The 55,709-nt window shown below is 62.9% G+C and carries 55 protein-coding genes and 3 pseudogenes (1 of these 58 running past the window's edge); 28 read left to right on the forward strand and 30 right to left on the reverse strand.

Translation table 11 applies throughout. The features are described from left to right. Positions 1-1,597 (forward strand): annotated as a pseudogene (locus tag PJL15_RS18605) (DNA polymerase III subunit gamma and tau); the annotation flags it as partial. A gap of 33 nt (positions 1,598-1,630) precedes the next feature. Beyond that, positions 1,631-2,230, forward strand: coding sequence for a recombination mediator RecR (gene recR / locus PJL15_RS18610; protein ID WP_018778094.1), 600 nt, complete (start codon positions 1,631-1,633; stop codon positions 2,228-2,230). A gap of 17 nt (positions 2,231-2,247) precedes the next feature. Here recR and PJL15_RS18615 read toward each other — a convergent pair whose 3' ends face one another. Continuing rightward, positions 2,248-3,378, reverse strand: a complete 1,131-nt coding sequence (locus PJL15_RS18615) for a hypothetical protein (RefSeq protein WP_281452622.1) — start codon at positions 3,376-3,378, stop codon at positions 2,248-2,250. A 111-nt stretch (positions 3,379-3,489) separates the two neighbouring features. Between PJL15_RS18615 and PJL15_RS18620 the strand changes: the two genes are divergently transcribed. The 4 genes from PJL15_RS18620 (at position 3,490) to PJL15_RS18635 (ending at position 6,539) form a co-directional block, all read left to right on the forward strand. Then, positions 3,490-4,017, forward strand: coding sequence for a DUF427 domain-containing protein (locus PJL15_RS18620; RefSeq protein ID WP_281452623.1), 528 nt, complete (start codon positions 3,490-3,492; stop codon positions 4,015-4,017). 146 nt (positions 4,018-4,163) lie between these two features. Next, positions 4,164-5,510, forward strand: a complete 1,347-nt coding sequence (locus PJL15_RS18625) for an aspartate kinase (RefSeq protein WP_281452624.1) — start codon at positions 4,164-4,166, stop codon at positions 5,508-5,510. 153 nt (positions 5,511-5,663) lie between these two features. Beyond that, entirely contained in the window at positions 5,664-6,005 is a 342-nt protein-coding gene (locus PJL15_RS18630; RefSeq protein WP_281452625.1) for a hypothetical protein, read from the forward strand. Positions 6,006-6,239: 234 nt separating this feature from the next. Then, positions 6,240-6,539 (forward strand): DUF4193 domain-containing protein, encoded by a 300-nt coding sequence (locus PJL15_RS18635; RefSeq protein ID WP_018778105.1) that lies wholly within the window; start codon positions 6,240-6,242, stop codon positions 6,537-6,539. A gap of 109 nt (positions 6,540-6,648) precedes the next feature. Here PJL15_RS18635 and PJL15_RS18640 read toward each other — a convergent pair whose 3' ends face one another. From PJL15_RS18640 to PJL15_RS18650, 3 genes are all read right to left on the reverse strand, one after another. After that, positions 6,649-7,008, reverse strand: coding sequence for a LapA family protein (locus tag PJL15_RS18640; protein ID WP_281452626.1), 360 nt, complete (start codon positions 7,006-7,008; stop codon positions 6,649-6,651). A gap of 81 nt (positions 7,009-7,089) precedes the next feature. Then, positions 7,090-7,320, reverse strand: a complete 231-nt coding sequence (locus PJL15_RS18645) for a hypothetical protein (RefSeq protein WP_281452627.1) — start codon at positions 7,318-7,320, stop codon at positions 7,090-7,092. 207 nt (positions 7,321-7,527) lie between these two features. Beyond that, positions 7,528-7,752 carry a hypothetical protein gene (locus PJL15_RS18650; RefSeq protein WP_281452628.1) on the reverse strand — a complete coding sequence of 75 codons (225 nt, stop codon included), beginning with the start codon at positions 7,750-7,752 and terminating at the stop codon, positions 7,528-7,530. Positions 7,753-7,877: 125 nt separating this feature from the next. Between PJL15_RS18650 and PJL15_RS18655 the strand changes: the two genes are divergently transcribed. From PJL15_RS18655 to PJL15_RS18670, 4 genes are read left to right on the forward strand one after another with little or no spacing between them, the layout of a single operon-like run. After that, positions 7,878-8,366 carry a MarR family winged helix-turn-helix transcriptional regulator gene (locus PJL15_RS18655; RefSeq protein ID WP_281452629.1) on the forward strand — a complete coding sequence of 163 codons (489 nt, stop codon included), beginning with the start codon at positions 7,878-7,880 and terminating at the stop codon, positions 8,364-8,366. Between the two features lie 8 nt (positions 8,367-8,374). After that, the gene (locus PJL15_RS18660; RefSeq protein ID WP_281452630.1) at positions 8,375-8,917 is read left to right on the forward strand and encodes an SSI family serine proteinase inhibitor; all 543 of its coding nucleotides are present in this window, start codon (positions 8,375-8,377) and stop codon (positions 8,915-8,917) included. Further along, a complete protein-coding gene (locus PJL15_RS18665) occupies positions 8,904-9,842 on the forward strand; it encodes a 3-methyladenine DNA glycosylase (protein WP_281452631.1) in 939 nt (312 codons plus the stop codon). Before PJL15_RS18660 ends, PJL15_RS18665 begins: the two co-directional genes overlap by 14 nt. A gap of 29 nt (positions 9,843-9,871) precedes the next feature. Then, entirely contained in the window at positions 9,872-10,261 is a 390-nt protein-coding gene (locus tag PJL15_RS18670; protein WP_281452632.1) for a serine protease inhibitor, read from the forward strand. A 79-nt stretch (positions 10,262-10,340) separates the two neighbouring features. Here the strand turns inward: PJL15_RS18670 and PJL15_RS18675 are convergent, their stop codons facing one another. Both PJL15_RS18675 and PJL15_RS18680 read right to left on the reverse strand, forming a co-directional pair. After that, the gene (locus PJL15_RS18675) at positions 10,341-13,517 is read right to left on the reverse strand and encodes a S8 family serine peptidase (RefSeq protein WP_432443841.1); all 3,177 of its coding nucleotides are present in this window, start codon (positions 13,515-13,517) and stop codon (positions 10,341-10,343) included. 252 nt (positions 13,518-13,769) lie between these two features. Then, positions 13,770-16,710, reverse strand: a pseudogene (locus PJL15_RS18680) (exo-alpha-sialidase). 181 nt (positions 16,711-16,891) lie between these two features. On the opposite strand from PJL15_RS18680, the gene PJL15_RS18685 reads away from it, so the two are divergent. The 3 genes and pseudogenes from PJL15_RS18685 (at position 16,892) to PJL15_RS18695 (ending at position 19,823) form a co-directional block, all read left to right on the forward strand. Next, positions 16,892-17,830: an NAD(P)-dependent oxidoreductase gene (locus PJL15_RS18685; protein WP_281452633.1), complete on the forward strand. Its 939-nt coding sequence runs from the start codon at positions 16,892-16,894 to the stop codon at positions 17,828-17,830. Between the two features lie 41 nt (positions 17,831-17,871). Then, positions 17,872-18,741 carry an alpha/beta fold hydrolase gene (locus PJL15_RS18690; RefSeq protein ID WP_281452634.1) on the forward strand — a complete coding sequence of 290 codons (870 nt, stop codon included), beginning with the start codon at positions 17,872-17,874 and terminating at the stop codon, positions 18,739-18,741. Between the two features lie 116 nt (positions 18,742-18,857). Further along, a pseudogene (locus tag PJL15_RS18695) lies at positions 18,858-19,823 on the forward strand (manganese catalase family protein). A 72-nt stretch (positions 19,824-19,895) separates the two neighbouring features. Here the strand turns inward: PJL15_RS18695 and PJL15_RS18700 are convergent. Then, a complete protein-coding gene (locus PJL15_RS18700; protein WP_211713976.1) occupies positions 19,896-20,186 on the reverse strand; it encodes a DUF1540 domain-containing protein in 291 nt (96 codons plus the stop codon). 125 nt (positions 20,187-20,311) lie between these two features. Continuing rightward, positions 20,312-20,494 (reverse strand): hypothetical protein, encoded by a 183-nt coding sequence (locus PJL15_RS18705; protein ID WP_281452635.1) that lies wholly within the window; start codon positions 20,492-20,494, stop codon positions 20,312-20,314. A 325-nt stretch (positions 20,495-20,819) separates the two neighbouring features. On the opposite strand from PJL15_RS18705, the gene purS reads away from it, so the two are divergent. Genes purS through purL form a run of 3 tightly spaced genes read left to right on the forward strand, consistent with a single transcriptional unit; the run spans position 20,820 to position 24,149 of the window. Beyond that, positions 20,820-21,071, forward strand: coding sequence for a phosphoribosylformylglycinamidine synthase subunit PurS (gene purS, locus PJL15_RS18710; protein ID WP_011773385.1), 252 nt, complete (start codon positions 20,820-20,822; stop codon positions 21,069-21,071). Position 21,072: 1 nt separating this feature from the next. Then, complete coding sequence (purQ, locus tag PJL15_RS18715) at positions 21,073-21,843, forward strand: phosphoribosylformylglycinamidine synthase subunit PurQ (RefSeq protein WP_281452636.1); 771 nt, start codon at positions 21,073-21,075, stop codon at positions 21,841-21,843. Beyond that, positions 21,840-24,149 (forward strand): phosphoribosylformylglycinamidine synthase subunit PurL, encoded by a 2,310-nt coding sequence (gene purL / locus PJL15_RS18720; protein WP_281452637.1) that lies wholly within the window; start codon positions 21,840-21,842, stop codon positions 24,147-24,149. Before purQ ends, purL begins: the two co-directional genes overlap by 4 nt. Positions 24,150-24,175: 26 nt before the next feature. On the opposite strand, the gene PJL15_RS18725 is transcribed toward purL, so the two are convergent. From PJL15_RS18725 to PJL15_RS18750, 6 genes are all read right to left on the reverse strand, one after another. Continuing rightward, positions 24,176-25,630, reverse strand: a complete 1,455-nt coding sequence (locus PJL15_RS18725; protein WP_281452638.1) for a putative bifunctional diguanylate cyclase/phosphodiesterase — start codon at positions 25,628-25,630, stop codon at positions 24,176-24,178. Beyond that, complete coding sequence (locus PJL15_RS18730; RefSeq protein ID WP_281452639.1) at positions 25,627-26,130, reverse strand: hypothetical protein; 504 nt, start codon at positions 26,128-26,130, stop codon at positions 25,627-25,629. The genes PJL15_RS18725 and PJL15_RS18730 overlap by 4 nt, the downstream gene beginning before the upstream one ends. Next, a complete protein-coding gene (locus tag PJL15_RS18735) occupies positions 26,127-27,311 on the reverse strand; it encodes a GGDEF domain-containing protein (RefSeq protein WP_281452640.1) in 1,185 nt (394 codons plus the stop codon). Before PJL15_RS18735 ends, PJL15_RS18730 begins: the two co-directional genes overlap by 4 nt. Before the next feature lie 104 nt (positions 27,312-27,415). Further along, the gene (locus PJL15_RS18740) at positions 27,416-29,389 is read right to left on the reverse strand and encodes a glycosyltransferase (RefSeq protein ID WP_281452641.1); all 1,974 of its coding nucleotides are present in this window, start codon (positions 29,387-29,389) and stop codon (positions 27,416-27,418) included. Next, the gene (locus PJL15_RS18745; protein ID WP_281452642.1) at positions 29,386-31,026 is read right to left on the reverse strand and encodes an ArnT family glycosyltransferase; all 1,641 of its coding nucleotides are present in this window, start codon (positions 31,024-31,026) and stop codon (positions 29,386-29,388) included. Before PJL15_RS18745 ends, PJL15_RS18740 begins: the two co-directional genes overlap by 4 nt. After that, on the reverse strand, positions 31,016-32,989 hold the full coding sequence (locus tag PJL15_RS18750; RefSeq protein ID WP_281452643.1) for a cellulose biosynthesis cyclic di-GMP-binding regulatory protein BcsB: 1,974 nt from the start codon (positions 32,987-32,989) through the stop codon (positions 31,016-31,018). The genes PJL15_RS18745 and PJL15_RS18750 overlap by 11 nt, the downstream gene beginning before the upstream one ends. Before the next feature lie 205 nt (positions 32,990-33,194). On the opposite strand from PJL15_RS18750, the gene PJL15_RS18755 reads away from it, so the two are divergent. Further along, positions 33,195-33,488: a DUF503 domain-containing protein gene (locus PJL15_RS18755; protein WP_281452644.1), complete on the forward strand. Its 294-nt coding sequence runs from the start codon at positions 33,195-33,197 to the stop codon at positions 33,486-33,488. 13 nt (positions 33,489-33,501) lie between these two features. Here PJL15_RS18755 and PJL15_RS18760 read toward each other — a convergent pair whose 3' ends face one another. Continuing rightward, positions 33,502-34,143 carry a GntR family transcriptional regulator gene (locus PJL15_RS18760; protein WP_281452645.1) on the reverse strand — a complete coding sequence of 214 codons (642 nt, stop codon included), beginning with the start codon at positions 34,141-34,143 and terminating at the stop codon, positions 33,502-33,504. A 188-nt stretch (positions 34,144-34,331) separates the two neighbouring features. Here PJL15_RS18760 and PJL15_RS18765 point away from each other — a divergent pair, with 188 nt between their 5' ends. Genes PJL15_RS18765 through PJL15_RS18790 form a run of 6 tightly spaced genes read left to right on the forward strand, consistent with a single transcriptional unit; the run spans position 34,332 to position 39,624 of the window. Beyond that, positions 34,332-35,717 carry an MFS transporter gene (locus PJL15_RS18765; RefSeq protein ID WP_281452646.1) on the forward strand — a complete coding sequence of 462 codons (1,386 nt, stop codon included), beginning with the start codon at positions 34,332-34,334 and terminating at the stop codon, positions 35,715-35,717. Further along, the gene (locus tag PJL15_RS18770; RefSeq protein ID WP_281452647.1) at positions 35,714-36,508 is read left to right on the forward strand and encodes a carbon-nitrogen family hydrolase; all 795 of its coding nucleotides are present in this window, start codon (positions 35,714-35,716) and stop codon (positions 36,506-36,508) included. Before PJL15_RS18765 ends, PJL15_RS18770 begins: the two co-directional genes overlap by 4 nt. 9 nt (positions 36,509-36,517) lie before the next feature. Continuing rightward, positions 36,518-37,237 carry a DUF2848 family protein gene (locus PJL15_RS18775; protein WP_281452648.1) on the forward strand — a complete coding sequence of 240 codons (720 nt, stop codon included), beginning with the start codon at positions 36,518-36,520 and terminating at the stop codon, positions 37,235-37,237. Next, positions 37,237-38,709 carry a 4-hydroxyphenylacetate 3-hydroxylase family protein gene (locus PJL15_RS18780; RefSeq protein ID WP_281452649.1) on the forward strand — a complete coding sequence of 491 codons (1,473 nt, stop codon included), beginning with the start codon at positions 37,237-37,239 and terminating at the stop codon, positions 38,707-38,709. The genes PJL15_RS18775 and PJL15_RS18780 overlap by 1 nt, the downstream gene beginning before the upstream one ends. 2 nt (positions 38,710-38,711) lie before the next feature. Continuing rightward, a complete protein-coding gene (locus PJL15_RS18785) occupies positions 38,712-39,098 on the forward strand; it encodes a cupin domain-containing protein (protein ID WP_281452650.1) in 387 nt (128 codons plus the stop codon). 1 nt (position 39,099) lies between these two features. Continuing rightward, positions 39,100-39,624, forward strand: a complete 525-nt coding sequence (locus tag PJL15_RS18790; RefSeq protein ID WP_281452651.1) for a flavin reductase family protein — start codon at positions 39,100-39,102, stop codon at positions 39,622-39,624. Positions 39,625-39,706: 82 nt separating this feature from the next. Here PJL15_RS18790 and PJL15_RS18795 read toward each other — a convergent pair whose 3' ends face one another. The 5 genes from PJL15_RS18795 to ngcE all read right to left on the reverse strand — a co-directional run bounded on the left by PJL15_RS18795 (position 39,707) and on the right by ngcE (position 44,060). Beyond that, complete coding sequence (locus tag PJL15_RS18795; RefSeq protein ID WP_281452652.1) at positions 39,707-40,030, reverse strand: putative quinol monooxygenase; 324 nt, start codon at positions 40,028-40,030, stop codon at positions 39,707-39,709. 59 nt (positions 40,031-40,089) lie between these two features. Continuing rightward, entirely contained in the window at positions 40,090-40,632 is a 543-nt protein-coding gene (locus tag PJL15_RS18800; RefSeq protein WP_281452653.1) for a GNAT family N-acetyltransferase, read from the reverse strand. 100 nt (positions 40,633-40,732) lie between these two features. Beyond that, positions 40,733-41,626, reverse strand: a complete 894-nt coding sequence (locus tag PJL15_RS18805) for a carbohydrate ABC transporter permease (protein ID WP_281452654.1) — start codon at positions 41,624-41,626, stop codon at positions 40,733-40,735. Further along, the gene (locus tag PJL15_RS18810) at positions 41,626-42,645 is read right to left on the reverse strand and encodes a carbohydrate ABC transporter permease (RefSeq protein ID WP_281452655.1); all 1,020 of its coding nucleotides are present in this window, start codon (positions 42,643-42,645) and stop codon (positions 41,626-41,628) included. Before PJL15_RS18810 ends, PJL15_RS18805 begins: the two co-directional genes overlap by 1 nt. A 5-nt stretch (positions 42,646-42,650) precedes the next feature. Further along, entirely contained in the window at positions 42,651-44,060 is a 1,410-nt protein-coding gene (gene ngcE, locus PJL15_RS18815; RefSeq protein ID WP_281452656.1) for an N-acetylglucosamine/diacetylchitobiose ABC transporter substrate-binding protein, read from the reverse strand. Positions 44,061-44,176: 116 nt separating this feature from the next. Between ngcE and PJL15_RS18820 the strand changes: the two genes are divergently transcribed. Next, positions 44,177-44,569, forward strand: a complete 393-nt coding sequence (locus PJL15_RS18820) for a hypothetical protein (protein WP_281452657.1) — start codon at positions 44,177-44,179, stop codon at positions 44,567-44,569. A 67-nt stretch (positions 44,570-44,636) separates the two neighbouring features. Here PJL15_RS18820 and PJL15_RS18825 read toward each other — a convergent pair whose 3' ends face one another. The 8 genes from PJL15_RS18825 to PJL15_RS18860 all read right to left on the reverse strand — a co-directional run bounded on the left by PJL15_RS18825 (position 44,637) and on the right by PJL15_RS18860 (position 51,304). Beyond that, positions 44,637-45,047, reverse strand: a complete 411-nt coding sequence (locus PJL15_RS18825) for an MmcQ/YjbR family DNA-binding protein (RefSeq protein WP_281452658.1) — start codon at positions 45,045-45,047, stop codon at positions 44,637-44,639. A gap of 38 nt (positions 45,048-45,085) precedes the next feature. Next, positions 45,086-45,910 carry a polysaccharide deacetylase family protein gene (locus tag PJL15_RS18830; protein ID WP_281452659.1) on the reverse strand — a complete coding sequence of 275 codons (825 nt, stop codon included), beginning with the start codon at positions 45,908-45,910 and terminating at the stop codon, positions 45,086-45,088. Between the two features lie 84 nt (positions 45,911-45,994). After that, the gene (locus PJL15_RS18835; protein WP_281452660.1) at positions 45,995-46,420 is read right to left on the reverse strand and encodes a CoA-binding protein; all 426 of its coding nucleotides are present in this window, start codon (positions 46,418-46,420) and stop codon (positions 45,995-45,997) included. Between the two features lie 72 nt (positions 46,421-46,492). Further along, positions 46,493-47,254, reverse strand: coding sequence for a hypothetical protein (locus PJL15_RS18840; protein WP_281452661.1), 762 nt, complete (start codon positions 47,252-47,254; stop codon positions 46,493-46,495). After that, positions 47,251-47,805 carry an RNA polymerase sigma factor gene (locus PJL15_RS18845; protein ID WP_281452662.1) on the reverse strand — a complete coding sequence of 185 codons (555 nt, stop codon included), beginning with the start codon at positions 47,803-47,805 and terminating at the stop codon, positions 47,251-47,253. The genes PJL15_RS18840 and PJL15_RS18845 overlap by 4 nt, the downstream gene beginning before the upstream one ends. 278 nt (positions 47,806-48,083) lie before the next feature. Then, positions 48,084-49,592: an HNH endonuclease gene (locus PJL15_RS18850; RefSeq protein WP_281452663.1), complete on the reverse strand. Its 1,509-nt coding sequence runs from the start codon at positions 49,590-49,592 to the stop codon at positions 48,084-48,086. Positions 49,593-49,658: 66 nt separating this feature from the next. Then, positions 49,659-50,261: a TetR/AcrR family transcriptional regulator gene (locus PJL15_RS18855; RefSeq protein ID WP_281452664.1), complete on the reverse strand. Its 603-nt coding sequence runs from the start codon at positions 50,259-50,261 to the stop codon at positions 49,659-49,661. Further along, positions 50,258-51,304, reverse strand: a complete 1,047-nt coding sequence (locus tag PJL15_RS18860; RefSeq protein WP_281452665.1) for a saccharopine dehydrogenase family protein — start codon at positions 51,302-51,304, stop codon at positions 50,258-50,260. Before PJL15_RS18860 ends, PJL15_RS18855 begins: the two co-directional genes overlap by 4 nt. 129 nt (positions 51,305-51,433) lie before the next feature. Between PJL15_RS18860 and PJL15_RS18865 the strand changes: the two genes are divergently transcribed. Then, positions 51,434-51,622, forward strand: coding sequence for a hypothetical protein (locus PJL15_RS18865; RefSeq protein WP_281452666.1), 189 nt, complete (start codon positions 51,434-51,436; stop codon positions 51,620-51,622). 23 nt (positions 51,623-51,645) lie between these two features. On the opposite strand, the gene PJL15_RS18870 is transcribed toward PJL15_RS18865, so the two are convergent. Both PJL15_RS18870 and PJL15_RS18875 read right to left on the reverse strand, forming a co-directional pair. Beyond that, positions 51,646-52,101 carry an iron chaperone gene (locus PJL15_RS18870; protein WP_281452667.1) on the reverse strand — a complete coding sequence of 152 codons (456 nt, stop codon included), beginning with the start codon at positions 52,099-52,101 and terminating at the stop codon, positions 51,646-51,648. 289 nt (positions 52,102-52,390) lie between these two features. Continuing rightward, complete coding sequence (locus PJL15_RS18875; RefSeq protein WP_281452668.1) at positions 52,391-53,110, reverse strand: GntR family transcriptional regulator; 720 nt, start codon at positions 53,108-53,110, stop codon at positions 52,391-52,393. A gap of 189 nt (positions 53,111-53,299) precedes the next feature. Between PJL15_RS18875 and PJL15_RS18880 the strand changes: the two genes are divergently transcribed. The 3 genes in view from PJL15_RS18880 to PJL15_RS18890 are tightly spaced (at most 11 nt apart) and all read left to right on the forward strand, a layout consistent with a single transcriptional unit that may run on beyond the window. Next, positions 53,300-54,199, forward strand: a complete 900-nt coding sequence (locus PJL15_RS18880; protein ID WP_281452669.1) for an ABC transporter substrate-binding protein — start codon at positions 53,300-53,302, stop codon at positions 54,197-54,199. Between the two features lie 11 nt (positions 54,200-54,210). Next, a complete protein-coding gene (locus tag PJL15_RS18885; RefSeq protein WP_281452670.1) occupies positions 54,211-55,185 on the forward strand; it encodes an amino acid ABC transporter permease in 975 nt (324 codons plus the stop codon). Beyond that, a protein-coding gene (locus tag PJL15_RS18890) for an amino acid ABC transporter ATP-binding protein (RefSeq protein ID WP_281452671.1) crosses the window boundary here: on the forward strand, positions 55,182-55,709 show its 5' portion. Its footprint extends 237 nt past the window's final position; 528 of the gene's 765 nt are visible here — the first part of the coding sequence; the start codon lies at positions 55,182-55,184; the stop codon falls past the right edge of the window. The genes PJL15_RS18885 and PJL15_RS18890 overlap by 4 nt, the downstream gene beginning before the upstream one ends.

Genomic DNA, 55,709 nt, shown 5'->3' on the forward strand with positions numbered 1-55,709 from the left:
GCCAGCGGCCGCGCAGGCTGCAGCCCCTTCCCCCGCGCAGGCACCAGCCCCCACTCCGGCACCTGCTCCCGCGGGTGGCGGCGATGTCGAGGCTCTGCGCCGCGCTTGGCCGGACGTGCTACAGACACTGACCAAGATCAAGCGCAGTACGTGGGCCCTTGTGGAGCCCAACGCCCAGGTCGCCCAGTTCGACGGGCAGGTGCTCACCCTCGCGTTCACTACCGGCGGCCTCGCTGGAGCCTTTGGGCGCGCGGACCACTCCGAAAACCTACGCCAGGCAATTCACAAGACCATCGGCATCGATTGCCAGATAGTCGCAGTGGCTGGCGGCAACAGCTCAGCGAGCTCTGAGCCAAACCCAAAAGCGCCTACTAGCCGGGAAATCCCGGCTGCCTCCTCAGTGAACGGCCCGGCCACAGCTACTCCCACGGACTCCGTAACCGCAAAGTCGGCGCAGGCAGCTGTGTCGTCGGTTGATTCTGCCTGGGGTCTCGCAGTTCAGGCAGCCCCAACTCCGGCAACCCCTGCGCCCCCCACCGCCGCGTCCACCGGAGCGCCCGCGGCAAACCCGGCGCCGGCCGTGCCAGTGACACCCGCCCCTGCCCAGGCAACCGCTACTCCCGCCCACGCGACACCCACTCCCGCCCCGGCAACCCCCACTCCCGCAACTCCTGAGCCGTCAGAGTCGGCGGGCGATTACTCCTACCCGGATGACGACTGGGGTCCGCCTTTGGACGAGGATGCCCCACCGTTGGATGAAGAGCCTCCGGCCGATTGGGAGCCACGGGCAAGCTACGGCCGCCAAGATGGACCTCGTAGCAATCCTCAGGGAGTACAGCCCTCCGCTGCCGCCAGCACGGAGCGATCCGCTGCGCGCGAGCCGTCCCTGGCAGCGCCGCAATCCCCAGCCACCGCAGCACCCACGCCGTCCGATGACCCGTGGTCCCGCGCGGTAGAGCAGGCTCCGGGCACGTGGGTGGTTGGCACCGAATCAAACGTGGGCAAGGCGGCTCCCACCAAGGAGCCAGCCGCGGCACCCGCCATGGATGCCCCGGATTACGAGCCCGCCGCAGCGCAGGTCCCGGAGACGGCAACTGCAACGTACGGTCACCCAACCAACGCCCAACAGAACCCAAGCTCCAGCTGGGACGTAGCACCGGCGTCGAGCTGGCCGGAAACGCAAGCCGCCAGCGTCCCGGTGGCCGCCAGCGTCCCGGTGGCAAGTCTCGACCCGGTGGCCGCCAGCGTCCCGGCCGCCGCCAACAGCATCCCGACCTGGCCTTCCTTGGCGTCTCAACCCGAGGAAGCGCGCGGTTCCGTGGCCACCCTCGAGGAGGACGCGCCGTCGGGCAATCCCAATGGTCGCCAGAGCCTGTACCAGCGGTTGACGAACAGCCCCGAAGCCCAAGCGGGACGTGTCCAGGCGCCGGTGCGGACGCCAGCAGCACCCACCGCAGCGCCGGAGGATATTCCAAGCCCGGAGGACGAGACCATCGAGGAATCGAGGGTCTTTGGGCGGGCTGCGGTGGAGCGTATTCTGGGCGGAAAGCTGATCGAAGAGCGCGCCCTGGACGGTTCTCCTCTGCAAACCCGCTGACTCCAGCATTGATTTCAAACAAACGAGGACATTGTGTACGAAGGTGCAGTTCAGGAGCTGATTGACGAGCTCGGTCGGCTCCCCGGCGTGGGCCCGAAATCGGCGCAGCGCCTGGCGTTCCATATCCTGGAGGCCGACCCCGAGGACATGAAACGCCTGGTCACGGCCATCACCACCGTCAAGGAGCGCGTGAAGTTCTGCTCGGTCTGCTTCAACGTGACCGAGCAGGAAACGTGCAACATCTGCCGTGATCCGCGCCGGGACCCCTCGGTGATCTGCGTGGTTGAAGAGTCCAAGGATGTGCTGGCTGTAGAGCGGACCCGTTCATTCCGCGGCAGGTATCACGTGCTGGGTGGGGCCATCAACCCCATCGCCGGCATCGGTCCGGAGCAACTTCGCATTCGTGAGCTCCTCACGCGGCTCAATGACGGCGCCATCCAGGAAATCATCATCGCCACCGACCCCAACCTTGAAGGGGAAGCCACGGCCACGTATCTGGCCCGCATGCTCAAGTCGATTGGTATCACGGTGACGCGGCTGGCATCAGGGCTGCCCGTCGGCGGTGACCTTGAGTACGCCGATGAGGTCACGCTGGGCCGTGCCTTCGAAGGCCGGCGGAACGCGCTGTTGTAGCCCGAGCCGCTCAGCCCTCAAGAAGCGCGCGCCTCCATCTGGCCGGCCGCGGGTCTCCGGGATGCCAGCCAGCGTCCCGGAATCAACACCAACGCGGCCACCAAAGCTTGCAGGGCGAACCCAGTGACCGCCACGGGCACCGTAGGCGGAAGCGCTTCGCTTGATTCTCCACCCAGGCACGGAACCTGACGCGAAGGACCGTCCGCAGCCCACTGAAGCCCCGCCAAAACCCACCCGAATTCGCTGTCCGTGGGCACGAAGCCCGCACCAACGCTGCCCAGCAACAACGCGGGATTGGATGCTGCCAGCCAGGCGATACGTTCGGTGCGTGCCACTTCCACGGGTCGAAGATCTCCCACACATTGGTAGGCGGTGATTTCTCCGGCGCTGTCCCGTTCCACATTCACCGGTACCGATGCCTGATCCGTGCCTGTGGTCCCCGGCAGCAGCAGAGCCGTGACCGTCACGTTTCCGAAGCAAAGGACGGCCAGTAGCGCCGCGGACAAGGCCACACCCGGCCCCACTCCGGCGAAGCACGCCCTCGCCCCGGCACCCATAAGTCCGAAAATGGCGGTTTCCAAAACAATAACGACGACGGCGACTCCAGCCAGCGCGATCCGCCCACCACTGCTCAAGCCCACAATGAGCAGAAGAACGAACGCGGGTGCCGCCAATGCCAGCCCCCTCAGCAATCCTGCGAGGCTGAGCGCAAGGACACTGCTAACGGTGGTCCGCGAGGTAGGCCCGGCAGCAGGGTGCCGGAATCCCCATCCCATTCCGAGCACGGCAGCCAGCATTGCCGACAAAGCGGCCATGATAAGGAACACGGCGCCGGTAACCTGGCGATCGAACCAGCCCATCGCATCGGCCCACCCCACCAGCGCGGCAGCGGCGCCCCAGACCGCGGCTATTCCGACGACGCAGGCCAACCAGAACCACCAGGACGTGAAAGAAGTCCGGGCATCCTGCCAGGCCACCTGTGCTGCGGTGGTGAAAACTCCACGCGGATTCCCGGCCAGCGTTGGACCGTCGTGCGCTATCCGCTCCGCCGTTCCCTGATCATCGATCAGGCCGCCACCGATGACCTCATATTCGGGCTCGTTCCGACCCGGCCCGGGACCGCGCGGTTGCTCAGGAACGCCGGCCATTGCCGCTCGCAATCCTCATGGAATGGATCGTACGCCGCTGCAACCCCGGCCCCTAGGGGCGGAAGCTTTGTACACCAGGATTGATCCACCAGGGCATGCCATCATGGAGGCATGGCCCCTTCCCACGGCATTTCCGGAGTTTTTCGGCGCCCCCGCCCGGTCAAGCCGTCGGCAGGTCAGGAGTCCGTGTGGGACTACCCGCGGCCACCCCGGATTGAACCCACGCCGGAACGAGTCGTGGTGCGGCTCGGTGATCGCGTGATTGCGGATACCACTGACGCTGTCCGGGTTCTGGAGACCAGCCACCCGCCCGTCTATTACTTGCCACTGAGCGCCTTCCCGGCGGGGGTGCTTGTACCTGTGGGCGGCACCAGCTTCTGTGAATTCAAAGGTGTGGCAGAGTATTTCAACGTCGTGGCCGGCGGGGTCGAAGCGGCCCGGGGTGCGTGGATGTACCCGAACCCCTCGCAAGGATTCGAGGCGCTGAAAAGCAGGGTGGCCCTCTACCCCGAACGCATGGGATCCTGCGAAGTGGACGGGGAGCGGGTGGCCTTTCAGGAAGGCGACTTCTATGGTGGCTGGATCACCCAGCGGATCGTCGGTCCCTTTAAGGGCGGCCCGGGCACGGTCGGGTGGTGACGGTCAGCCTGTGGCCGGTATGTGGTCACAATTCCTGCCAGCACTGCCGACGGCGATAAACTGGGCAAATAAGCTACGCAGGCGTGCTCCAATTTGGAATTCAGCATGCCGCGTTCGAACCCTATTGATGCAGTGAGGGTGCGCGCATGACTATGCCCACTACCGAAGTGAAGATCGACGAGCTCGCAGGCGAGGCTGCCATTACCAAGCAGTTGATCGTTCAGAAGTTCGGCGGTTCCTCGGTTGCCGATGCTGATGGCATCAAGCGGGTCGCACAGCGCGTTGTGGATGCGCAGAAGGCCGGCAATGAGGTTGTGGTTGTCGTTTCCGCGATGGGCGACACCACCGATGAACTCCTGGACCTTGCCGGTCAGGTGACGGACTCCGCGCCTGCCCGCGAAATGGATATGTTGTTGTCCGCTGGCGAGCGGATTTCAATGGCCCTTCTTGCCATGGCCATTAACAAGTTCGGCGCTTCCGCGCAGTCCTTCACGGGCTCCCAGGCGGGCATGATTACTGACGGCATCCACGGCAAGGCGCGGATTATCGACGTCGACCCCCACCGCATCCGCACGGCCCTGGACAAGGGCCACATCGCCATTGTCGCCGGTTTCCAGGGCATGAGCCGCAGCACCAACGAGATCACCACCTTGGGCCGCGGCGGCTCCGACACCACCGCCGTCGCCCTGGCTGCAGCCCTTGAAGCGGACGTCTGCGAAATCTACACGGACGTTGACGGTATCTACACCGCGGACCCCCGCGTTGTGACCTCGGCCCAGAAGATCGACCGGATCTCCAGCGAGGAAATGCTGGAACTGGCCGCTTCCGGCGCAAAGATCCTGCACCTCCGGTGTGTGGAGTACGCCCGCCGCTTTGGTGTGCCCCTGCACGTCCGTTCTTCATTCAGCCAGAAGGAAGGCACCTGGGTCATCCCCGGTGCCGACGAAAAGTTCACGATTCAAGAGGGAGTTGCCTTGGAGCAGCCAATCATCTCCGGCGTTGCACACGACCGGTCCGAAGCCAAGGTCACCGTTGTTGGCGTCCCGGACATTCCCGGCAAGGCTGCTGCGATCTTCCAGGTGATCGCTGACGCGCACTCGAACATCGACATGATCGTCCAGAACGTGTCCACCCACGGAACGGGCCGCACGGACATTTCCTTCACGCTGCCCATCGTGGAAGGTGCCGACGCCCTGGCAGCCCTGCGTGCCGCTGAAGGCCAGATCGGCTTCGAGAGCATCGAATACAACGAGCACGTGGGCAAGCTCTCGCTGATCGGCGCCGGCATGCGATCACACCCCGGCGTTTCGGCCACGTTCTTCAAGGCACTCTCCGATGCCGGCATCAACATCGACATGATCTCCACCTCGGAAATCCGCATCTCGGTAGTCACCAGTGCTGATGCCCTGGATGACGCTGTACGCGCCATCCACAATGCATTCGAGCTCGACGGCGACTCCGAGGCTACCGTCTATGGCGGCACCGGCCGCTAAGCCACCCACGTGACGGCCTTGCCGCCGTCGAGGTTTTCTCCTCAGAAGTCCCTGCCTCGCCTTGAGGCGGGGACTTCTGCGTTATGGCTGGTGGGATGCCGACAGTTGCGCCGCTCATTGACCTGAACCCCGTGGTCGTGGATCGTTTGGTCAATGAGCCGGGGGACGCGAATCACATTGTTATTGCTGGTTACCGGGGCTGCCGTTGCAGGTACGCTGGCCGGCGTCAGGTTGTGGAACGTCCACCAGCAGACGTCGGACTGGGTCTGGTCGCCAAAGGAGATTCCGTCCAAAGTACAGTTTGCCGGCCGTGAATATAACTGCGGCCCAGACCCCAGCCCTACCAAGCAGGATGTTTCAGCGCTGACCCCGCAAGGGCGGACGGCCGGAGGCGGCGAGATCCTTGCAAAGGAACCTTCCACTCAAGCCCGGGTGTTCATCGTGGTGCGGACACGCGACGGGGCATTCGGTTGTGGCCTCATGGGTGGCCCCTAGCCCAGTTGTACTCGATGAGTTGGGGTGTCCTTCCGCCCTCGGTGAACGAATTACAGTTTCCGGACGTTGATCTGCGTTAATACAGGGGTGAAATGACGCGGTATGGCGGCTTTTTTGGCCGCCACCCACGTGGTTTTCGCCACAAGCTGTAGAACTGGGGTATGGTATGGAATTTTCATGGCATGCTGTACGTTGCATACCCGGTAACCCCCTAACACGAAGAGGCATTAAAAAGTGGCAGCCGATTACGACGAACTCCGTACCGATGTAAAAGAGAACCAGGAGCAGTCCCTCCAGGCTCTTCAATCTGCCAGCGCCCCCACGGCCAAGAGCGTCGTGCTGGAACTGGACGAAACCGATGGCCTTGACGCCAATGGCCCCGGTGGCGAAATCGTCGCCGAGGAACTGGTCATCCAGGTCATCCCGCAGGCAAACGACGAGTTCACCTGTAACTCTTGTTTCCTGGTCCGCCACCGCTCGCAGATCGCGCGCGAAAAAGATGGCGTTGCCTACTGCACTGACTGCGAAGGCTAAGACGACCCACCACCCCGGCGGACTGAACGTCGTCAGGGAGTGCCGCCGTCGGGATTAAATTGCGGAAGGACCGGAGCCACGCTCCGGTCCTCCCGCAGTTAACTACTACTTAGGGCGCCACGCCCGGGCCTCCCACCGCTTTCCGGCGCCGGTGATCCGTGATGCGCAGCTGGAGTATCCGCGCCCCACCCGCAAGCGCCACAAGCACACCGCCACCCACGGCCGCGATGAAAAGCGTGGTGCCCAGTGCGAGCGTTCCCTCAAGACCGAGGAACCGGACCGTGATCATGTCCTGGTTCTGTACGAAGAAGACGATCAGCATCACCAAGACCACAAGGCCCACGGCAACTGCTACCCACAGGGCAGCCGTGCGGGTTGGCCGGGTGCTTGGCGCCAACGCTTGTGGCGCCGGACGGCCTTGGCGGTCCCCGCCAGCAGGTATTCCCGTGGCGTCATCGTGGATACTCATGTGGCGGCCCCCTTCAGTTCCGGCAATAATCCGCATTCATATAATAAGCATACTGATCATTGCGGCGACAGGGGTTGCATTTTAAACAGAGTAATCAGTTGACGTCGCGCCGGGATCGTTGTTCCGCACCGCGTAGTGGTGACCTTCGGAATCGGTCTCGATGTCGAAGTTCTTTAAGTCGGCCTCGGAAGCGGTCTCGAAATCATCGTGCTTGTGAACTACCGGAGCGTCGGTGTCGCCGTGGGTTGCGGGCCCGAAGACGAACTGCAGTCGCTCGGTCACATGCTGGAAGCCTTCCAACTTGCGTCCCATGCTCATCCACCCCCTTTCTTGCGGGAGAGAAAACGGCAGGGCGGGCAGGCGCCGTCCGTGACCCCAATTTTACGCCCGGAGGCCGCAAAAGGCTCCGGGCGGGCCCGCGCCGACATGGCAGTTGATGACAATCCGAGCGCCCGGCATTGTCATCAAATGCCAAGTCGACGACGACGTCGACGACAACGGCGGCGGCCGCTGCGGCGCTTAGCGCAGGGACTTGTCCTCGGGGTTGCGGGGAACCACGTAGGTGCTGCCGTCGGGACGGTGGAGGGTCTCCCACTGCTGCGTCTCAGCCTGGCGCTGGGCGAGCAGCTTCCGGTTGGCTTCGGTCATTTCGTGATCGAGGGAGCTGCTGTGCGCCGGCCCGAAAATGACGCGGAACTTCCCCGTTGCGCGCATGAATTTCCGGGTGAAGGATTCCTTTGCCACGCTGATCGACTCCTATGTGTTCGACGGTTCAATACCTTCATAGTACACTAATCATTAGTGCACTAACTAATTGGTGCAGGGCCGACGCGGTGTAGCCTCGTCAGTGCAGCAAGCAGGAGGAAGCCATGACGACCGTCAGCGAAACCACCCAGGAAACCGATGACCTCCTGTTGGAGCGCCAATTGTGCTTTGCCCTCACGGTGGCCTCGCGCAGTGTCGTGGGCATCTATAAGCCCGTCCTCGAAAAGCTCGGCCTCACACACCCCCAATATCTGGTGATGCTGGCCCTGTGGGAGCGCAGTCCGAGGACGCTGAAGGACATCAGCGACAGCCTCCTCCATGAGCCCGCCACCCTCTCGCCGCTGTTGAAACGACTTGAGGAAGCGCAGCTCATCACCAGGGAGCGCGTACCAGGCAATGAGCGCGCACTGGCCATCAAACTCACCGACAAGGGAGCGGCCCTTCGCGCACAGGCAACGGCAGTGCCCGGCACCATCCGTGAGCGCCTGCAGTTGAGCCGCGAGGAAGTCGCGGAACTCCACCAGGCCATGACGGGCTTGATAGCTGCCACTCAGCACACCGCCGACGAGCCCCGTAAAATGGAGGCAACTTAGGAGATTCGATGCGCCTGCGATTTGTCCGCCCCTTACTGGCAGTGCTTGCTGTCGCCGGCCTCGCCGCATGCTCAGGCGCCCCCGCCCCGGGTTCCTCGAGCGGCACAACCCAGGCGCCGTCGTCGTCCGCTTCAAGCGCGCCCTCCAGCACCCCTTCAAGCGAGCCGTCAAGCGGCGGCCCGTCCAGCAGCCCCTCCTCAGCAGCTGGCCGGGGCGACGCTGAACTGTCCATCACGCTGATGGAGACCCCGGAGGCCGCGCCCAAGTCCTTCACCTTGGTCTGCATCGGCGGCACGCCCGCTGCGGAGAGCAAGCACCCGTCGCCCGCTGAAGCCTGCGCCGCCATCAAGAACAATCCCTCCATGCTCAGCCCCGCTCCCCCACGGGCCGACCGGGCCTGCACCATGCAATACGGCGGACCCGCAACTGCCACGGTGACCGGCGCGGTGGACGGCAAGGAAGTCACCGCCGCCTTCAACCGCACTGACGGCTGCCAGATCGGCATGTGGGACGTTGCCAGGAGCGTCCTCGGATCCGATGGCGGTTTCTAGGCTGAACCACCTCCCCCAAGAGCACTGGCTTGGGCTGGAGGCCGCTCATCATGCCCGGGTCGCGCAGTACTCCGACCCCTACCTTGCCCGGCGTTCTGCCGGTAAGAAGCACCCCGTGGAGGATTTCCTCTTCACGTACTACACCCAGAAACCCGGACAGTTGCTGCGGTGGCACCCAGGGGACGCTATGGTGCTCAGCGGCGAACGCGCGCTGGAGCGCAGCACGTGGAAGTTCTACAGAACCCTCGACGACGGCGAACTCGCCTCGCTCGGGCTGCCTGCAGGCACGCCGGCGGTCACCTTTGACCGGGCCGGCTTCCTGGCCGACCGCGCCGAGGCAGTGCGTTTCGCGGGGATCATCTTGTCCGGCACTGCAAAACGTCCCGCTCAGTTCGGCTGCTTCGGCCTCCACGAATGGGCCATGGTTTACCGGCAGGAGAAGTTCGAGCTGCGCCACGAGTACCTGAAGCTTCGACTCGGCGGCCAGGGCACGGACACCGTGGTGGAAGAGAACCGCATCCGCTGCTCCCATTTCGATGCCTTCCGCTTCTACACCCCGGACGCCGTGCCCCTGAACGAGCTCACGCCCTCCCGCGAAAATCAGCGAACCATGGAACAGCCGGGGTGCCTGCACGCCAACATGGACCTCTACAAATGGGCCTACAAACTGGCGCCCGCACTTCCCAGCGAGCTGGTAATGGACTGCTTCGAGCTGTCCTGGCGGATCCGCGCCATGGATATGCAGGCCTCCCCCTACGATCTTGAAGAATGGGGCTACCCGCCCATCAGGATTGAGACACCGCAGGGCAAGGCCGAGTACGTTGAATACCAGCGGGCTTTCGCAGCCGAATCCCAGGAACTGCGGGCCCGCGTGCTCCAGGCAGTAGGCCCGCTCTTGGACGAGCTGCGCGGCCAGGCCGCCTGAGCACCCGACGCCACCAGCGAAAGGTCACCATGGTTTCCCTGAACCCCACCGAGTACGACGTCGACCTCACAGTCACGCTGACAGAGTCGCCGGGCGCCGAAAGCCGGGTCTTCCACCTCCGGTCCGCCGGCGGCGTTCTCTCGCCGGACCCGGCGTCAGTCGACTCGAACCTGCCGGACGCGCCCGCGGCGCTTGCCGCCGTCGAGCAGTTCGGCCAGGAGATCTTCTTCCCGGAGCCCCGCCCGGACAGGATCTGCACCCAGCAGTACGGCGGCCCCCAAGTCGCCGAAGTCAAGGGATGGTTCCGCGGCCGCAAGGTCCACAGCCACTTCAGCAGGACCGACGGCTGTGAGATTGCGCGCTGGAAGACCTTGGCAGCACTCCTGGGCAATACCGGCGGCTCAACGGGATCCGTTTAAACGCAACGCGGGGTCACTTATGGCCCATAACGGGTGCCCGAACGGGCCATAAGTGACCCCGCGTTGTTAGTGCGGGTGATTAGCCGGCGTTGTTGCTCTGGGCCGGCTCGTCAGCGCGGATCTTGCCCCGCGGTTTCTTGTCCTTCTTGTCCTTCTTGGGATCTTCTTCATCCGGGACCACTACGGTTCCGCCCGGGTTCACCAGGACCGTGACGAAGCTCGGCTCGCTGGTTCCTGCGAAGGTCAGCCGGCCAATGTAGGAGCCCGGCTCCAGGTTCTTCCAGTTCAGCGAGATCTGGCCCGTCTTGCCGTTCGGTAGGCGGATCGGATTCGGCGTCACAGTGGCGTTGCCCTGGTTGGCCCCCAGCACGGCAGCATCAACGGTGGCCTTGGTGGCCTGGTTGTTGGGGCTGGCGTAGAGGTTGGCGAAGATGTAGTAGTCGCCCGGTGCCGGGTTGGGCACGGACAAGGTTTCGCTCGCGGACGCCGTTGCGGCCGGCAGCTGCTGGCCCGTCGGCGTGAGGACCAGCATGTCGAAGTCCGCAGCGTCGTTGGAGGAGATCACCGAGAACTTGGCCAGAGCAGAGCCCTCACCCACGGTTACCTTCTTCACGTAGTTGGACGCGTTGGTCTCGCCGGCAAACGGCCCGGGGACCAGTTCGATAGCCGAGGAATCAGCCTTGGAGAGGCCATCAATTGTGACGCCGACCGGCAGGTTGGTGCCGGAGGTGATGTTGATAGTGCCCGAGCCATTGGGACCGGTTCCCGTGAAAGCCAGTGCCTTGTCCGCGATGACGGACTGCGGACGGACGGCGATCGGCGAGGTGACGGTCTTGTTGGCACCCTGCCAGCTCAGCGAACCCATGGCGAACTTGCCCAGTTCGGCATTCTTGTTCTCGAACTGGACCTTGAAGGTCTTCTTTTCACCGGGAGCGCCGAAGGTCAGCACGGACGGGGTTACCTTGACGTTGACGCCGGGGACGTCCACGGAGGCCCGGTAGGTGCCCGGGGTCAGCGCCGTAAGCGTTCGGGTGACCTCGATCTTGCCGGCGAGGTTGCCCAGCGCGAAGGATGGGACGTTCATGTCACGCGCGGCCGTTGTGCCGAGTCCTTCCATGCCAAGGTCCATGCCGGTTCCCTGGATGAACTTCAGGTAATCCTCGGTGGTGGCGTCGTACACCAGGCCCGGGGTGAGCACCTTGGCGGGATCAACCTGCCCGGCACCGGTGGCGAAGACATCCTTGTTGACGGCTCCGCTTGCCAGTTTGACCGGACCAGCGGTTGTCATCATGGCGGACTTAACAGTGGCCGGGGACCACTGCGGGTTCTTGGACAGGATCAGGGCGCCGAAGCCCGCTACGTGCGGGGAAGCCATGGATGTTCCGGACAGGAAGCCGAAGTTGTCTCCCCCGGTTCCGATCGGCGAAACGCCAGCGAGGATCGCAACACCCGGCGCGGAAACGTCGGGCTTCAGCAGGTCCGAGTCAGTGGCAAGCAGCGGCCCGCGGGAGGAGAACCCGGCGATCTGCGGCTGTGCTTCCGCGGGCAGGCCCGTGGTGTCGCGGTTGATCAGGGACACGGTGATGGCCGGGTTGGCCGTGACCTTGTCCTTGATGGCCTGCGTGGCCGGCGGGTTCACGTGGACGGTGGGAACAGCGTGCTTGTCCGTGTCCAGCGACGAGTCGGTCAGGTTGACCAGGATCATGCCCACACCGCCGCCGCGAAGGACCTCCGCGCTCTTGGCCGTGCGGTCCACGACTCCGCGGTCACACACCACAACCTTGCCGGCCACCTTGGCCGGGTCAAGCGATCCGGGAGCACACAGCGCGGCGTTGCCGGTGCCGCTGGCCGCATTGGTGGACAGCACGACGCCGGCCCCGCTCACCTCACGGTTCATGATGGACGCTCCGCGGAACTTGCTGCCATCGGAGAATTCAACGGTGCCCTGCAGTTCCTGCGAGAACGACGTAGCAGCCACCGTGGTCAACCAAGGAGCTCCGTGGTTGACGGTGCTGGCGGTGGGGCCGGAGTTGCCGGCGGAGGTGGCCACGAAGATACCGGCGGACGCGGCGGACAGGAATGCCAGCGAGACCGGGTCGGTAGTGGAGGTGGTGGAGCCGGAGATGGAGTAGTTCAGCACGTCCACCCCGTCCAGGATGGCCTGCTCGATCGCGTCCACGGATGCTGAACCGTAGCAGCCACCGGTGGCAGGGTCGGTGTCTTCCCAGCACACCTTGTAGATGGAGAGCTTGGCGGCCGGTGCGATGCCGCTGGTGGTTCCGAAGCTGCGGCCGTCCACAACGGCGTCTACGTTGCCGTTTCCGGCAGCAGTGCTGGCGGTGTGGGTACCGTGGCTGTCAACGTCCACGGCGGAAATGACTTCTTCCGGGGCACGGTTTGCCGGCGGAACAGTTTCCAGGAATGCGTCGGCGAAGTAGTGGGTGCTGAGGACCTTGGAGTTGCAGGCGCTGCCGTCGTAGCCGGCGCCCGTACCGGTACCCGGCTGGCACTCGCCAACGAAAGTGTCGCCGTCGGCCTTAAGCATGGCGATCTTGCCGTCAGCGGTGCGGTAGGGAACGCCCACCTGGGGGTTGCCCACCAACGGACCCACTGGCTCTCCGGCGAAGAAGGGGTTGGACGGCGTGTAGCCGGTGTCGATGACGCCGACAACGGTGCCCTTGCCGGCGTTCTCCTGGCCGCCGTACTGCGTTGCCCACGTGCCGTTGGGGCCACTGAGCTTGAGGAAGTCGGTGGTGGAGTAATCGGGGGCGTACTGCGTATCCGGTGCCACCATCAGGACTTTGGGATCCTTGGCCAGGTTGATGGCCTGGTCCGCCGTGAGATTGGCACTGAAGCCGTTGACGGCGGTGGTGAATTCGCGCTTGATCGTGACGTTTTCCTGCTGCGCGACTTCCTGCTGTTTCTGCTGAAGGTGCTGCTGGTATTCCTTCACCTCGGCGCTGTCGGCGTCGAGCTTCTTGCCCTCCTCCGGTTTGGTCGGCGCAAGACCCGCCGTGCCGCCGTCGTAGGTTGCCGCAGGCTTTTCGGCGAGGACCACCATGTAACGGCCGTCCTTGTAGGAGCCGGGGTCAAGGTTCTTCTTGGCCACGCCTGCAACATTTCCGGGCGCCTCCGGGGCGGGGGCGGCCTGGGCCGGCATCGCCATGGACGAGAGCAGCAACGGCAGGCCGACGGCGAGCGCCGCGGCCTTCCGGAGTCCCCCGCTTCTGACGAAGCTCTTTCCTTGTGATTTCACGAGTGGTTGCACCTTTCACTGAGGAGGCCCAGGCTCCATCGCCAAGGCCTGTCAACTATCAGATGGTTGAACCTTTGACAGTTCTTGTCAAAACCGTGCAACCAGCCGAGTCATAGAGTATCTAGTGAGAGACGAATATGACATACAGCACATTTCGGGAATTTTGTCTTGTCACGGCGCGGTGTTTTGCCCAGATGGCATTGGATGACAATGCCGGGCTCGGTCATTGTCATCCAATGCCATCCCGCGGGATCAGCCCTTGGGCGTCACTTGCAGTCGGTCGAACGAAACCTGCCGGCCGTCCTTGTCCAGGACCACGACGTCGTCGCGACCATTCTTCACATCGGAAGGAAGGACGAACTCCAGGGTGTTCTCCGTCGTGGGGAAGATCCACCCCAGACGGTAGCCTGTCTTGTTCAGGTAGACGTAGTACCAATTTCCGTACTCGAGGCCTTTGAGCACAACCTTCTGCCCAGTCCGGTACTTGTCCAGTGCCCAGGTCCGAAGGCGGCGCTTCCAGTTCCTGAACTGCCCTTTCGGGCGTGCTGTCCGGACGGGCCGGCTGGACCTTCAATTGCAGAGGATCGCCCGATGCCGTTGCCGCAGCTTCCAAGGAACCGTTACGGGCTGTCGCTTCAAACGCCACCACGCCCAGGCTGCCGGCGGAAATGTCCGCAGCGGTCAGGACGTGTTCACGGGTAGCTGTCACGCTGTCACCTGCCGCGAGCCTGGGCTCTGCAATCCCGGCTTCCGGAGCTTCCAACCCGATAAGCGCAACGTTCCCGGAGTTCCCCACGGTAAAGGTATAGGTCACGGGATCGCCGACGCTGGCAAAGCGGTCTCCATCCGCGTCACTCCATGCCGCGGACACCGTCGCGTCAAGCTTGGCTTCACGGACCCTCAGGTCCACTTCGCCGCCGTCCACCGTGATGGCCCGGGTGGTTTGGCCTGCAGCGCTGACTTCCCAGGTGCTGGCCGCAACAAAGTAGCCCTGCTCAGCCTCTTCTGCCGTCACGGTGTGGCGCGGGGTGGTGCACTGGTAGCTCTGCCCGGCCGCCAGTGAAGAGTACCGGCAGTTGCCCGGACCCTCCGGAAGGAACGGGCTGAAGTTGCCCGCAGTGGGCACTACCTTCTCCATCAGAGGGCTCGTGTTCTTTACCGTGAAGGTGTACGGGACCAGCTCACCCTCAGCGTACGGCTGGGTGGCAAGATCACGCCCGACGTCGGCACGCGTCCCGCTGATGTCGGCCGCCACGAGTCCGTCGCGCAAGGCGACCGCAGCGCCGGTAAACGCCACGGTTTTGGTGAGCGACGGCGTCGTGCTGGCTGTGATGCTGAAGCTTGCCTCCGGCACGAAGTAGCCGCGCTGGATGTCGGCCGCCGTGATCACATGCTTGGCGGTGGTGCAGTTGTAACTGGCACCGGCAGCAAGGTTGTTGTACCGGCAGTTAGGGGCCGACGGCGGCAGGAAGCCGGAGTCGAACGTCCCGGAAACAGGGACAGCGTTGGCCGTGACGTTGGCCGTGCTCTTGACGTTGAAGTTGTACGTCAAGGTCTCGCCGGCTTGGTATGGGTTGGCCACAACATCGCGCGCCGGAGCGGTTCCTGAAATGGTGAGGCCCACCTGCGGAGCAACCGGCACCGTAGCGGTGAAGGTGAACTGGGAAACCCGGCCGTCCGGCGTCGTAAATGCCGCATTGAGGTTCTGCGGCCCGCTGGCGTTCGCCGGCGCCGTGAGGGCAACGTTGACGGTCACCGAGGCGCCGGGAGCGACGTCGGGAACCGGCACCGTGGTGGCAGACCAGCCGGTGGGGGTGTAGACGGTGGCGGTGGCGCCGGTGAGCGTGGTGGCTTCCTGGTTCGTCACAGTCACGGGAACCTGCTGCGTTGCTCCGGGAGCGGTGGTGACAGCCGGGACTTGCAGCGGGGCGCAAACGTAGTTCAACCAAGCGTCGTCGAACTTGGCGAACGGCATGTTATCCGTGTAGTTGCCCTCGTACAGCACTCCAAACTTGCCATCTTCCAGGCGCGTCACCGTGGAGTAGGCCGAGAAGCCCGGACGGATGGTGCGTAAGCCCGGCCAGGTGGCGCCGTCGTCGCAGGAGACCCGGGCCGACACATTTTCCCGGCCGGTCTTGGAGTTGGCGTTGGTGAAGATGAGCTTCTTCGCATCGGCCGAGCCTTGCGCAGCACCCGGGAACATCCTGGAAATCGAGCCGTTGTTGGCAGGATCCGGAAGCTCTGTGTCCTGGGTGACCGGACCATATGTGGCTCCGCCGTCCGTGGAAACAGCCACCTTGCGGTAGCCCTGGTTGGCATTGTCCCGCGAGTTCAGCAGGACACGGCCGTCGGAGAGTTCAACGGTTTTGTTCTCATCCATCCGATCGCCCACGTTGGCGCCCTTGTGCCAGGTGGCGCCATGGTCATCGGAGTAGACGCTGTAGGCCTGGATCTTGTTGGTGCCGTCCGCTTGGCGGACATCGCCGGCGTATTGCTGGATGAGCCGGCCCTTGTACGGGCCGTACTTCAGCTGGATCCCTTCCCCGGAGGAAGCGAAGTTCGAACGCACATCTCCTGCCACGGGACTGGTCTTGCTGGTTCCCGGCTTGGTGACGCTGGTGATCAGCCGCGGCCGGCTCCACGAGAGGCCGCCGTCCGAGGACTCGATGACCGCTGACGAGATGACGGTCCTGTCGGCGTCGTCGTTGCCGAACTGGCTGCCGCCGAAGCCCTGGTCCTTGGAGTACACGAAGAAGGCGAACACCTTGCCGGCTTCAGCGTCATAAACGTAAGAGGGATCGCTGTAGCCGTACTTCGGGGCGCTGGCATCACCCTCATGGCCGGCCGCGATGACCTGCACCGGCCCCCACGTCTGGCCGCCATCGGTGCTGCGGCGTTGGACTATCGAGTTTGGGTTGGGCGCGTCCGCGGCCGAGCCTGGACGCCCATCCCATGCTGCGAGCACCACATTGTTGCCAAGGTACGTCAGCGCAGGGATCCGGTAGAAGAAGTTGGCAGCTGTGCGATCGGCACCAAGGTTGGCCTCGGCAAACGATCCGGGTGCGGCGGCAGGGTCTGCAGATGGGATCGGAGCAGCCGTGGCGGGAAGGCCGAGCCCGGCCAGGAGCCCCAGGGCGAGGGTGCCGACTGCTGCTATGCGTACGAGCGATGAGGTTGGGGATATGGATCTCAAATCCAGTGTCCTACCGAAACGACTCCAATAAGGCGTTCGTGTTACGTGCTACGTCGAACGTCCTACAACCATAGAGTGCTGGGCGTCACATTGCCAGGGATGAAGAGCCCCGGGAAAACAGGGCCCTGAAGGATGTAGCCTCAGGAACAAACCGCCGAACCGCCCTGACCCTGGAGCTGCAGTGAAAATCCTCGTCCCGGACACCATCGAACTCGACCTCTCCAACCTCGACGACAACGTGGTGGTGTACCAGGTGGACCGGCCCGTCCCCGCCGAACACCGGGATGCCGAGGTCCTTGTGGTGTGGCGGAACACTGCAGAAAACCTGGCCGACGCAGCCAAGGAGCTGCCGTCCCTGAAGCTTGTCCAGACGCTCGCAGCGGGCCCGGATTCAGTGCTGGCCGCCGGATTCGCCGACACCGTGGCCATCACCTCCGGCCGCTCCCTGCACGATGGCCCGGTGGCGGAGCACGCCCTGGCCTTGGTCCTGGCGGCGGTGCGCCGGCTGGACGAGCTGATGGAGTCCCAGAAAGAGTCCACCTGGAACCAGCCCTACAACGCTGAGCAGTCCAACCCCGCGACTGGACAGCTCTACACGCTCGACGGCGCCAACGTCACCATTTGGGGGTTTGGCTCCATCGCAGGGCGGCTGGCCCCCCTGCTGGCCGCGCTGGGTGCGAAGGTCACCGGCGTCGCAAGTTCCAAAGGCGAGCGTTACGGCTTCCCGGTGGTGGCAGCAGATGAGTTCCACAAGGTCCTGCAGTCCACGGATGTCCTGATCTCGATCCTGCCCGCAACGGCCGAGACCGCAGATGCCCTCAATACCGAGGTCCTGGCCAGCCTCCCCGCGAGCGCAATCTTCGTGAACGTGGGCCGCGGAGCCACCGTGGACGAAGATGCGCTCCTTGCGGCTTTGCGGGAGGGCCGCCTGCGCGCCGCCGCCCTGGATGTGACCAAGGTGGAACCGTTGCCGGCCGACTCGGAGCTGTGGACCGCACCGAACCTGATCATCACACCCCACGTCGCGGGCAACCGCCCCAAGGGCTCCGGCCCGCTGGTCACGGCCAATGTCACAGCACTCAAGGAAGGCGGGCCGCTGACCAACCAAGTGGCCGGCTAGGGCTGGACGCAACAAGAGCGCCCGCGTCGTAGGCTGGGGCCGTGAGAAACACTCGAGTCATTTCCACGCGCCTGGGCCCGGTTGAGGTCATGTACCAGCCAGGAGAGAAGCCACCGGTGCTTCTTTTTCCCGGAGGCCACTGCTCGGCGGCAAGCGACTGCGGCGGCAGTCTCTACACTTCCGCCGGCCACGGAGTGCTGGCGTTCTCACGACCGGGCTACGGAAAGACAAAAGTGGGCTCCCTCCATGCCGAGGAATTCGTTCCAGCCGTGACGGACTGCTGTGACGCCCTGGGAATCAGCCGTACCGCGGGTGCGGTAGGAGTCTCCTTCGGCGGGATGCAGGCCATTCACACAGCACGGTCCTTGCCCGGACTGGCACCTCGACTGTTCCTGCACAGCTGCGCTCCGTCGACGCTGGCTTATCCGGACACACGCATGGAATCGCTTGTCGGACCCTTGGCCTTTTCTCCCGCCGCGCAGGGCCTGGCCTGGACCTCAGTGGCGGCCTTGGTTGGCTCGGAGGGCGGGCTTCGGAGAATGGTCGGCACATTGTCCAACAAGCCAATCAGCGAGTGGTGGCACACGTGGTCGGCCGAGGACAAGCGGCGGGCACGGGAGCTGTTTCAAACCATGCGTTCGGGCAAGGGATTCGTCAACGACCTGCAACAAGCCAGGCCCGATCGCGCCGCCTATCGACGACTGATTCAAACGCACATCACGTGTCCTACCCTGGTGACCGCCTCACGTCATGATGCCGGTGTCAGCTTCTCCCACGCGGAGGATTACAGGGACACCATCCCCGGCGCCCGGCTGGTTGAGCTGGCCTCGCCCAGCCACCTGTTCTGGCTCGGACCCGAGCAGGCGGAGGCCCAAGCAGTGGTCCAGTCCTTCTTATCGGAACAGGCCTGACCACCCACCCCCACCCTTGCGGAAAAATAGTAAGCATGCTTATGGTGATGGCTCCGGGGTGGCCAGCAGTGGGTTTCCATCCCGCGGACGCAGCAAGAACACCGTGAGGAATCGCAATGTACCTGCACACCCAACTTCTCATCAACGAAATTGCCGCTGACGAGCCTGATCCCGCTGCAGCCAACGCCCTCCAGGAAGGCCTGGGCGGACAGTTCGGCGAAATGCGGACCATGATGCAATACCTGTTCCAAAGCATGAACTTCCGTGGCGATCCTGCATCGAAGCCCTACAAGGACCTCCTCCAAGGCATCGGCACCGAAGAGATCAGCCACGTGGAGCTCATCGGCACCACCATCTCGCAACTCCTTGATGGCTCACCCCGCTACCAAGGCAAGAAGAGCGATCCTGTGGACCAACCGGGCGCCGGTGGCGCGACGCCCCTCAACATCGCCCTGGACACCAGCAACATCCACCACTATCTGGTGGGAGCCCAGGGTGCGTTGCCCGTGGACGCCGCGGGAAATCCCTGGAGCGGCTCCTATGTCTACAACAGCGGCAACCTGGTGCTGGACCTGCTCTACAACCTGATGCTCGAATCCACTGGTCGGCTCCAGAAATGCCGTATCTACGAGATGACGGAAAACAAGACGGCGCGCTCCACCATCGCGTACCTGATCGTTCGCGACCAAGCCCACGAGAATGCCTACGCCAAGGCGCTGGAAAGCCTGGGCGTGAACTGAGGCAAGGTCCTCCCCATCCCGAAGACCAACGCTGAGCAGTTCCCGGAAGTGAAGAAGCTCCTGGACTTGGGCCTTCAGAGCATCCAGTACACCTTCAGCGCTGACAACCTCAGCGAAGCGGGCAAGCTCTACCGCGGGGCGTCACCATCCAACGACGGCACCGAGCTCAGCACCGAACAGATGCCCGACGGCTTCCCCATGACCATGTCCCCCGAACGCAAGGAAGAGTTTGCGCCCGGCCTCGACCCGGAACTGCTGGCCTTGATCCAGGCCACAGCCGAGCAGGAAATGAAGGACGCGGACAACCCCAAGGACACCACCTCCCAGGCGGCCAGGAAGTAGCACGCCCACGAAAAAGCGGCCCGTCCTCGACAGAGGGCGGGCCGCTTTCGCGTAAGTCGTTCGTCGTAGATATCAGGCGTGCTCGTAGGTCAGGCAATCCGCGGCTTCGCGGCCCGGACCCACGCGGACATCGTGTGCCTCGCACATGAGGTTGTTGTTGTGGACACACTCGGATCGCTGGCAGGCACCCACGTGGGCCAGGACCTTGGGAAGCCCGCCCATGGCGTTGGTGTCAATGAACGTGGCGCAGGAAGCGTGGTCCTGGGTACCGCCAATGGTGATGCCAAAAGCGGTGCAGCCGTCGTGGTTGAATCCGCAGCTGCCAACGCTACAGGCGGATACTTCTGCAATGTGTTCGGTCATTGTTCCTCCTGGTTGTCTCTGGTGTACCAGGGGGGTGAACCCCCGCATGTATCTCCAAAGTACGCCGGAACCACGCCGTTTAACCCCTTTGAATAGCGCATTTGTACGTGCGCTAATCAGGCGCCTTACCGGGGCCGGCGCAGGGCGTCGCTGATTTTCGCCCTCGTCTCCGCGTCCAAGGGAGCAGTTACCCTGTGATCCCGTGCGGCTTTGTCTGCCCTGATCTTCTGGATGACCATGCGGCCCAAACCTGCAAAAACGGCTGCAGCCACTACGCCCAGCACCATCGATTTCGGTTTTTCAGCCATGGGGCAATCCTAGTGACGCGTGCCCGCCGCGACCAGCGCCGACAGGCGCAACCAAGTGCCGCCGTCGGGCCTTCAAACGGCACTATTTCCGCCGTGACGGCGGGGTGTCCTCGCAGAATCGCGCTGAATAGGGTATGTGCGCCGCTCCCGGTAGAATGGTTGTGCAAGCTCGCGGAGCGCCCCCATGCCGTTCAAACAATGCAGTTCACAACCGTGTTTAACCCTGTGTTCATAACGCTGTTTGAATGCGGCTGAACGGCGTGAGACGGCATCTCCGCGGCAGCCTTATTTAAGGTTCACCCAACTCACGCACAGGAGTTACCGGATGCCCCGGATCGTCGTTGACGTCATGCCCAAGCCCGAGATTCTGGACCCCCAGGGGAAGGCCATCGTGGGAGCACTGCCCCGCCTCGGCTTCAACAGCTTCAGCGCAGTCCGCCAGGGCAAGCGCTTCGAACTGACGGTCGACGGCGAGGTGACCGACGCTATCCTGGCCCAGGCCCGTGAAGCTGCCGAGACCCTCCTGTCCAACCCGGTGATCGAGGATGTTGTCAACGTCGAGGTCGTCGAGGCCTGATATGACTTCGATCCCCCTGATTGGCGAGGCTGTGGCGGTCGCCGCAGAGCCCCGCTTGGCCGGCGCCAAAATCGGCGTCGTGACGTTCCCCGGAACCTTGGACGACCGCGACGCCGCCCGTGCAGTGCGTCTTGCAGGTGGCACGGCGGTTCCGCTGTGGCACGCTGACTCCGAACTGGGCGATGTTGACGCTGTCATCATCCCCGGCGGTTTCTCCTACGGCGACTACCTCCGCGCAGGTGCCATTTCGCGTTTTGCGCCTCTGATGTCCAAGATCATCGACGCCGCCAACTCCGACGCCAAGCTGCCCGTCCTGGGCATCTGCAACGGTTTCCAGATCCTGACCGAGTCGCACCTGCTGCCCGGTTCCATGATCAAGAACGACCACCTGAAGTTCATCTGCCGGGACCAGACGCTGCGCGTGGAAAACGCCAACACTGCCTGGACCGTGGATTACACCAACGGCCAGGAAATCATCGTGCCGTTGAAGAACCAGGACGGCCAGTACATCGCCGACGAGAAGACCCTGGATGCCCTTGAGGCTGAAGGCCGCGTGGTGTTCCGCTACGTGGGCTTCAACCCGAACGGCTCCCGCCGCGACATCGCCGGCATTTCCAACGCCGCCGGCAACGTGGTGGGCCTCATGCCGCACCCCGAGCACGCAGTGGAGGCTGGCTTTGGTCCCGAGTCGCTAGATGGAGCTCCCCGCGACACCGACGGCCTCGGTTTCTTCACCTCCGTTTTGACCAAGATTGTGGGAGGCGACAAGTGACCACGGAAACCACCAAGAAGTTCAACATCGACACCGTTGAGCACGCTGCCAAGACCCCGGACACGGAACTTCCGTGGGCCGAGCTGGGCCTGAAGAGGAACGAATTCGACGAGATCGTCAAGGTCCTTGGCCGCCGCCCTACCGGTGCCGAGCTGGCCATGTACTCCGTCATGTGGAGCGAGCACTGCTCCTACAAGTCCTCCAAGAACCACCTCCGCCAGTTCGGCGAGAAGGTCACCGAGGAAATGAAGAAGGACATGTTGGTGGGCATCGGCGAAAACGCCGGCGTCACCAACCTGGGCGACGGCTGGGCCGTGACGTTCAAGATCGAGTCCCACAACTCGCCGTCGTTCGTTGAGCCTTACCAAGGTGCAGCGACCGGCATCGGCGGCATCGTCCGCGACATTATCTCCATGGGTGCCCGCCCGGTTGCCGTGATGGACCCGTTGCGCTTCGGCGCGATCGACCACCCGGACACCGCCCGCGTCATGCACGGCGCCGTTGCCGGCATCGGTGGCTACGGCAACTGCCTCGGCCTGCCGAACATCGGCGGCGAAATGGTGTTCGACTCCGTTTACCAGGGCAACCCGCTGGTGAACGCCCTGGCCGTGGGCGTCATGCGACACGAGGACATCCGCCTGGCCAACGCCTCCGGCAAGGGCAACAAGGTTGTCCTGTTCGGTGCACGCACCGGTGGCGACGGAATCGGCGGCGCTTCGGTGCTCGCCTCCGAGTCCTTCGACGACACCAAGCCGTCCAAGCGCCCGGCCGTCCAGGTGGGCGACCCCTTCGCTGAGAAGGTCCTCATCGAGTGCTGCCTCGAGCTCTTCAAGGGCTCGCTGGTTGAAGGAATCCAGGACCTCGGCGCGGCAGGCATTTCCTGCGCAACGTCCGAGCTCGCCTCCAACGGTGACGGTGGCATGGAGGTTGAACTGACCTCCGTCCTGCTGCGCGACCCGACACTGACCCCGGGCGAGATCCTCATGTCCGAGTCGCAGGAACGCATGATGGCCGTGGTAACCCCGGAGAACATCGAAGCGTTCGAAGCCGTCATGGACAAGTGGGCCGTGGAGTACTCCTGGTTGGGTGAAGTGACCGACACCGGTCGCCTCATCATCACCTGGGAAGGCGAAGTAATCGTCGACGTCGATCCCCGCACCGTTGCGCACGACGGCCCGGTCTACGACCGCCCGTTCGCCCGCCCGGAGTGGCAGGATTCGGTGCAGGCCAACTCCTTCACCGGTTCCGTCGAGGATGCAGGCCGCCCGTCGGCACCCACCGAACTGGCTGCGGCTGTCACCGAACTCGTGGCATCGCCGAACATGTGCAGCAAGTCCTGGATCACCAAGCAGTACGACCGCTACGTTGGCGGCAACACTGCCATGGCGTTCCCGGACGACGCCGGCGTGGTCCGCGTTGACGAGGAAACCGGCCTGGGCGTTGCCCTGGCCACCGACGCCAACGGCCGTTACACCTACCTGGAGCCGTACCAGGGTGCGCAGCTTGCGCTGGCCGAGGCCTACCGCAACGTCGCCACTTCCGGCGCTGTTCCCATGGCTGTCAGCGACTGCCTGAACTTCGGTTCCCCTGAAGACCCGGATGTCATGTGGCAGCTGGCCGAAGCCATCCGTGGCCTCTCGGACGCCTGCATGGAACTCGGCATCCCGGTCACCGGCGGCAACGTGTCCCTGTACAACCAGACCGGCACCACGCCGATCCACCCCTCCCCTGTTGTGGCAGTCCTGGGCAAGCTCGACGACGTCGCCCGCCGTACGCCGTCGGGCTGGCGCGAAGATGGCCAGGCCATCTACCTGCTGGGTACCACGGCAGCTGAGCTGGACGGTTCGGAGTGGTCCAACCTGCGTGGACACCTGGGCGGCCTGCCGCCGAAGGTCGATCTCGCAGCGGAGCGTGAACTGGGCCAGATCCTGATCAACGCTTCCCGCGACGGCATGGTTGATGCTGCGCACGACCTCTCCGAAGGTGGCCTCGCGGCAGCGCTCGTTGAGTCCTCGTTGCGCTACGGCGTCGGCGCCCGCATCGCCCTTGAAGAACTTATGGAACGTGACGGCGTGGACCTGTTCACTGCCCTGTTCTCCGAGTCCCAGGCCCGGGCCATCGTGTCCGTGCCGCGCTCGGAGGAAGTCCGGTTCAAGGACATGTGCACCGCCCGCGGCTTCGCCCACCTCCGGATCGGCGTTGTTGACGCTGCCGGTGGAAAGCTGGAGATCAACGGCGTGGACGAGCTCTCGCTGGACGCCCTGCGCGAAGCACACGAAGGTACCCTGCCGAAGTACTTCGGCTGATCCTCACCACGTAAAACAACGCGGGGTCACTTATGGCCGGTAAATCCCTCTGGGATGGGCCATAAGTGACCCCGCGTTGCTTTTAAGCGGGCCAGGAAGTCAGCCTCGGGCAACGGCCTGCCAAAGAAGTACCCTTGGCCACTGGTGCAGCCAATGCTGCGGAGAAGTTCGGCTTCCTGGGCTGTCTCGATGCCCTCCCAAACGCCTTCCAGCCCGCAGGAGCGGATCACCTGCTGGATGGCCGCCAGGAACTCAAGCTGCGAGGGATCCTTCCCCAGGTCCTTCACGAACTGCCGGTCCACTTTCACCCGGTCCACCGGAAGTTTGCGCAGGTAGCCCATCGAGGAATAGCCGGCGCCGAAATCGTCGATCTCCAGGCCCACGCCGAGCCTGCGCAGGCTCATCAGGGTGTACCGGTCAAGCTCGTTGTTCTGGATGATCGCGCCTTCGGTCAGCTCCAGGACCAGCGAATCCGGGGACAAACCTTCCGCCAGGAGCACATCGCGGACGTCGTCCACGAATTCCAGGCTTTGCAGGTCGGCAGCAGAAACGTTGATGCGCATGGAGAAGACTGTCTGCTGCGTAGCGGGATCGTCACGCCACTGCCTGAGCTGCCGCATGGCAGTCCGCAGGACCCACCTGCCCAGTTCCGCGATCAACCCCGTGGCCTCAGCCACGGGAATGAACTGGTCCGGCATGATGAGGCCGTGTACCGGATGGTTCCAGCGAACCAGTGCCTCGCAACCCTCGATGTTTCCGGTGGCGAGCTCCACGATCGGCTGGTAGTAAAGGACCAGCTGATCAGCACGGATCCCCTCCCGGAGGTCGCCCACGATCTGCCGCTGGAGCTGACGGGAGTGCAGGGTCACGGGGTCGAACAGTTTGAGCTTGCTCCGGCCTTCGCTTTTGGACTCCTCGACGGCGAAATCGGCTTCCTGGAGCAGGTCCTCCAAGGTGTGATGCGGCTCGGCAATCCGCAGGCCTATGCTCGCGGCGCACTGGACGCTGTTGTTGCCGAGGTCGATGTTGGGTTCCAGCGCCGCCAGGATGCGGTTCCCGACGGCGGTGGCCCGGTTTTTGGGGGTGGCGGGCATCAGAACGGCAAATTCGTCGCCACCCAGGCGGGTAACGACGTCGTCCTCCCGGACTGCCGAGCGGATGCGCATGGCGACGGTAACCAGGATCTGATCCGCTGCGGCGTGGCCGGCAGAGCTCTTCAGTGACTTGAATCCGTCAAGATTCAAAAGGAGCAGTGCCGGCGGCGATGAGCCGTTCGCGGCGGCCTCCATGGCCTGCGTAAAGGCGCCGGCCAAAGCGAGCCGGTTGCCGACGCCGGTCAGGGCATCAGTGAGGGAATCGTGGCGCTGTTCGTTCCGGACGCGGTGCAGTTCCTCCATGAGTGCCCGGACCTGCCGCTCCAGGCCCCGTATTCGTGGGTCGTCATCAGTGGACACAAGCCTGTGTGGCTTGGTGCTGGTCACGATTCATCCAGGCTGCGCAACGTCATGTCCGCCACGGCCTGGGGCTTGGGTACAGCATTGCGGTGCTCGTCCAGGAACAAGCGATAGGAAGCGATATCCAGCCGGCCGTCAGGCTTTGCAATGGTGCCCATGCGGTAAACGTGGGTGATCCACGTTCCGCCCAGGATGGCTTCGATCCAAGCATCGCATTCAGCCAGCGGAAGGTGGACCCGTGTGCCGGTGTTGCGTCGGTGGCCGGCGATGGACACTGTGATGCAACTGCCCAGGAGGCCTTTGTCAGCCGTAAACCAGGCGAGTCCTTCGACGTCGGCCACGATCGTCAGGTTCGCGTTTCCATCCTCAACGGACTGCACAGGGCCCATCCGGACAGAGCGCCGGTCCGCATTCAGGGACGTGGCTGTTCCGGCTTTGTACGGCGCACTCGTGATGTCCCGCCTGAACACGGACAGCTCCTGGTTGTGCTGGACCTGGATCCTGGTGGTCAGTTCGTTAAGGGTCATGATCTTGCCTCATCCGCGATAATGGCCGCCTCGAGGCGGTCGGCTCCTACAATCCGGTTTCTTCCTTGTGCTTTGGCACTGTAAAGCGCTGCGTCCGCTACCTCGATCATGAAGTTCAGATCGGCACCAGTTGAGATGCTGGACGTCACTCCATAGCTGATGGTGGGGAACGGAACACCATCCGGGGTGCGCATGTCCGAGATTCGTCGACTGATTTCGAGGGCGATACTCTCGGCCCGCTCCTGCGTGGCCCCGGGCAGGAAGAGGATGAATTCCTCTCCGCCGTAGCGCCCAATGAGGTCAGTGGACCTGACCGATGCAACACAGGCGCCCGCGAAAGCCTTCAAGGCCTCATCTCCGGCGCCGTGCCCGTATTCGTCATTGACTGCCTTGAAGTGGTCCAGGTCTGCCAGCACCACGGCAGCGCCCGATCCCGTGGAGTGCAGGCGGTTGAGTTCGCTGGTGGCCAGTTCGAGGAAGGTTCCGCGGTTGAGCAGGCCGGTCAGGTGGTCCCGGGCGGCGCGCTCCTTCAGTCCCTTGATGAGTTGGTCGCTGGTCAGGGCAGTCATGCTGAAGGACACAGTCACCAACAGCACCAGGGAAACCAGGCCGGATGGCCCGGGCCCGAAATAGCTCCGGAAGGTGTCGCTGGCCGGCCCTTCAAGTGTGTAGACCGTCCAGCGGCCCAAGTAGTAGGTACCCAACAGGCCTGCGGCCAATGACAACGCTTTGTGGACCTGGGAGTGCGAAGCCTTGATCAGCCAAAGATCCCGCGCAGCCAGTGCTATGCCGGCGGTCATCATGGCCAAGTACACGAACCCGCCGGACCAGACATTCGTTGCGGGGCTTTCAAGGACGGACGCTACGGCAGTGATTGCCGGGCCCGCGGCCAATTGCCACCCCGCGGTCTTGAGTCCCCGCAAGGAACGGGCGCCGGCCCAAACGCTGAATGCCCCCGCCACCACCAGGACGTTTCCGGCAGGATTCGCCCATTGCTGGTGGGAGGTTCCGTTGAAAAGGAAAGCTGCGTTGCCCGCCATGAATTCCAGCAGGGCCAGGCTCCACCAGCCGGCATACGGCGAGCGCGTGCGGTGGAAGGAGGTACAGAACAACGCCAGGAGGGTCACTGTGACCACACCCAGGGCGACCCTTACCGAAAACGAATCGAGCACCGTGTCCAACCCCCTCAGCTGGTCATCCTTCGGCTTTGGATTCAGTGTGGCGCCGGTTACTCAACCTCTGTGCGGCATTTGCTCAAGATTGGCTCAAGATCAGGTGCGGTTCCTCACCCAACCCAGTGGCCGTCGTCGTGGTATTCCGCTTCCAGCCCGTGCGGTGTCTTCTCCCATTTGTGGGGACTGGTGAGCATCTGCCAGGCCGCGCGCCATGCCGCCACCGAATGCAGGACCCAGTAGAACGGGTTCAGCAGTGCGAAGATCGCGATTCTCCACCCGTGCCGGCGGAAGGTGGCGATGCCGGAGACGATGATCATCATGGCGTTTCCGAACAGCATGGACACCACCCCTCCGACCAGCAACCACTCCGGCAACACCAGCCCGACGATTTCGTAGCCGATGTAGGTCACCACCGTGAAGCCCACCACCAGCGGATAGGCCAGGAAAGCCAGCGGTGTCCCGAGGATGAGGCCGAGGAAGCCAACGGTTCCGGCCACGCCCGTGCTCTTCATGTACCTGAGGGAGTTCCTGGTATTCACCGCAGAGGTGATCATGTAGCCCTTGATCCAACGGGTACGTTGCTTGATCCAGGCCGGAACCTGCGAACAGGCCTCCTCCCACGTGGTGGAGTCGATGACGCCCACCCGGTACCCGTCCACGGCCGCCCTGAGTCCCAGATCCGCGTCTTCGGTGACGTTCCACGGATCCCACGCGCCCACTTCTTTGAGGAGGGCCGTGACGAAGTGGTTGGAGGTGCCACCAAGGGGCAGGGGAATGCCGGAGTTGTCCAGGCCGGGGAGCATCGAATCGAACCAGTGCGTGTATTCGATGGTGAACATGCGGGTGAGCACGTTCTGGTCCGCGTTGAAGTAATTCAGCGCGGCCTGGACGCAAATGAGGGGTTTGCGGCCGGGATTCAGGTGCTGCCGCTCGAATTCGTCGTGTCTGAAGGCGGCAATGGATGCCCGCAGCTGCCCCGGATCGGGACGGTCCTCGGCGTCGTAGATCACCACGTACTCCCCCCGGGCGAACGTCAGTCCGTAATTGCACGCCCTGGGCTTGGTCTGCGGCTCACCCCTGGGAACAATCAGGATCCGAACGTACTCCGGTGGTTTGGAGGCCTTGGCAGCGGCGATCGTCTCGGCGTCGTCTTCCTCCAGGAGGACAAGGACATCCAGCTTGGACCGGGGGTAGTCCAGTTGCCCGAGGTTGGTCAACAGTTTGTCGATGATGTTGGCTTCACGGAACACGGGAACCAGGATGGTGTAGATGGGCAGTTCGGAATCGGGGATCCGTTCAGCTGCCACCGGCGGTAGGCCACGTCCTGCCCGCTCTTTGTTCCTTGCACGGTCCACTGCTGCCTGGTGCAGTTTGTCGAACGGCCCGCGGAGGCTCGCCAGCGATTTGAACCCGATGCTGATAAGGAAAACGACATTCGCGGCGGTCAGCAGAACGATGATCGCCGTGAGCGGAGAGATTACGAACCCCACCATGACCGCTGCAACCAGGACCACTGGAAGGTACCGCTGCCACGGCGTCAACGCGACGCGTGCCGAGTCCCCCGGCCTTTCTTCGGCCAGGCGTTCGGCGGATTCATACAGAAGGTGGCGCCGGAAGGACCGTTGGATGGACTGGTTGATGTCCCAGTCCGTAGTGGTGCGGAATTCGACGTCGGTAGCTCCAAACTTTTCAGCCGCTTCCTCTGCCATTCGCACCGACGGAGCAACGGCGGTGGCAACGGTCAGGACACCGCCTTCGCTGCGCCACGGCAACCATTGCGGTTCCCCGAGCTCGCCGAAGGTGAGTTGCTCCATCAGCTCGTCGTCGGCAGGCTCGGCCACCAGGTCCACCAGCGGGGCTTCCCACTGTTGCGCCAGGACTTCATAAATCCGACGGCGGTCCAGGCCGGCTTCCAGGATCAGGTGCCGTCCCAGCAATCCGCCTTCGCTCGCGGCACGGTTCAGCGCACGCCGCAGCTGTTCCGGGGTGACAAGGCCCGCGGCCAGGAGCGTCTGCCCGATCGACTGCCGGTTGAACTGGCCGTTGATCCTGCTGAGCCCGTTGGGAGGGGTAGAGGGGGTCATGAATCGGAGGACCTTTCATAGATCCGGTGCGTGGGCGTAGAGAAGGCGACGGAGTAGCGCATGCCGAATGATGGGTTCTTGAGGATCGCTTGGTACACGAGGTCGGTAGGCCCGGAATCCCTTGCCCCCGCGCCTGCCTCGACGTTGACGAACACCCATTTGGCGTACTTGGCCGGATCATCCAGGGCCGGAGCGAAGTAGTCACCGGAGGCCCGGTTGTAGATTTCCTTGAGCGGGATGCCCATCACGGGTAGCACGGCGTTTCCCCGGGCACTCTCGTCCATCAGGATCCCACCGGATTCGTAGTGCTGGTTCAGCCACCGGGCGGCGGCTGTGGAGTTGGTGGTGGATTCGGCGGACATCCGCCCCTCCGCCAGGACCGCTAGCCTGCCGGTGGGATCGGCGTTCCACCACGCGTTCTGCACCACCAGTGCTGCCAGCAGGGCACCGAGCAGCAACGGACGGAGCCAGCGCAACCGGAGCCTGGCCAGTTCCTGCACGAACACAGCCGCCAGGATGGCCACCAGGGGCAGCGCCGTAAGTGCGAAGCGGTTGTTCCACCACGTAGTGGGAAGCGAATGGTCGTTGTTGATGGCAGTCTGGCCCAGGAAGAGGCTCAGCAGCGCAAAAGCGTAAGCGCTGCCGGTCACCGCCACCAGCAGGGTGCTGTTGGCGAAGCCCCTCCTGAAGACCAGCACGACGGCGCCGCACGCCGCCGCGGCGAGGACCACCAGCCCGGAGGTCTCCAGCAGCGACCAGTGAAAAATAGACAATGTCAGTCCGAGGTTGCCCTTGGTAGGCAACAGTCCGCCGTCGGTGATGTTCTTCTGCTGCGCGAAAGCGGAGTACTGACCGAACATGAACTCGAGCGGGTTGCCATAGATGGCCCAGTTGTAGGAAAGCCACCACAGCACCGCCGCAGCCGGGATCATGACGTAACCACCGGCCATGGTGAAGGCCTCGCGCCATTGGGACGTGCGTCGTTTGGAGACGACCAGCACGAACAGCGTCCCCGTCATCACCAGCGCCCACCCCTCATAGCGGGACAAGACGGCCGCCGCCGACGGGATGCCCGCGAAGACTGCCAGCTCGCCGGCGCTCATCCGGCGCCGGCTGGTGGCCCAGTGCGCCAGTCCGGCCATGCCACCCACGATGCACATGATCAGCACGGGCTCGGTCAAAGCCGTGGTGTAAACGTAGAGGACCGCCGGATTGGCAAGGACAACCAGCGTGGTGGCGAGGCGGCCGGCCCTGCCCAAACCGAGACGGGCAGCGATCAGGTAAAGCCCCGTTGCCGTGCCGGACAGCGCGAGGATGCCCAACAGGCCAGCGGCCCAGCCCGTGCTGAACAGCCACATGTTCACCACGAACGGTGCCAGCAGGAGGTGCGGCACCGGCAGCCACACCGTGCCGAGCTGCTCAAAGCCGGGGGCTTTGCTGTCGAAAATGCGCCGGGCGATGGTCAGGTGGCTTTGGGCATCGGAGTAGTCCAGGTTGGTGCCGTGGCCAATGGTGTAGAGGCAGGCGAGATAGCCCACCACCGCGGCCACGGCAGCCACAATCCTGGCGCCGGGGACCTTTCGGCCCTCCACCGGGGCGCCGAGCCGTTCCCAAGCTGCGGCGAGGCTACTTACCATGTTCCGAGGAACCGCTTGCCTTCTGTTCAGCGTCCACGTAAGCCTGTGCTTCCTTGGCTCGCCGGCGCATAAGGATGGTCCGGGCTGCAAACGCGAGGCCCAGCACCAGCACCGCAGCTCCGATCCACCAGGCGTAGGGACGGTAGTCGTCGGTGACAGCCTTTTGCGGAACCACCACGTTGCTTTCCAACAAGACCGGCGTTCCTGAGGGCTGGGTGACCAGCAGGTTCCGGGACAGCGACGCCCAGCCGCCCTCAACGCCACTGATGTGGTCGGCCAATGAGGACTGCAATGTGGCTGCAGCATTGTCACCTTCCGGCGCCCAAGCACCCAGGAGCAGCAGATCGCGGCCACCTTGTTCGAACGCCTCCAGGACCCCGAACGGCGCCGACGTGCCCACCCCGTATTCGACGTCGTCCGGGGCTATGGTGCGGAACTCCGCCAACCGCAGGGGTGCCGAGAGCTTGTTGGCCACCTCGCCGGTGGCGCCCACCACCAGCCCGGATTCGCTGGAGCCGGCCAAAGTATCGAGGCCCACCAGACGGGCGTCCAAAAGTGTGGCACTTTCCCGCTGCAGCGAAGCCATCAACGTGGCCGCATTGACCGTGTTGGCCTGCGCGTTGCCGTCACCGAAAGCCACGGGAACGCCCTGCCCCAAGGCTTGTGGGAACCGTGCAAAACCGGCCTTCAGGGATCCACCCCGGGCTGCCGTCAACGTGCTGCCCGCAGTGTCCACCGTTACCTCCATGGGCATCACACCGGCAGGTCCGTCGCAATCCCCGCCCACGGGAAGGGCAGCGAGCCGGATCCGGAGGCCATTGTTGGCCTGCAGCTGCCCGGCAGGTACCTCGGCGTCCACCGAAAAGCTGTCACCGCCGTCGAGATTTTTTGAACTGAGCAGGTAATCGTTCCAGAAGACCGAAAGCTGGGCCTGCGCGTTGTTCGGGACGGCCGTGTGCGTCCCTTTGAGCTGGACCTTCACCGACTGGACGGGGCCGCCGAACTGCGACTGGCTCACGCCCACGTACGACTCCGGGGTCCCGTAGCCGGAGAGTTTCAGCGTCTTGCTGCCGAGGTCCTGGAGGCTTTGCTGCAATCCCGGCGATGCAGGCAGAGCGGACGTCAGCCCGGTCACGGAAGAGGTCACGGCGAGCGCGGTCTTGTCGCTGGCGAGGGCACGTGCGGCGGTGCGGAGTTGTTCGTCGTGGCCGCTGAGGACGAGCTGCGGGAGGCCGGCCGCGGTGGCCAGTTTGGTACCGGCCTCGCCTTGGTCGCCAACCACGCTGAGGATCCGGCTTCCCGGCGGAAGGCTCGCTGCGGTGGCGGCGAGTCCGGCTTCCGGAACCACGCTGACGGACGCCTCCGGGTAGCGCTGCGACATCGCTGCGGAGGCCACCATGATGGCCGCCGAAACATCCGCGCCCGGATCCGCGGGGACGGGAAGCACGACGGCGGGCACGGACACCGGGAAGAAACCGCCGACCGTGGTGGGAACCTCTGGAGTTCCGGAGAAGTCGACTGCCAGGTTGTTGAGCGTGGCCGTCGCGTTGGCCAGGACACACATAGTCTGTGTAGCCGGGATGAATTGCAGTCCGACCGTCAACTGTTGGTTGACAACGTCCGCGCTGCTGACGGCCTGGTCCAGTGCGACAGTGGCTGCTGCGTTGGCTTCGAGGATTACCCTGCCGTTGACTGTTGCGCGGACCGTCCCTTCCGGCTTTCCGGTGACCACAATGCTGCCCCTGATCCGGCTCGGTTCCAGCCCCGCGGTTACCGGCACCACAACTGTTTGCTCGGTTTGGCCGGCCATGGCCGAAACACTCGACGATGCCCGTACCACCGCTCCCTGCGAGGGTTCGGCGGCGGCCATCGGTGCGGTGAGGGCGGAAACCGCCAGGGTTGCGGCGCAGGCAATCAGGGCGGCTGCGGTACGGGGTCGGGCTCTGGCAGGGTATTGGGTCACGATGTCAGTCCTGGGTAACTAGCAGCGGATGAGTCACGGGCCTGTTTAGGCCAACCTCATAGACACTGCCGGGCCGAACTCAAGACCCCTTGCTGCGTTCGCTCAAGATTCCGTCAAGACGTGAAGCAACGCGGGGTCACTTATGGCCCATAAAAGCCCCTGACATGGGCCTTAAGTGACCCCGCGTTGCTGTTGAATGGGGTGTATGTGGATCGGGTGGATCGAATTCGACGTCCTTTTGGGCGATATTCATAGCCTCAAGGAAAAGCGTTCCTTGGTGCGGCCTTTGGTCGCTGAACTCAAACGGCGCTTCGAGGTTTCGGCGGCCGAGACCGGCTTCCAGGACCAGTACCGGCGTGCACTGATAGGCGCCGCTTTGGTGGCCCCGGATCACGCCCACCTTCAGCAAATGCTCGACGCCGTTGAACGGTTCGTGGCTGCCAGGCCTGAGTTTGAGCTACTCAGCGCCCGGCAGCGGGAGCTGCACAGCGAAGACTAGTAGCCGATGACGGCTAGTATCCGATGACGGCCCAGCGGGTGGAGTCCAAGTGGGCGTCGATCGCATCGTGCGCCGCCTCGAGGCTCCGGCTGCGCAGGGCGTCCACGATCAACTGGTGCTCGCGCAGTACGTCCTCGGCACGGTCGGTGCCTTGACTGACTGCCTTGACGCCAATCCTGAGTTGCTTCTGCCTGAGCGAAGCGTAGAAGTCGGCCAGGACAGGATTTCCCCCTGCCCGGACCATGAGGGTGTGGAACTCTGTGTCCAACTCGATGAACCTCGCGGCATCGGCTTTGGCATCGAGCTGCTGGTCAATGATGTGTTGGAAGGCATCGATTTGCGCAACCGGCATTGTCGCCACTGCCGAGACAGCCCACTTTTCCACCACTGACCTGGCCTGCAGGATGGCCCGCACCTCGGGATCGGAGATCGGCGGCACAAACGCACCCTTGTGGGGGATGCGCTTCACGAAACCTTCAGCTTCGAGGCGCAACAAGGCTTCCCTCACCGGCGTACGGGAGGTACCTGTGGTCTTGGCCAGTACGGCCTCGTTGAGGAAAGTTTCTTCCTCCCGCGGCAGCGCTGCGATGTAGCTTTTCATCCACTGGTAGGCCACTTCGGGCTGCGACTGTGCAGCGGGGGTCATCTGGATCATGCAGAGCCTTTCTCGCGAAGCCCAGTATACGAGCTACGTTCTGCATTCACTATAGACAGGTTGTATACAACTCGTCTACAGTGATGTTCCAGTGATTCAACTCACTGAATTGGAACCCCTCATCTCCGTTGGAGACGGGCCCCTCCCTCCCCCAGGAAGCCCCGTCTCCACCCGCAAAGGATCCCCACATGACCGATTTGAAGAAAGCCGAGCTAAGGCAGCAGAAGCACTCCAGCCTGCCTGTGGTTGCTGCATCGAGCCTCGCCGGCACCGCCGTTGAGTGGTACGACTTCTTTCTCTACGGCACGGCCGCTGCGCTGGTATTCAACAAGCTCTTCTTCCCCACTGACGATCCCCTTGTCGGCACCATGCTGGCACTGGGAACGTTCGCTGCCGGCTTCCTCGCCCGTCCCCTTGGCGCAATTGTCCTGGGGCACCTTGGCGACAAACACGGGCGCCGCGCCACCTTGGTGGCCAGCCTGATGCTTATGGGCGTCGCAACGACGCTTATTGCCTTCATCCCTTCGTACGCAGCCATCGGCATCGCAGCACCGTTGCTGCTGCTGTTGCTGCGGCTGATCCAAGGATTCGCACTCGGCGGCGAATGGGGCGGAGCCGTCCTCCTGGTCTCCGAGCACAGCAATGACAGCTCGCGGCGCGCATTCTGGTCATCCTGGCCGAACATGGGTCCGCCCCTGGGCAACCTCATGGCCGCAGGCGTCCTCGCCATCCTCGCCGCTACCCTGCCGGAGAGCGAGTTCCTGGCATGGGGTTGGCGCATAGCCTTCGGACTGTCCGCACTGCTGGTTATTATTGGCCTGGTCCTCCGCCTGTACGTGCAGGAAACCCCGCTGTTCAAGGAAGCACAGCGCAAGCGCGAGGCCCAGGCCGGCACGGAACGCAAAATGCCTCTGGCCATCCTTTTCCGCCGCAACTGGCGCGAAATCCTCATCGCCACCGGAAGTCGGATGGGCGAAAACGCGGGCTTCTACATCTACTCGCTGTTCATCATCACGTACGTCACCCAGATCATGGGGCTGCAACGGCAGACCGGACTGACCGCAGTCATGATCGGCCAGGCGGTGGCCGTCGTCGCAATTCCCGTCCTCGCCTTGTACGCGGACCGGGTGGGCCGGAAGCCCATCATGATCGGAGCTTCGATCGCCACGGTGGTGTGGGCGTTCGCGTTCTTCGCCTTGCTCAACACTGGCCAGGCGTGGGGCATCATCGCGGCGGCCGTCGGAGGCCTGTTGATCTTCGCCGCGTACAGCTCGGTGATCGGCGCCTTCTTCTCCGAGTTGTTCCCCACCGATGTCCGGTACAGCGGCACTTCCGTGGCCTACAACCTGGCCTCGCTGATAGCCGGTTCGCTGTCTCCCATCATCGCCCTGGCGCTGTACAGCGCCTTCGGCACCGGCTACGCCATCGGCATCTACCTCGCAGGAATGGGCCTGATCTCCATGGTCTCCGTGATGTTCGCCAAAGAGACCAAGGGACTCAAGCTCAGTGATTTGGATGAGCCGAGCGCCGAGCCCACCGCCGAGTTCGCCAACATAGACAAGGAACAAGCATGAAAATCGCACTGGTCCAGGTGGCCAGCCCGGACGCCGAAACCCGCGAGGACCGGATCGACCGCGTCGAGAAGATCCTCCGCAGCATCAACGGCGCTGAGCTGATCGTCCTGCCGGAACTGTGGAGTGCAGGCTACTTCCACTTCGATGACTATGCGGCGCTGGCCGAAACGCTGGATGGGCCCACCGTTTCCATGTGCTCCAGGGTGGCGGCGGAGCTGGGCGTCCATCTTCACCTCGGCAGCATCATCGAGGCCGGCGAAGGCGGGCAACTCAGCAACACGTCTATCTTGCTGGGCCCGGATGGCAGCGTGGTCCACACGTACCGCAAGATCCACGTATTCGGATACAAATCAAAGGAGGCCGAGCTCCTGACGGCCGGGACGTCACTGCCCGTGGCCGCACTCCCGTTCGGGGCCACCGCAGGAATCACGTGCTACGACCTTCGTTTCCCCGGCTTGTGGATGGAGCTCAGCACCCGTGGAGCGGAAATCGTGATCGTCCCGGCGGCCTGGCCGGCAGCCCGACGTGAACACTGGCGCCTGCTCAGCACCGCCCGGGCCTTGGAACACCAGATCTTCGTGGTGGCCTGCAACGCTGCCGGCACCCAGGAAGGCGTTGAGCTCGGGGGCCACAGCAGGGTGGTGGATCCGGCCGGCAAGGTAATCGCTGAAGCCGACGCCGGGGAGTCGGTCCTCATGGTGGACATCGATCCCGCCCAGGTCAGCACGGTCCGCAACGAGTTCCCCGTGATCAACGATCGCCTGGCCAGCTACCAAACTCTGACCGTCTAAGGAAACCCCATGGAAATACAGCAAATACAGCAAACAACACGGCAAGTCCCGCTCACTTTCAGGGTGGTCGGTACAGGGAACAGTGCCGGCACGGACAAAACAATCACGCTCACGGACTTCCACGCAGTGGTGGCCGGTTACACAGGCCGCGATCCGGAAGCAGTGCAGCACCACATCGACGAGCTGGCGGCCATCGGCGTGGCACCGCCTCCTGAGGTTCCAATGTTCTATCGCATGGACTCGGACCTCTTCGAGACCTCCGGTGAGCATGACACCAGCCAGAACCTGACCTCCGGCGAAATCGAACCGCTGTACATCCGCCACGATGGCAAGTTCTACCTCGGCATCGGCTCGGACCACACGGACCGTGACATTGAAGCCCGGGACATCGGCGATTCCAAGCGTGCTTGCCCCAAACCCGTCGCCGGTGAGGTGATCGCCGTCGAAAACCTGGAGGGACTCGACCTCGACAACTGCACCGCGCGCTCCTGGGTGGACGGCGAGCTGTACCAGGAAGGTCCGCTGAGCGGCCTGCGCAAGCCGGCCGACGTCGTCGAGCGTCTCTTGGCGCGAACCGATATTGGCGACGCCGACTTCATGTGCCTCGGCGGCACCCTGCCGCTGCTGAAGGGAAAGTTCGTGGATGGAACTTCCTGGAAGTTGGAGCTCTCATTCCCGAATGGGACCACCATTGAACATAACTACAAAATCAAGAAAGGCTCACTCTGATGAGGACCGGAAAAGAGTACCTGAAGTCCCTGAACGACGGTCGGACAGTGATCCTCGACGGCGAGGTGGTGGGCAACGTGCTGGAACACCCGGCCTTCGCCAAGGTTGCCCACACCATGTCCGAACTGTTCGACATCGCAGCCGATCCTGCCAACGGCATGCAGTTCCACTCCGAGGAAATCGACGGACCCGCCAACCGCACGTTCGCGGCTCCACGCACGCAGGAAGAACTCGTCCTCCGCCGCCAGGCAATCGAAAAGTGGGCCAAGCACACCCACGGCTGGGTGGGCCGCAGCCCAGACCACGTCGGTACATTCTTTGCCGCTTTCGGCTCCCACCCCGAGGTCTTCAAGGACGAGAACAGGGACTTCGCCGGCAATGTGGAGCGGTACTACAAGAAGATCCTGTCCGAAAACCTCTACCTCTCCTACGCGATCATTCCCCCTCAGGTCTCCCGCGCAACCACAGCGTCAGGGTGGGAGGGCGAGTACTTGCAGGTCGGCGTCGTGCGTGAAACCGAGGAGGGCATCATCGTCCGCGGTTCGCAGATGCTCGCAACCGGCGCCGCGATCGCCGACGAAGTCTTTGTCACCTGCATCAAGCCGCTGGGCCCGGACGACGTGGACTTCGCCGTCAGCTTCGCCATCCCCGTGTCGACGGACGGCCTGAAGCTCTACTGCCGCCGCCCGTTCGCCCCCGCTGCCACCAGCGATTTCGACTACCCCCTCACCAGCCACTACGACGAACCCGACGCCCTGGTGGTCTTTGACGACGTCCTCATTCCGTGGGACCGCGTGTTCATCGACCGGAACATCGACACCCTCCGCCGCCAGTTCTTCGAGACCGGCGCGCACGCCCTGGGCAACTGGCAGGCGCAGATCCGCTTCTCCACCAAGTTGAAGTTCATCGCCTCCGTGGCCCGCAAGGTCACACAGGTGAACGGCACGGACAAGATCCCCGGCGTGCAGGAAAAGCTTGGTGAGCTGGCGGCGATTGTCCAGTCGGTTGAATCCGCCGTCCTCGCTGCGGAATATACGGCAACAACGGACGACGCCGGCATGAGGGTTCCCGGGAAAGCCGCACTCTACGGGGCCATGGGCCTGCAGTCCGAGACCTACCCACGGGTGATTTCTATCCTGCGGGACCTGGTGGGCGGCGGCGTGCTGCAGTTGCCCTCGAGCGTCGCGGACATGACCAGCAGCGTGACCCGGCCGGACATGGAACGCTATGTGCAGTCCCCCGGCGTCGCCAGTGAGGAACGGGTCAAGCTGTTCAAGCTGGCCTGGGACATCATCGGTTCCGAATTTGCCGGACGTCACCAACAGTACGAAATGTTCTATGCCGGTGCACCCTTCGTGGTCCGCGGCGCCTACACCTACCGGAACTACGGCTACGACGCACTGGTCGCCGAACTGGACACGTTCCTCGGTTCCTACAGCATCAACAGCAGCACCGAGTCGGAAGGGATCTAGCCATGGCAAAACCCGAATTCGAATTCACGCCCGTTTCTTCCGTGGACTTCGCACCCTGCAACCCGCACATCGAGGGCCTGTCCGAGGCCATACTTGCCCGAGATTCGGACAACGACTCCGTCACCCGCATCCTGAAGTTCGAGCCAGGAACGGACACCTCCCCCAACGGCGTCCTGACCCACGATTTCTGGGAAGAGGTCTTCATTTTCGAGGGCTCGTTCGTCGACCAACGCCTGGGAAGGACATTCAAGGCCGGCGACTGGGCCACCCGTCCGCCGGGCATGGAACACGGTCCGTGGGTTTCGGAGAACGGCGCCAAGATGTTCGAAGTCCGTTACTACACGGATTCCGTACCAGCAGATTCCGTCCAAGCAGACCGGAGCAACTGAAATGAGCCTCGCACCGCTTTTCACGGTTCCCGATGCCATGGGGATGCGCCGTGCCATGGGCCGCTTCCTCACAGGCGTCGCCGTCGTGACCACCAAGCACGAGGACGAGCTTTACGGTATGACCATCAGTTCGCTCACGTCCATCAGCCTGGAGCCGCCCATCCTGATGATTTCGCTGAACTTCGGCACACGGACGGGCGAGGCCCTGCTGGAGAGTGGCAAGTTCGCGGTTTCCATCCTCGGCTCCAAGCAGGAATCGATTGCCCGGCGGTTCGCGGTGCGGGGCGGTGACCGGTTCGGTGAAGGAGACTTTGACGTGACCGACAACGGCCTGCCGGTGATCAAGGGCGCCCTCGCCCAGGCGGACTGCACGGTTGTGCAAACATACGACGTCGGCGATCACCAGGTCTTCTTCGGCCAGGTCACCACTTGCCGGGACCGGGACGGCGAAGTGCTGGCGTTCAAGGCAGGCCGCTTCGGTTCCTTCAGCGACTTCGGTCACGCCGAGATTCCCTGGATGTTCTAGCCTCCCCTGGAAGCAACGCGGGGTCACTTATGGCCCATAAATCCCCTCGGGATGGGCCATAAGTGACCCCGCGTTGCTTTTTTCAGGAGGCGATGGTCAGCTCACCCATACGGTCCCAGCCACTGCCTTCAATCTGGCGGCTGATGATGTGGGGCGTCTCTGCGAGGGCCTGCGGCATGTCGGCCATGGCCTTCTTGAAGTGCTCACTGTTCACGTGGGCCTCGGCGGCATCGTCCTGGAAGGCCTCCACCAGGACGAACTCGTTGGGGTTGTCCACACTGCGCGACCAATCGAACCAGAGGTTGCCCGGCTCCTTGCGCGTGCTCTCGGTGAAATCGGCTACGAGGTCCAGCCAGCGATCGGACCAGTCGGGCTTGACGTTGAACTTGACCACAATAAAGATCACGGTTGCTGCCTTTCGTTGCACTACGGTTCCGTTCCATCCTTTCAGAAAGACAAGGATGCTTAGTCGTGCAGGATGACCTGGTACAGGTTGTGGTCCTGCCAGGTCCCGGCGATTTGCAGGTAATTCGGCGCTGTTCCGAACTTTTGGAAACCCGCCTTCAACAGCACCCGTTGGGAGCCAATGTTGTGCAGGAGGGTTCCCGCTTCCAGACGATGGAGCCCCAACTCGGTCCGGGCTTTCTCCACGATCATCCGGACCGCCGCCGAAGCCAGCCCGCTGCCGGCATAATTCTTGTCAACCCAGTAACCCAGTCCCGCGCTCTGGAACGGGCCGCGGACAACTCCTGCCACATTGAACCTGCCAACAATGGCATCTCCGGCAATCAACGCCAGAGGGTACTGATCGCCAGCCTGGAGTGCGGCAAGGCGCTTTGCAATGTCGGCAGCCTGCCACTCTTCCGTGAAGTACTCCTCGGGACGCATGGGCTCCCAGGCAGAAAGGTAGTCACGGTTGCGGACGTAGGCCGCCGCCAGGGCAGCAGCGTCCGACGGGCGGAGGAGGCGCATGGTTACGCCGGGCCGGAGTTGGCAGGGTTCGAACATCAGCCCATAGTACTTGCCGGCTTTAGCGCCTTAACGCCCGACGGCGACCCGGCACCTTGGGTGCGGACCGCCGTCGAACGCTGTATTTAGCGCAGTTGTGCTACTTGGAGGTGCCCTGCGACACCGAGCCTTGAAGCTGGCGCTGGAAGATGACGTACACGATCAATACCGGAACCACGGTAACCGTCACCGCGGCAAACAGCGCCCCGAAGTCCACCGCGTATCCCATCTGGCCGGCAAACGCCGCGAGTTCCTGGGACAGGACGCGCGGACCGGCGGCGTTGATGGATACCGGGATCAGGAACTGGTTCCACAGGCCCAGGAAGTTGAAGATGGCCACCGAGGCAAGGCCCGGCTTGGCCATGGGCAGCATGACCTGGAAGAACGTCCGCCACTCCCCTGCTCCGTCGAGCGCCGCGGCCTCGGTGATTTCGTGGGGCAGCGACTTGAAGAAGGAGAAAAGGAAGAACACCGTGAACGGGAGCGCGAAGCCAACGTAGACCAGGATCAGGCCCGGCAATGTGTTCAGCAGGCCCATGTTTTTCAGGACGAAGAACAAGGGCACCATGGCCAGGAAGATGGGGAACGTCAGGCCGGCGAGCATCAGGTAGTAGATGGCCCGGCTCCCCGGGAAGGTGTAGCGGGCAAGGACATAGGCGCACATGGCACCCAGCACCATCACGATCACCAGCGCGACAGCCACCACCACCACGGAGTTAAGGAAGGCTTGCCCGATTCCCGCTTCGCTCCACGCCTTGGTGTAGTTGTCCAGGTTCCATTGGGACGGCAAGGCAAACGGCGAGGCAAAGATCTCGCTGGAGGTCTTGAACGAGGACATGACCGTCCACAACAACGGCAGGATGACGATGAGGGTCCAGACGGTCAACGCGGTGTGCGAAACCGCGCCCACCACCTTGTCGCCTGTTGTGGTTGCAGGGGTCCTCGGCTGGAAGTGCAGGGACTTCATCTCCGGACCGGAAACTTTGGTTGTCATTAGAGGCTCACATCCTTATCGCCGCCGGTGAGCCGGTTGACCAGGAAGACCAGGCCGGAGAAGATCAGCGTGGCAATGGCCAACACAACGCCCATGGCACTGGCAAGGCCGAACTGGCCCTTGCTGAAGGCCGTAAAGAACAATTGCTGGGCCATCACAAGCGTCGAGTTGTCCGGACCGCCGCCAGAGTTCAGTGCCGCCATGTAGACGAAAGCATCGAGGGCCAGGATGCCCATGTAGATGTAGGCGGTCTGGATGTTGTCCCGGATCAAAGGAATGGTGATGGAAACGGCGGTACGGAAGCGACCAGCGCCATCAATCCTTGCAGCTTCGAAAAGCTCGGCCGGAATGCCCTTGATACCCGCCACGAACAAGACCATGTAGAAGCCAACGAAGCCCCACACGATCACGAACATCGTGGCAATCATGGCCGTATCCTTGTTGCCCAGCCAAGCAAAGTCCTTGAACTGGTCCATGCCCAACCCGGTCAGCATGCCGTTCAGCAGGCCGCCCGAGGGATCGTAGATCTGGCCCCACATGATGCCGATGGCGATAGCGGGAATCGTGTACGGGAAGAACGAAACCACCCGGTAGAAGCTGGAATTCCGCAGGCCCTTGATCTGGCCCTTGCTGCTTCCACCCACCGTCACCAGCGAGGCCAACACCAAGCTCAGGATGATGGTGATGATCGGCAGGAAGATGACCAGGAGGACGTTGTTCCCCATGGCCTTCATGAAGATATCGTCCGTGAAGATCTTGGCGTAGTTCTCCAGGCCGATGAAGTTCTGGTTGGGCGAGAAGCCGGACCAGTCTGTCAGCGAGTAGCCAAAGGCCTGGATAAACGGCCAAATCACAAACAACAGGTAGATCGCCAGCGGCAGTCCGAGGAACACCGCGAAGAAGCTCACTTTGTCCCACGTCAACGGCTTCCGCCGCCTCTTGACCACCAGCTGCGGCGGTGCCATGACCGGAACGACGGCGGCAAGGCCGTCGTCGTTCCGGCTCTGCTTTGTCTTCACTACGGTCACTTCACTTCGATCTTCTTGACCGAGCTGTCGTTGCGGACCTTGTCGGTGATGTTCTGAAGGGCGGAGGTCAGGGTTGCGACGTCCGACTTGCCGTCCAGGAAGGTGTTCCAGACAACCAGTTGGTCCTTGTTGGTTCCGTACAGGTCGATGAAGTTCCAGGTGTAGATGTTCTCGCCGGCGTCGCCCAGCATCTTGGTCTGGGAAACAAGGGCGGTGGAACCGAAGCCATCGGCCGGAACAGTGTCCTTGACGATGGTGGGGGCCAACTTGGTCTTGGCGAAGTTGGTAGCGGCTTCCTTCGACAGCATGATGCGCAGCATTTCCTTGCCACCGGCCGCATTCTTGCCTTGGGACGGAACAACGTAGGGCTCACCGGCAGCGCTGTGCAGGGCCGTGTACGGCATCTTGGGGCTGGCGCTAACCGACGGGGCCGGGGCGCCCATCATGTTGAAGCCTGCCTTGGTCTGGTCCTTCATCTCGTTTTCGATCCACGAACCTGACGGGTAGAACACTGCCTCCTGGGCATTGCTCCACTGCGCCTGGGCGGCCGTGAACTGCGTACCCGAGCCACCCGGCTTGAAGAAGCCTGCCTTGACGATCTTGTCCAGTGCTGTGAAAACGGACTGGATGGCCGGGTGCGACCAGCAACCTTCCTTGAGGTTCTCCAACGCGAGGCGGACCTCGTCGCCGCCTTCCTTGATGGCTGAGGCGATCGCGAGTTCCTGGTAATACGTGGCAGCTTCCTTGCCCCACACGAACAGGTACTTGCCCTTGGCCTTGGCCTGTTCGCCGAGCGTGTACATTTCATCCCACGTCTTGGGCACGGTCCAGCCGTTTTCCTTAAGGAGGGAGTCGGAGTACCAGACGGCGTAGACGGTCAGCACATAGTTCAGGGCGGCAAGCTTGCCATCGAAAGTACCTGGAGCCAGTACGCCCGTGTACAGGGTGTCCTTGATGACCTTGCCCTCAAGGTTCTTGGCCTCCACAACGGGAGTGAGGTCTTCGAGCTGGGCCAGGATGGTGCTGAAGCCGATGGCCTTTGCACCGGAGTTGTCGATCAGGTCCGGCGGGTTGCCGCCGACGAAGCGGGGCTGGAGTTCCTGGGCGATGTCCGTGGACGGGGCGATCTTGGCGGTGGAGCCATCGTGCGTCTTCTCAAAGATCTTGCCGGCGAAATCCACGTAGTCAATGCCGTAACCGCCCTTGAAGATCACGGCGTCCAGGGTGGCTTTGTCTGCCATGCCGAACGGGTTGGTGTCGGAGACGGTGCCGGTGGGGCCGGTGTTGGTGCTGCCTCCACCGGCAGCGCAGGATGCAATGGTTCCCCCCATGGGCACGAGTACGGCTGCTGCGAGTGCTCCGCGCAGGAATCCACGGCGACCGACGGACTGGTGCTGAATGGTCATTTCAATACCCCTTTTGTGACTCGTAAGGCCGACTCCGGCGGCTAGGGCCGTCCAGTCGGACAGTCTGGGCTGACGCTCTGGCAGCACCAACCTTCGTGTGACATACTTCACCACGAATGATCGAAAATCAATATTTCTCCGCAGTTTCGATCAACATTTGTCAAAGCGTGATCTTTTCACGGACCTTCCGCGAGGGCTGTTCCGCGGTCGGTGAAGGCCACTACGAGCGGCTTCCTTCGCTGCCTAATTCCCTGTATTTCCGTAGTAAATACGGTGATTCGGTGTTTTGCCTCGGCCTTCGTGAGCCTGCGTTTAACTCTCCGGAACCCTCCCGGGCCAACGCGCAAAGCAATCATCCATCGCCCGGTTCGCTCATCCTGGGCAGCGGCGGCATCTACGGGGGCTCTGCGCATTGGTTCGCCGGCTCAGGTTGCTCGTTGAAAGTTCCACAGATGGCCCTGTGTTCTCTGATCCAGCATCAAACCGCTCCTGACCAGCCTGCGGGCTGAGGTCCCTAGGTACGCACTATCAATCTAGTCCCATGTCAGCGCCGTGGGGAGGGGTAACAGGGGTGTGTTAGCTGCCCTGTGGACGGGCCAGTCGCGCCCAACCGAGTTGCTCCTGTTGCTTGCGGCTCAGGGTTGCCACCACGAGGTCGTACGAGTCCTCCACCATGTCCCGGACCATGCCATCAGGCAGAGCACCATCCAGCCGTACGCCGTTCCAGTGGGTCTTGTTCATGTGCCAGGCGCCGGTGATCTCCGGGTGGGCGGCCCTGAGCTGTTCTGCCAGCGCAGGTTCGCATTTCAGGCTCACAGACCAGTTCTCCGGGTCCATGGACGACAATGCGAACATCTTGGCCTCGTGCCTCGCACCCCCGGCGACGGCGGCACGAACTTTGAACACGGAGGTCTCTGGCCCGAACGGGAAGTCCTCAAAGGCACCCGGAAAGCCAAGGCAGATCTCACGGAGCTGGGAAACGTCCATGGAGCGAGCCTACTGGCTTGTCACTTCTGCAAGCACGCCTACACCACGCCCAGGAAGTCCTCAAGCAAGACAACTTCCAGCCCGGCAGCAAGCTGCGCTGCCCGGAAGGCAGCAAGGTCCGCGGCGAACTCGGCCCGGAAATGCATGAGCACAATGTCGCCCGGGCGCAGCGAATTGCCTACCTGGTAGTCCATCTTTCCCGCGTTGGCCTTGGCTTCCCATGTAATGATCGCTTTCATCCCGGCGTCGGCAACGGCTTGGCGCATCACATTGGAATACGCCCCGCCAGGCGGACGAAAAAGCGTAGGCCGGCGGCCGTAATGCTGAAGGGCGTACTCCTGCATCCCCACCATGTCGTTGACCTGCTGCTGGTAGCCCCATTGCCGCACCATGTTGATGTTGTGCGTCACGGTATGGTTTTCCACCAGGCTGCCCTGGGTCTTGAACGCGTTGAAGAACGCCGGATTGTCGGCAATGGTGTCCCTGGTCAGGAACAGAGAGGCCGGGTAGTCGTATTCGGCCATGAGCCTGACCGATTCCGGCGTTTTGATGTTTCCATCGTCGATGGTCAGAAATACCACCGGATGCTTAGTAGGAATCTTTGTGATGACCGGCGCGAGGCCGCCCACAATCGGCGGCAACTGGAAGTCCGGAATGAAACTGCGGCGGATTCTCTTGGTTGCCGTGGGGCTGGGTGTTGGCGTCGGCGTTGCGGAGGCCGTGGGCTCTGCAGTGTCCGTGGGCGCCAGCACCGGCGTCGAATTTTCTGCGCCTTCAGCGGCAGTGCAGGCAGTCAGGCCGGCCACCATGGAAGCGCCGAAGATGCCTAGCGCGGCCCGTCTGCTGGGAATGGAAAATGGCATTGCAGAATGGTCGCCACGCATGGCCGTCCCCCGGGGCTAAAGAGATGAGTCAGCAGCAATCTAGCAGAAGAAGAAGCCTGCAAATTACAAGCCGTAATGCCATCCTTCGCGTGCCGGGCATGAATTCACCACGACATCCAGCCCAGCGTCCCGGGCGCGCTGCGTGGCGTCGTCGTCAAAGACGCCCAACTGGAGCCAGACAGCCTTGGCGCCGACCGCAATCGCTTGGTCGATGACGGCGCCAACGCGCTCGGAATTGACGAAGCAATCAACAACGTCGATGGGGTGTTTTTCCGCGGGAATGTCCGCCAGGCTTTTGTAGCCCTTCTCGCCGTGCACGTCCTCGCCCTTGAGATTGACGGGAATGATCTCCATGCCCATTTTGTCCCGGACATACAGCGACACATCGTAGGCCGAACGCCACTCGTTGTTGCTCAGGCCAACTATGGCCCACGTGCCTTTTGTCCGCATCAACCGCTCGACGACGGCGGGATCGTTGACGTGCATCATGCCCCAAGCCTACTGCCGCCCCCGCAGTGGGAATCACGGCATGGGAATCATGGCCCAAGCCGTGTCAGGTTCCTAGCGTTCCACGGGTTTCTTCAACTGCTTCAGCTTTTCTGCCGCGGCCTTGAGGTCCGCGAAGGGCTGTTGATCGGAGAGCGAAGGAAGCCCACTGCCCGAATATTTGCCGGAGGGGGCAGCACTGGACTGCAGCATAGGATCCGGCGTGGGTGGTGCCGGATCAGCTGCGGGTGGTTGGGGCGCAGCCGGGTGAGGGGCTGGCGGGATGGCGGCGGGTATGGTTCGTGCCGGTGTGTGCCGAATCGGTTGCGGGGCTGCGAGCACCGGAGCGGGTATTTGCATGGGCGCGGCGACCACAGTAGCCGGGGTGGGACGGACTGGCTGGACCGGCTGCGGGATTGCCGCTGGATCTGCCGACGGGGCGGGCGCGGTGCTGACTTTGGGAGCATCGGGAGCCAGCACAACGGGAGCCGCAGGGGCCGTATGAGGAACGAAGCTTCCAAAGAGTCCTTCAAAGGAAGGACTCCGCGTGAATCCGGAACTCGCAGCGGCAACACCGCTTACCCCGAGTCCCATCGCCGCCACGACGGCAACACCGACCACCGCAGTCCGGTGCTTGTGCCGCCAACGGCGCTTGGTCACTTCGTCGTGTGGTCCTGCCAGCATGGCTGCGAGTTCCTTGCTCGGCGCAGGGGCCGCTGCGTCGCTGAAATGCCCCATGGCCAGAAGCACCTGCCGGACGTCCGCGGTATCGGCCAGATCTGCGTCGAGCAACAGCTCGTCCACAATCTGTTCGCGTTCCAAATCCTTGAATGTCATGGCGACACGTATTCCTTTACTGCCGAATGCTCACGGAGTGCAATGACTGCCCGACGTTGCAGCTGCTTCACTGCTCCGGCGGATTTCCCCATGATTCCGGCCACCTGCTCCACGGTGAGGCCTGCCACGAGGCGGAGGGTCAGGACCTCCCGCTGCTCTTCGCCCAGGTTTTCCAAAAGCGCCATCACTTCATAGGGCGCCAAGCGGAGCATGGCTTCGCTCTCGGCGGAGTTCGATTCGCGCACATCCCGTTCGGGTTCGAACTCATGCTGGTCCGGTGCCCGGCTTTCCTTCCGGTGCTCGTCGACCATACGGGCGTGGGCTACCGAGAAGATGAAGGTCCTTAGACCGTTCACGCCCCCGCTGATGCCGTCCAGACGAGGCAGGACGGCCAGGAAGACATCCTGCGTGGTGGCTTCCGGATCCGCGACGCCCTTCGCCGTCAAGTACCCGAGAACCTGTCCGGCGTACGCCTGGTAGACGGCGCTGAACAGTTCCGCGTTATTGCCTTGGAGTGCATGTAGCGCTTCATCGGTCAATGCGTCGGTCACAGAATTCGGACTTTCGATCGGCGACTGGTCCAGGCTGGAAGCCAGGTCAACCGACTTTCACACCGGATGACCCCACCAAGGGTAACTGCTCTGCCGGGCCCACCAAAGGAGGAACCCCTTGGTCCGCAAGTCTTCCGGACAAGGAAGAGCCGAGCTGGAAGATGATGGGGGACAAATTCCAGCTCGGCCCTTTCAAAGACGTAATCGTCAGGGCACGCCAAAGGGTTACGCAGAAGCACAAACTTTTTGAAATCTCTTCGTGGGCGTCCGGACAAGGCTCACACGACGGCGGCTGGTGGCATTTTGGAGGGCGGCTTGACGGACACCGTTGAGGCTCTGGAGCCGGGCATCGCAGCGGCCTTGGGGCCGGGCGGCACCAGGGTTGTGAAGCCTGGTAGGGGTGGGGCTTTTGATTGGTAGGTGTGTCCGGTGGGTGTTTGGAGTTTGAGGGTGTGGCGGGTTTCGGGGTTGGCGTTGCCCTGGGTGGTGGTTGCGGTCCAGCCGGGGTGTTCTTTGGTGTGGTTGCAGGCTTCGCAGAGCCCGGCGCCGTTCTCCAGTGTGGTGGCTCCGCCGTTGTGCCAGGGCACGACGTGGTCGATGTGCCGGATGGGCGCATCGCAGTACGGTGTGCGGCAGGTAGCATCGCGGGTCTCAATGAAGCGTCGCAGCCTCGGTGGGAAGAGCCGTGATTTGGAGTCCGTGGTCAGCAGCTCCCCGGTGGTTGGGGCGGTGTAGAGCCGCCGTAACCAGACGCCGTACTCGGGATCCCGCACAGTGGCCCCTGACCGCCCGTCACTGCTGGCTGCGCGTTCGGGGTCGCCTGCCGGTGTGGGGTTGGTGAGCTCGCGTGCCCAGTGGGCCGGAACGATGCCGTAGCCCTGAAGCCTCGCCGGTTCACTCTCCCCCTGGAACAAAGTCCGGTCGGTCATGACGAGCTGGACCTCGACGCCGTTGATTCCTCCGGGTTTGCCGGTGATCCGTTCGACGAGGATATCGGCCATGACCTGGCTCCGGGTCCGCTCCCCACCCCCGGCACCGGTCCCTGCACGCGACCGGCCAGAGTCCGCCGCCCGCGACAACGCCGCATAAACCGCGACGCCTTGGGCAGCCGGCAGCAACGCGGTCAGGACCGTCATGGTATCCGGGGCAGGGCGCAGGCCCACGGTCCGGTCGGACGCGGCACGGGCAGCACGCTGGGCCACCGACCGGGGATCCCGCTGATACGCCGCAGCCTTCGCGGCGGCGATGATCTCCTTGTCCCCGACCCCCTCAAAGGTCCCGGCATCGGCACCGAGTTCCGCATCAACCGCGGACCGGTCCTCCACAGACAAACAGGCTGTTTCCCTCACCAGCAACGTAGCCCGCCACTCATTCAAGAGCCCTGCTTCCAGCGCGGCCATCGTGTGCGGCATCTCCGTGACAAGAGCCTTCGCCAACCCCAACAACCGCGAGCCCTTGTTCGGGGACTCCCGCCGCGCCAAAGCCACCTGCGCTCCCACATCCCTGCCCCGCTCGGACACTGGAACACCCGCCGCAGCCTGGCCGGCGCGCACACCCACATCGAACGCAACCGCCACCCTCGCCTGCAAAGCGGTGATGGCGGACTTCAGCTCCTCCAGAGCACGGAGCTGATCAATCAACTCACCGCTCCCGTCGCCGAGACGGACGGCACCCAAAAGTACGATCAGATCAGAAACCCGGGGTGTCGACTCCAGGGACAATAGACTCGCGACAGGATCAGGCTCACCTACCGCTGCGCCCGCTTGCCAGCCCCGAATCTGCTCCATGCCCCAACTCTTCCAGCCACCAAAAGAGCACAGAAGGCACCAACCGCCCTATGTGGAAAACCCGGCCTACTCCCCGTGAATCAACCACTGCGCAGTCCGGATGATTGCTTGGTCTCCTTGCGGCGTTCGCAACCCTGCGATCTCTGAGCGCGTGACGGCCGCACCCTCGAACAAGCTCACAACAGTTGCCGCCACAGCATTGATTTCCTGCTCCGAAAGCCCCGGCCTGCCTCGCCGGACCAAACCCCGCACGTGCGCGCAATATTGAAAATAGAACCCCCGGAGGGCACTGGCGGCGCCTTCGTCTGCGGCAGCCAGGGCCCAGATCTCAAGGTGCATCCTGACGTCGGCCATGTCCGAATGTTCCTGGAGCAACGCAGCCAGCAGCCGGTAAGAATCATCCCGGCCCAGCCGACCCGCGGCCTCCGGCGAAAGGTCCACATCGGTGACGTCGTTGAGCCGTTGAAGGGAGCGTTCGAGCGCCCGCTCAAGCACTGCGCGAATAAGGTCAGCGCGGGTGGGATAGTAGTGCTGCAAGTGTCCGATCCGCACCCCGGCGGCGGCCGCGAAGTCCCGCATGGCGGCGTTTGCGTTGCCTTTGGTGACCAGTACTTCTTCAGCAGCATCCAGGAGGGCCGCCTTCCGCAGCGCGCCCTTGGTTTCGGTCATGGCCTCAATATTGTCACACCGTAAGACTCGAGTTTGGCGAGCTGGGCAGCCGGTTCCGGAGTGGATTCAGGGAAGAAAACGCCGGGCTGGGCGTCGTGGTGAAGCACCGCTTGGAGTCCAAGGAGTCCTCCCACCGCAGTGAGGTGTGCTTGGCCCAACGTATCGGAGATGACGGCCGTCCTGGTGCCCCGTGGTCCACTCACATCGACGCGGATTTGCGCTGTCCCACCCGACCCCGGCGAGTAAAGGAGTGACCGTCGCAGCGGAGCCCATTTCTCTCCGCTGCCCCAACGGAACAGCCCAACCGCACGTGCGGCGAGCAACGCCGTCGTCGATGTATTGGAGCTGAACCCAATTCTTGTGGCCACGGATTCCGCACCCAGCGTGAGCGGCAGCGTGAATTGCTCGGGCGTGTCCAGCCGGGCAACTTTGGTCCGATGTCCGGCGATGTCCACCCAGCGGGTGTCAGTTAAGGGGCGTACGACGGCGGCCTTACCGCCTTTTCGTGCCTCGAACTCAAGTCCCAGCCGATCCATGAAGTCGACAGAGTCAACTCCTGCTTGGTCGTTGACGTCGTATCTGATGGAAATGTCCACGTCGACCGCTTCACCCACCTCTTGGGCCAATGCCGCGGCGACTGTATTGGTGACGCCACCCATCCATCCTGAACTCAGCAGCACGGGCGCCGTCGGTTTCAATAGCGTTGCCACCGTGATAGCCCGGGTGACCCGGCTGGTCCAACGGGTGACGTCAACGTAGGGTATGCCGGCGCTGACCGCGGCGCGGAGCACCCTGTCCTGAGGGTCATTGACTGTACTGATCACCGCCCTGACCCGCGCTTCGAAGGGTTCCGGCTGGCTGAGGTCCCACTTTTGAACGCCGACGTTTTCATCGGCCAAGTGTGCTGCCTGGTCGGGATTCCTGCCCGTCAGGAGCAGCGGCCAGTGCGCCGAGGCGTGGCGCGTGAGTGCGGTGCCCACGGTTCCGTAGCCACCGACAATCAGCACAGGGCCTGCGGTATCGAGCTTGAGGAGATCATTCATGATTTGATTTTAGGTCATATGACCTAAAACGTGGAAACTGTCCTCAATGTGGTGGCGCATCGGAGCGTCCGTGCCTAGGCTGCTGTTATCTACCCCGAGCAACATGCGCCAGCACGCAAAGGAGAGATCATGACACTGCCCCCGACCCACGAGCCCGAACCGTTCCCACCGGATCCCGGCCCCGTTCCGCCGCCTCCGGACCCCACCACGCCGTTTCCTCCGAGCCCTATACCGGACCCCAACCCCACTCCGGGACCTTCGCCGGTCCCCGACCCCGGCCCCGTTCCGCCAACCCCCAACCCGGACCCGACGTACTGACCGGCGGGGCCAAATAGCAACAGCTAGCCGAGCGCCCTTTTAATCAGCTCCACGATCCTGGCTTCCACGTCGGGCGTGATTTCCTTGAGCGCAAAGGACGTGGGCCACATCGCGCCGTCGTCCAGCATGGCGTTTTCCTCAAAGCCGAGCGTCGCATAGCGTGACTTGAACTTGTCCGCACTCTTGAAGAAGACGATGTTCTTGCCGTCCTTGGCGTAGGCAGGCATCCCGTACCAGGTCTTGGGTGCCAGCTCCGGAGCGTGCTCCTTCACAAGGGCGTGCAGGCGTTCAGCCATGACCTTGTCCGACTCCGGCATCTCCGCAATCTTGGCCATCACATCCGCCTCGCCGTCAGCTGCGCTAGCCTTCTTGCGCGGAGATTTCTTGAGTTCCTGCGCGCGCTCCTTCATGGCGGCGCGCTCATCCTCTGTGAAGCCCTCGTAGGACTTGCCCTTGCCGGTGGTTGTGGTCCAAGCCATTTGCCCGTCTCCTCAGTTGGTCGGTATCCGATACCCAAAACGCTACGACTGGGCCGAGGCTGCGGGCTTCTCCAAAACTGCTCGATTACCCTAACGATGGTGCTGCGGTTTGGGCAGCCCCCGGGTGAAGCGCCAGCGGCCTAACCCGTGGCTCCGGGGCCGAATCCTGCTATGAGAACTGTTCATGCAGCTTCCGCAGCACCGAGCTGCACCAAAGGCCCTGCCATTGGGACGGCCTAATTCCTACGTGACGTCCAAGTCCGGCTCGCCGCACCGCGCCGACAACCAACTAATCAGCGTCAAGGGCGGGGTTGAATCTTGGGAGCCCCTGCAGGCGGCAGCTGATCCCACTGATATGAGCAGCCATCGCCGCCTCAGCCAACGCAGTGTCGTTGGCTCTGAAGGCTTCAATAATGGCTCCGTGCTCGAGTTGCGTGTCATCTCCGCTGAGATCATTCTGAACCATCAAGCGGAACCGCTGGATGTGACCTTCGACCGAGCCGTAAGCCCTGACCAGGAATTCGTTGTCGGTCGCTTCCACAATGAGCCGATGAAATTCTTCGTCCGCACGCCAGTAGGCACGATACCCGGCAAATGTACTGCCTCCATGGCGCGATTGATCGAGAACCCGGTGGACCCGTTCAAGCTCCGGGACCAGCCTCGAGGCGGAGTTTTCGCAGGCCAAACGTGCACATGCTGGTTCAAGGACATGTCGCGTAGTGAGAAGGGCGACGGCATCTTTGGCTGTAGGCTCGGGGGCCACCCTGTAGCCCCTGAGGGCCTCGCGCCTTATCATTCCCGTGGCTTCAAGACGTGCCAAGGCCTCGCGGACAGGGGTGGATGAGACCTTGAAACGCTTGGCCAGGCCATCAATGCTCAAGGGCGCACCCGTGGGAATTTTATCGTCCAACAGCAAGGAAAGAACTGCCTCGAAGACCTGGTCCGCCAACATAGGCCGCGAGGGTATGAGGTCTTCTACTTCTTCAGCTGGAACGGTGTTCGTGTTCATACAGGGTCCCCTATGTTATCGGGCAGGCTACAAACATTACCCATATATCGACCAAGCCACGCGACTCCTTGGCAAGAAATCGTGCATGATGTACGGTACATCCTACCGGCAAAAGTGGTGACGTGAAACACATTGGGGTGTTGAACGCCACTTCCGGTCCATCACCCCTCAACTTCTAAGGCGCATTCGATGAATCAGCTCCGATCAATCCTGACGACTGCAACCCTCTTGGTGACGGCCTGTGGCCTCCTGGCGGGATGTTCAAACCCTGACGGCTCCGGCACCAGCGCTGAGAAGCCCGCTTCCGCTGCCGAGGCCACGTCGGTAGACGAAGCGGCTGCTGCAGCTTTGCCACAGTCCGTGCGTGACAAAGGAACCCTGGTGGTGACAATGAGCCAGAGCTCTCCCCCACTTCACTTCATGGACGGCAACACTACGGTCGGCGTTGACCCGGAACTTGCCGTTGCCCTGGGCCAAACTCTTGGGCTGAAGACCGAAGTACAAAGTGGACCGTTCGACGGCATCATCCCCGGCATCAGCGCCGGTAAGTTCGACATGGCAATCTCACAGATGTCCCCCTCCACTGAGCGTATGAAGGTTCTCGACTTCGTTGACTACTACCAGTCCGGAAGCGGCATTGGCGCCGCACCAGGCAACCCCCAGAACCTCACGCCGGATGCTCTGTGTGGCAAGCGAGTTGGCGTGCTGAAAGGTTCATTTCAGGACCTGAAACGTGTCCCTGCGCTCTCTGCAGCCTGCACAACCACCGGAAAGCCCGCGATCGAGACCATGACGTACCCGGATATGCAGGCACCAAGTCTGGCTTTGGCGGCCGGACGTCTTGATGCCGTCTACGTCGACGGCCCCACGCTGGGATACGCCATCAAGCAGGGCGCCAAGATTGAACTCGTTGGCGAGAAAGACCTCTCCCCCGTGAGCATCGGATTCAAGAAGGGCGCCGGCATGGAGAAGGCCGTTCAGCTCGGCTTGGAAGCGATGTCCAAGAATGGAAAATACAAGGAAATCCTTGATAAATGGGGCGTGGGCAACGGAGCGATTTCTGACTTCGCCTTCAACAAGGCCCAGTAAGAAGGCACAACATGACAAGCACAATAGCCTTCGAGGGAAAGCAGCCTTCAGCAGTGGATGACAAAACCCAAAGCCTCCTCCTTGGACGTCCGCATAAACACCACGGAGCAATGTGGCTGACAGCCACGGTCGTTCTTGTCGGCGTAATGCTTGTGACCTATTCACTGGTGACGAATGAACGTTACGAGTGGGATGTAGCTTTCTCCTGGTTCACCTCAGAAAGGCTGTTTACCGGTCTTCTGCGGACGCTGGGCCTCACAGCCATCTCCATGGTGGTCGGCATCGTAGTTGGCGTTCTCCTGGCATTGGCCCGGTTGGCCCCGAATGCAATCGTCGCCGGGGTTGCCGCCTTCCTCATATGGTTCTTCCGCGGGGTACCCGTGTTCGTTCAACTCCTCTTCTGGGGCTTCATCGCAGCGATCTACCCACGGATTGAAATCGGCGTCCCGTTCGGACCGGAATTCTTCTCCGTCGACGCCAACGTCCTCATTACGCCCTTTGTCGCTGCGGTCCTGGGTCTTGGGCTGAACGAAGGGGCCTACATGTCCGAAATCGTTCGGGCAGGCTTGCTGAGTGTCAACCGCGGCCAAACGGAGGCCGCCACTGCACTGGGCATGCGGCGCTTCGCAATACTCACCCGCGTCGTCCTCCCACAGGCCATGAAGGTCATTGTTCCTCCCACGGGAAATCAGACCATCTCGATGCTCAAGACGACCTCCTTGGTCAGCGTCCTGGCGTTCCCCGAGCTTCTCTACTCAGCTCAGCTGGTTTACAGCGCCAACTTCAAAACCATCCCCCTCCTCATCGCCGCGAGCATGTGGTACCTGGTGGTCACCAGCATCTTGAGCCTCGGCCAGTACTTCATCGAACGTCACTACAACCGCGGGACTGTCACCACCCGCCGGACCAGACAGCGGGCCACCCCTCGTCGCTCCAAGTCCGCAATTGCTGCTGCAACAACGAGCTCAAAAGAAGGCCAGTCATGAACGATGTGATGATCGAGGCAAAAGGCGTCACCAAGAACTTTGGCGACCTTCAGGTACTTAAAGGAATCGACCTGATGATCCCGCAGGGAAGTGTCACCTGCATCATTGGACCTTCCGGTTCGGGTAAGTCAACCTTCCTGCGTTGCATCAACCAGCTCGAATCCCTGGATGGGGGCTACATCGTAGTGCAGGGAGAACCTGTGGGCGTCAAGATCAAAAATGCCCGGCTCCATACAAAAAGCCACGCCGAATCAGCCAAAATGCGCGAAAACATCGGCATGGTCTTTCAAGGATTCAATCTCTTTCCTCACATGACGGTGTTGCAAAATATCTGCGAAGCGCCCATAAGAGTCAAGCGGCAAAATCCCAAAACGGTTCGGGACCGGGCTCGGGTACTCCTGGATCGGGTGGGGCTTTCCGCCAAAGCAGACGCATACCCCTCGTCCCTTTCCGGCGGGCAGCAACAGCGTGTTGCCATTGCCCGGGCACTGGCGATGGAACCCAGCCTGATGCTTTTCGATGAA

This window comes from Paenarthrobacter nitroguajacolicus, assembly GCF_029952445.1.
Classification (GTDB): Bacteria; Actinomycetota; Actinomycetes; order Actinomycetales; family Micrococcaceae; genus Arthrobacter; species Arthrobacter nitroguajacolicus_B.

Excerpts from the sequence above, each read along its gene's own strand:
- PJL15_RS18770 (WP_281452647.1), top strand. The coding sequence starts at position 35,714 with ATGAAAATCGCACTGGTCCAGGTGGCCAGCCCGGACGCCGAAACCCGC.
- PJL15_RS18745 (WP_281452642.1), bottom strand. The coding sequence starts at position 31,026 with ATGGTAAGTAGCCTCGCCGCAGCTTGGGAACGGCTCGGCGCCCCGGTG.
- PJL15_RS18805 (WP_281452654.1), bottom strand. The coding sequence starts at position 41,626 with ATGACAACCAAAGTTTCCGGTCCGGAGATGAAGTCCCTGCACTTCCAG.
- PJL15_RS18665 (WP_281452631.1), top strand. The coding sequence starts at position 8,904 with ATGGCGGTTTCTAGGCTGAACCACCTCCCCCAAGAGCACTGGCTTGGG.
- PJL15_RS18625 (WP_281452624.1), top strand. The coding sequence starts at position 4,164 with ATGACTATGCCCACTACCGAAGTGAAGATCGACGAGCTCGCAGGCGAG.
- PJL15_RS18640 (WP_281452626.1), bottom strand. The coding sequence starts at position 7,008 with ATGAGTATCCACGATGACGCCACGGGAATACCTGCTGGCGGGGACCGC.
- PJL15_RS18660 (WP_281452630.1), top strand. The coding sequence starts at position 8,375 with ATGCGCCTGCGATTTGTCCGCCCCTTACTGGCAGTGCTTGCTGTCGCC.
- PJL15_RS18870 (WP_281452667.1), bottom strand. The coding sequence starts at position 52,101 with ATGGCTTGGACCACAACCACCGGCAAGGGCAAGTCCTACGAGGGCTTC.
- PJL15_RS18785 (WP_281452650.1), top strand. The coding sequence starts at position 38,712 with ATGGCAAAACCCGAATTCGAATTCACGCCCGTTTCTTCCGTGGACTTC.
- PJL15_RS18825 (WP_281452658.1), bottom strand. The coding sequence starts at position 45,047 with ATGGACGTTTCCCAGCTCCGTGAGATCTGCCTTGGCTTTCCGGGTGCC.
- PJL15_RS18670 (WP_281452632.1), top strand. The coding sequence starts at position 9,872 with ATGGTTTCCCTGAACCCCACCGAGTACGACGTCGACCTCACAGTCACG.
- PJL15_RS18880 (WP_281452669.1), top strand. The coding sequence starts at position 53,300 with ATGAATCAGCTCCGATCAATCCTGACGACTGCAACCCTCTTGGTGACG.
- PJL15_RS18760 (WP_281452645.1), bottom strand. The coding sequence starts at position 34,143 with ATGATCCAGATGACCCCCGCTGCACAGTCGCAGCCCGAAGTGGCCTAC.
- PJL15_RS18860 (WP_281452665.1), bottom strand. The coding sequence starts at position 51,304 with ATGAATGATCTCCTCAAGCTCGATACCGCAGGCCCTGTGCTGATTGTC.
- PJL15_RS18885 (WP_281452670.1), top strand. The coding sequence starts at position 54,211 with ATGACAAGCACAATAGCCTTCGAGGGAAAGCAGCCTTCAGCAGTGGAT.
- PJL15_RS18865 (WP_281452666.1), top strand. The coding sequence starts at position 51,434 with ATGACACTGCCCCCGACCCACGAGCCCGAACCGTTCCCACCGGATCCC.
- PJL15_RS18855 (WP_281452664.1), bottom strand. The coding sequence starts at position 50,261 with ATGACCGAAACCAAGGGCGCGCTGCGGAAGGCGGCCCTCCTGGATGCT.
- ngcE (WP_281452656.1), bottom strand. The coding sequence starts at position 44,060 with ATGACCATTCAGCACCAGTCCGTCGGTCGCCGTGGATTCCTGCGCGGA.
- PJL15_RS18700 (WP_211713976.1), bottom strand. The coding sequence starts at position 20,186 with ATGACCGAACACATTGCAGAAGTATCCGCCTGTAGCGTTGGCAGCTGC.
- PJL15_RS18835 (WP_281452660.1), bottom strand. The coding sequence starts at position 46,420 with ATGATGCACGTCAACGATCCCGCCGTCGTCGAGCGGTTGATGCGGACA.
- PJL15_RS18840 (WP_281452661.1), bottom strand. The coding sequence starts at position 47,254 with ATGACATTCAAGGATTTGGAACGCGAACAGATTGTGGACGAGCTGTTG.
- PJL15_RS18620 (WP_281452623.1), top strand. The coding sequence starts at position 3,490 with ATGGCCCCTTCCCACGGCATTTCCGGAGTTTTTCGGCGCCCCCGCCCG.
- PJL15_RS18740 (WP_281452641.1), bottom strand. The coding sequence starts at position 29,389 with ATGACCCCCTCTACCCCTCCCAACGGGCTCAGCAGGATCAACGGCCAG.
- purQ (WP_281452636.1), top strand. The coding sequence starts at position 21,073 with ATGACTTCGATCCCCCTGATTGGCGAGGCTGTGGCGGTCGCCGCAGAG.
- PJL15_RS18705 (WP_281452635.1), bottom strand. The coding sequence starts at position 20,494 with ATGGCTGAAAAACCGAAATCGATGGTGCTGGGCGTAGTGGCTGCAGCC.
- PJL15_RS18765 (WP_281452646.1), top strand. The coding sequence starts at position 34,332 with ATGACCGATTTGAAGAAAGCCGAGCTAAGGCAGCAGAAGCACTCCAGC.
- PJL15_RS18615 (WP_281452622.1), bottom strand. The coding sequence starts at position 3,378 with ATGGCCGGCGTTCCTGAGCAACCGCGCGGTCCCGGGCCGGGTCGGAAC.
- PJL15_RS18800 (WP_281452653.1), bottom strand. The coding sequence starts at position 40,632 with ATGTTCGAACCCTGCCAACTCCGGCCCGGCGTAACCATGCGCCTCCTC.
- purS (WP_011773385.1), top strand. The coding sequence starts at position 20,820 with ATGCCCCGGATCGTCGTTGACGTCATGCCCAAGCCCGAGATTCTGGAC.
- PJL15_RS18790 (WP_281452651.1), top strand. The coding sequence starts at position 39,100 with ATGAGCCTCGCACCGCTTTTCACGGTTCCCGATGCCATGGGGATGCGC.
- PJL15_RS18820 (WP_281452657.1), top strand. The coding sequence starts at position 44,177 with ATGATCGAAAATCAATATTTCTCCGCAGTTTCGATCAACATTTGTCAA.
- PJL15_RS18875 (WP_281452668.1), bottom strand. The coding sequence starts at position 53,110 with ATGAACACGAACACCGTTCCAGCTGAAGAAGTAGAAGACCTCATACCC.
- PJL15_RS18830 (WP_281452659.1), bottom strand. The coding sequence starts at position 45,910 with ATGCCATTTTCCATTCCCAGCAGACGGGCCGCGCTAGGCATCTTCGGC.
- PJL15_RS18755 (WP_281452644.1), top strand. The coding sequence starts at position 33,195 with ATGTGGATCGGGTGGATCGAATTCGACGTCCTTTTGGGCGATATTCAT.
- PJL15_RS18780 (WP_281452649.1), top strand. The coding sequence starts at position 37,237 with ATGAGGACCGGAAAAGAGTACCTGAAGTCCCTGAACGACGGTCGGACA.
- PJL15_RS18730 (WP_281452639.1), bottom strand. The coding sequence starts at position 26,130 with ATGACCCTTAACGAACTGACCACCAGGATCCAGGTCCAGCACAACCAG.
- PJL15_RS18850 (WP_281452663.1), bottom strand. The coding sequence starts at position 49,592 with ATGGAGCAGATTCGGGGCTGGCAAGCGGGCGCAGCGGTAGGTGAGCCT.
- PJL15_RS18775 (WP_281452648.1), top strand. The coding sequence starts at position 36,518 with ATGGAAATACAGCAAATACAGCAAACAACACGGCAAGTCCCGCTCACT.
- PJL15_RS18645 (WP_281452627.1), bottom strand. The coding sequence starts at position 7,320 with ATGGGACGCAAGTTGGAAGGCTTCCAGCATGTGACCGAGCGACTGCAG.
- PJL15_RS18655 (WP_281452629.1), top strand. The coding sequence starts at position 7,878 with ATGACGACCGTCAGCGAAACCACCCAGGAAACCGATGACCTCCTGTTG.
- PJL15_RS18630 (WP_281452625.1), top strand. The coding sequence starts at position 5,664 with ATGAGCCGGGGGACGCGAATCACATTGTTATTGCTGGTTACCGGGGCT.